A 55,084-nucleotide genomic window follows, 5' to 3' on the forward strand; every position below is an offset into this window, starting at 1 on the left:
CACCTGGTTGACGGTGGAGGCCGCGCTGGCTCTGGAAGACGCCACGCCGGATAGCCGCGTCGCGCTGGAACACATGCTCGCCCAAGGCTGGTTGACGGCACAGGATGATTGAAGCTCTGCCGCAGGCGGACGACAATGAAAAGGTATCCCCGACGATGAATGCGATGCGCGACCGCCATGACGCTATATAGCCAGGATTGCCATACCAACCGGATGGAGCCCTTCAATCTACGCGCGCTGCGCGGGCAAGTGTTGTTGATCGTCAATGTCGCCAGCCGCTGCGGTTATACGCCGCAACTCAAGGAACTCGAGTGGCTGTATCGCCGTTATCACGATCAGGGCTTTACCGTGCTGGCGTTCCCCTGCAATCAGTTTGGCCGCCAGACGCCGGAGTCGGCCGAGGGGTTCGGCGCGTTTTGCACGCGTGAATATCGGGTCAGTTTTCCGGTGATGGAAAAGGTCCACGTCAACGGGCGCGATGCCCATCCGCTGTTCGTCCTGCTGCGCCGCCAGGCGCCGGGCGTGCTGGGAAGTACTCCCATCAAGTGGAATTTCACCAAGTTCCTGGTGGGGCGCGATGGCCATGTGATCCGACGTTTCGCGCCGCGCGTCTCGCCGCGCAGCATGGCGGTAGATATCGAGCAGGCGCTGGACATCCCGTTCTCGGCATGACGCTCTTATGGCTCATGATGCGGTCGCATGCAGACGCTCGATCAAGATGTCGAAACGTGGCCGGCTCATCATCGTGGTCAACCCGGAAAACAGTAGCCAAAAGCCCTTGCGCCAGCCATGTAGACGACGCGTGTGGCGTGCCAGGTCGAGCAGCAGGCGGTCCTCGTCGAAGTGGCGCCACTCGCCAGCCACCGACATCTGGCGACGCGACATGACCGGCGCCATCTCCAGCCGATATATCATTTCCAGTTCCTGAGGCGTATGGCCTTGGGCCTCGACCACCTCGAGCATGCGGGTATATTCGCGCTCCCGGGGCTCGCGCTCGAGCCACAGGGGCGAGAGCGCGAGCCACAGGGCGCCACGGCGTTCCAATAGGGATTCAAGCTCGTTGGGGTCGTGCATGTTGTAGGCCTTCGCTGTGAAGGGGCATCTTCGGCCACTGGGCCATGACGAGCAAGGGGGTGCGGACATGGACGCCTTCACCCGCTAGAATGCCCCACAATAAAGAAACCGTGCATTGGCGCGTGTTTCCCCGTGGCGGTTGCGACCGCGATCAACGAATGACGTCAGCAAAGAGGTTTCCTCTGTGATCATCAAACCCAAGGTTCGTGGCTTCATCTGCACTACGACGCATCCCAAGGGCTGCGAGCGCAATGTTGCCGAACAGATTGCCACCACGCGTGCGAACATTCCGCAAAGCGAACAGGAAAATGGCCCGAAGAAGGTGTTGGTGATCGGCGCCTCCAGCGGCTATGGCCTGGCCGCACGTGTCACTGCGGCCTTCGGTTACGGGGCGTCGACACTCGGTGTTTTCTACGAGAAGCCGGGCACCGAGAAGAAGCCGGGCACGGCGGGTTGGTATAACGCGGCGGCGTTTGACAAGTTCGCCAAGGAAGAAGGCCTTTACAGCAAGGCGATCAATGGCGATGCCTTCTCGCACGAAGCACGCGCCAAGGCCATCGAGTTGATCAAGCAGGACTTGGGCCAGATCGACTTGGTGGTGTACTCGCTGGCCTCGCCGGTACGCAAGATGCCCGATAGCGGCGAGCTCAAGCGCTCGGCCCTCAAACCCATCGGCGAGACCTATACCGCCACGGCCATCGATACCAACAAGGATGCCATCACCGAAGCCTCCGTCGAGCCGGCCACCGAGCAGGAAATCGCCGATACCATCACCGTCATGGGCGGTGAGGACTGGGAGCTTTGGATCGATGCCCTGGACGAGGCGGGCGTTTTGGCGCCGGGCGCGCGTAGCGTAGCGTTCAGCTATATCGGCACCGAGATTACCTGGCCGATCTACTGGCATGGCGCGCTGGGCAAGGCCAAGGAAGATCTGGACCGCGCCGCCGGCGAAATCGACGCGCGCCTGTCCCAAGAGGGCGGCAGCGCCAATGTGGCGGTGCTCAAGTCGGTGGTGACTCAAGCCAGCGCGGCAATCCCGGTGATGCCGCTTTATATCTCGATGGTCTACAAAGTCATGAAAGAGAAGGGCCTGCACGAGGGCACCATCGATCAGCTCAATCGCCTGTATGCCGAGCGCCTTTATTCATCTCAAGCGCAGGACACCGACGAAGCGGGCCGCCTGCGTCTCGACGACTGGGAGCTACGCGACGACGTGCAACAGCCGTGCAAGGAGCTATGGTCGCAGGTGACCACCGATAATCTCTTCACGCTGACCGACTACGCCGGTTACAAGCATGACTTTCTCAAGCTGTTCGGCTTCGAGCGTGAGGATGTCGATTATGAGGCGGACGTCGACCCCGTAGCGGAGTTCGACGTCGTGCAGTTGTGATCGTCGCGTCCGAGCGCCTCCAGCGCGCATGGCGCTGGGGGGTGTGCGTCGTTTTGTTGGGCCTGATCGCTGGGTGCCAGAGTTCGCCGTATTACGCCTCGATGGAGCGCCTTGGCGTATCGCGGGGCGAGGTGCTGGCGGAGCGTGTCGACGCTGCTCGACAGGCCCAGAAACGTGCCCGGGAAGCACTGGATAGCGCCTTGTCGCGTCTGGAACTGGCGCTTTCTGCCTCGCCGAGCACCTTCTCGCGTGAGCGTGAGGCATTGACGCAGGCGTTGGAGAAAAGCGACGACGCACAGCGCGACCTGGCCTGGCGGCTCGATGACGCCGATGAGGCGGCCGAGGCGGTATTCACCGAATGGCACGATGAGCTCGATGACTACCACGATGAGCGTTATCGCGAACTCAGCGAGCGGCAATTGGCCGAGTCCCGAGAACGCTATGCAGACATCCGCCAGGCGCTTGCTGCCTCGCGCGAGCAGATGCGGCCGGTGACGGAGACGCTCAACGATACCGCGCTACTGCTCGAACACGAGGAAAAGGCCCGCGATCTAGCCGCGCTGGGTGACCGGATGCCCGAGATGCGCGACACGCTGGATGAACTCGCCACGCGCGCCGCGCAGATCGATCGTGAGACGGACGCGCTGGTGGAGGCGCTGCTCGATGCCAGGGAGTGAAGAGCGCCGCGATGCACCGCGCCAGGTGGGATTTCTGCTGTTGCCGGGATTTTCGCTGCTGGCGCAGGCCTGCGCCATGGAGCCGTTGCACGTCGCTAATTTGCTGGCCGAGCGTCGGCTCTATGTGCCACGGACTTTCGGGCTCGATGGGCGCGCGGTGAAAAGCGCCGCCGAATTGTCGCTAACGCCGGAAAGCGTGGCAGGCAGCGATGTCCAGCCTCTGGATATGCTCATGGTGTGCGGCGTGAGTCCGTCACCTGCCAGCGAACCCCCGAACTTGCATGGCTGGCTGCAACGGCTGGCGTCACGCGGGGTCATGCTGGGCGGCATCGCCGGTGGCACCCAGGTGCTGGCTCGCGCCGGTGTGCTGGAGGGCTATCGGGTCACGTTACACGTAGCCGGGGCCGATGCGTTCACGCGGGATTTTCCCGGCGTGCATGTCTCGCATCAGTTGTTCGAGATCGACCGTGATCGCTTGACTTGCGGGGGCGGCACGGCGGCGATGGACATGATGATGACGTTGATCGCGCAGCAGCATGGCGCGCGGCTGGCCGAACGCGTCTCCGAGCATTTCGTTTGCGAGCGCATTCGCATGGCGGACGAACCTCAGCATGTACCCCTTCGTGCGCGTCTCTCGCACGCACCGCAGAGCCTTGTCGATGCGGTGACCCTGATGGACTCGAACATCGAGGAACCGCTGACCACCCACGAGCTGGCGGAACATCTGGGAATTTCCCGACGACAGCTGGAGCGGTTGTTCAAGAAGTACCTGCAGGCGGTCCCCAGTCGTTATTACCTGGAACTGCGCCTGCAGAAGGCCCGTCAGTTGCTGCGTGACAGTGAACAGGCTGTCGGCGACATTGCCCTGTCTACGGGCTTTTCCTCCGGGGCGCATTTCTCTACGGCGTACCGTAACCATTTCGGCATCAGTCCGCGCGACGAGCGCATTCCACGCCACTGAAGGCAGCTTTCGTACAAAGCCTAGAAGTCCTGGAGTGCCTGTCGATACCCCAGATATGCCTTGCGGCGTTCGACCAAGCGGCTGGCCATGGTGAAGTCGCCCTGGTTGCGCGCCGTTTCTTCGGCGATGTCGAGCTGTTTGATGGCGCGGTCGATATGGCCGGTCAGTTGCAATTGCTCGGCGCGAGCGAGCATGCCCCACAGGTCGCGGTCGCTGCGTCCGGCGGCCTCAGCGAGCAGAGAAAAGACCTGCGGATCCTCGGGATATTGATCGCTCATGCGGCGTAAAATGTCGTATGCCTGGCGCGGGGCTTGCTGCAGCAGGACTTCTGCCTCGATGAGCTGTGCCGGGCGGTAGTCCGGTTGCAGGCGTAAGATCCGCCGGGCGCGGGCCAGTGCAACATCGCGCTGGCCGGCGTCGAACGCTACCTGGGCTGCGCTGGCCGGCAGCATCGAGAGATTCGGCTGCGCCGCGCTTAACTGGTCGATGGTCTCGAGTGCCTGTGCGGTATTCCCGTTATGGGCAGCGATCAGCGCTTGCAGGTAGCGTATCGCGGCGTTAGGCGGGTCGTCCTGACGTAGCTGAGTCATGGCCTGGTCGGGATTATCGCGGTTGAGCGCGAGCAGGGCGCGGGCGCGAATCAGGTCAAAGGCCGTGCTATCGTGCGGTGCGGGCGAGGGCATCTGGTCGGCGCGGGCCTGGGTGTCGGCGATGCGGGCTTCGGTGACCGGGTGTGTGAGCAGGAATTCCGGCGGGTTGCCGCCCTGGAGGCTGGACAGGCGTTGCATGGCGCGAAAGAGCTCGGGCATGGCTTGCGGGTCGAAGCCGGCATCGGCCAGTGCCTCCAGCCCGACGCGATCCGCTTCCTGCTCGAAACGCCGGGAATAGGCGAGCTGATCCTGAATGAACGCGGCTTGCGAGCCGACCATGGTGGCCAGCCCCGCATCGCCGGCGCCGCCCGCAGCGAGGACCATGCCGATCAGCATGGCACCCATGGTAGGTAGCTGCGTTTCTTCCACGCGCTGCATGCGGCGCGCGAAATGATGCTGTGACAGATGACCGAGCTCGTGGGCGATCACCGAGGCCAGAGCATCCTCGCTCTCGGTGAAGGTGAACAGGCCGCTGTTGACGCCGACCACGCCGCCCGGCACGGCGAAGGCATTGAGAAGCCGGCTGTCGACCAGGGTGATGACGATGTCGTCATGAACCCCGGCATACGGTAACAGGCGCGCCACCAGGCCATGAATGTAATCCTGCGCGATAGGGTCTTGCCATTCGTCGGTCTGGGCGCGGAACTGGCGTAGCCAGGCGCGTCCCAGGCGGTGTTCCTCACCGCTTGAGACGGTGGCGCTCGAGCCACCCAGCTCGGGAAGGCCGTAATCGTTCTGCGCCAGGGCATTCGGCGCGAAGGCGCAAAATGTCAGGGCGAGGCATAGGGCAGGAAGCAGCGTCCAGCGACGTGGCATGGGCATCCTCTTGAATGGCGCGACGGAGCGGGTAGGCCGACGGCATGGTGCGCGCCATGCTACCGTTGTCTTCGACATTGAACTGACTGGCAAAGTGCCTTTAAATCGTTGCGTTTTCAACTACCGAACCGCTGGGGGCGCAGATGGCGTTGCAACCCGATCATATGCTCGATGCACGTGGCCTGCATTGTCCATTGCCGCTACTCAAGGCCAAGCAGGCGTTATCGACGCTCGAAGTGGGCGCGTTGCTTGAGGTTCAGGCGACCGATGTCGGTTCGTGGCCGGATTTCGAGACCTTTGCCGCGCAGGGGCCGCACTGCCTCGAGGCGCGCGAAGAAAGGGACGGTGTCTACTTTTATTGGTTGCGCAAGGGCGAACGAGGAAGCACGGCATGACGATGAAAGGCCTCTTCAAGGGGTGGATGGAGCGCTATTTCTCGGACGAGGAAGCGGTCGTCTTGCTCATTGTGCTGGTGTTGGGCTTTGCCGCCGTCATTTGCCTGGGCCGGATGCTGGCGCCGTTTTTCACCGCCCTGGTACTGGCCTTCCTCCTTGAAGGCGTGGTCGCGTGGCTAGAGCGGCGCGGCTTGCCACGCCTGCTGTCGGTACTGGTCGTGTTTCTGATCTTTCTGGGCGCATTATTGGCGCTGGCCCTGGTGATCATGCCGCTGGTCTGGAACCAGATGGTGGAGCTGGTGCAGGAGGCCCCGCGCATGTTCGCCAGTGGCCAAGCGTGGCTGGATACCTTGCAGTCGCACTATCCGACCTTGATCACCCCCGACCAGGTCGAACAGTGGATCGCCACCGCCGGGCGCGAGGCTACCCAGCTCGGTCAACGGGCGCTGACGCTGTCGCTGGCATCGTTGGGCAATTTATTGGGAGTGATCGTCTATCTGGTATTGGTGCCGATCCTGGTGTTTTTCTTGCTCAAGGACCGGGAGCGCCTGACGCTGTTCTTACTGTCCCTGCTACCCAAAAAGCGTGTCCTGATGACGCGCATCTGGCATGAGATGGACGATCAGATCGCCAACTATATTCGCGGCAAGGCGATCGAGATCCTGATCGTGGGCGTAGTGGCCTTCATTACCTTCTGGACGTTCGGGTTGCCTTATTCCACCTTGCTGGCACTGATCGTCGGCTTGTCAGTGCTGGTGCCGTACATCGGTGCGGCGGTGGCAACCTTGCCGGTGGCGGCCGTCGCAGGTTTCCACTTCGGTATCGGCGACCAACTCGTCTACGTACTGCTGGCCTATGCCGTTATCCAGGCGCTGGATGGCAACGTGCTGGTGCCGGTGTTGTTTTCCGAGGCAGTCAACTTACATCCGGTTTCGATCATCCTGGCGGTGTTGTTCTTCGGCGGTATCTGGGGCTTTTGGGGCGTATTCTTTGCGATTCCGCTGGCGACCTTGATCAAAGCGCTGGTGTACGCCTGGCCGCGCGGTGTGCGCGAGCCAGGCCTGCGGTCTCCCCCGGCGGAGCAATGATCAGGAGGCCGCATTGAGCTCGCGGGCGGCGTCGAGCACTTCCTCGACGTGGCCCTTGACCTTCACCTTGCGCCATTCGCGCGCCAGCTTGCCGTCAGTGTCGATCAGGAAGGTGCTGCGCTCTATCCCCAGGTGCTCTTTGCCGTAGAGTTTCTTGAGTTTGATGACATCGAAGAGTTGGCATAACGCCTCGTCCTTGTCGGAAATCAGCTCGAAATTGAACCCTTGCTTGGCCTTGAAGTTCTCATGGGCACGCAGTCCGTCCCGCGAGACACCGAGAATGACGGTGTTGGCGGCCTCGAAGTCGGCCTTATGGTCGCGGAAGTCACCCCCTTCGGTGGTGCAGCCCGGGGTACTATCCTTGGGGTAGAAATAGATCACGACCTGTCGGCCACGGTAGTCGGAAAGTGTGATCTGCGTATCGCCCGTTGCCGGGGCGCTGAAATCGGGGACGTGTTGGCCGATGCTGACGCTCATGGAAGGGTTCCTCGAGTACTGACGTGAAAGATGTCGTTGCCTGAATGTGGACGGTTAAGATTACATTGCAGCCAGGCGTGCGTGTCAAAGCACGCCGCTTCTGTACAGGATGAAGCTGGCTGAGTACCATTTGAGATTGATCGACATCATGACAGGAAAGGCCGGTCCGGCGCTCGAAACGCCCGGTTGGCGATACGCGCATTTTTATCGCCCGCGCATGCCGGTGGCACGCTGGCCCGATTCACAGGAGAGCACTGCAGGATGATCACAGGCAGCATCGTCGCTTTGGCGACACCGATGAAGGCCAGTGGCGATATCGACTGGGAGGCGCTGCGTCGCCTGGTGGAGTTCCATCTCGACAACGGCACCGATGCCATCGTCGCGGCGGGCACCACCGGTGAGCCGACCACCATGTCGTTCGCCGAACATTTCGACGTCATCCGCTGCGTCGTCGAGGAAGTCGACGGCCGCGTGCCGGTGATCGCCGGTACCGGCGCCAACGCAACCTCGGAAGCGGTCGAGCTGGCGCGTTACGCACGCGAAGTAGGCGCGGACCTCTGCTTGTCGGTGGCCCCTTACTACAACAAGCCCACCCAGGAAGGGCTTTACCAGCATTTCAAGGCCGTCGCCGAGGGCGGCGGGTTGCCGGTCATTCTCTACAACGTGCCCGGCCGTACCTGCTCGGATATCTACAACGAGACGGTGTTCCGTCTTGCCGAGGTCGAGAATATCGTCGGACTCAAAGACGCCACCGGCAATCTCGAGCGTGCCGAGGAGTTGGTCGAGCGTCTCAAGGACACCGGCTTCGCGCTCTATTCCGGCGACGACCCCACGGCGTGCGATTTCATGCTGATGGGTGGCCATGGCGATATCTCGGTATGCGCCAACGTCGCGCCGGGCGCCATGCATGAGTTGTGCGAAGCGGCCGTGGCCGGCGATACCGAAAGAGCGCATCAGATCAATTCACGCCTCATGTCGCTGCACACCGCGTTGGGCGTCGAGGCTAACCCGATTCCGGTGAAATGGGCGCTCAACCGCATGGGGCTGGCGGAGCAGGGCATCCGCCTGCCGATGACGTGGCTCTCCGACAAGTATCACTCCACGGTGAGTGAAGCCCTGCAGCTCGCGGGTGTGACCGAAGGCTGACCAACTGTCGAAAAGCGTCGAGGAGCCGGACGTTTATCGGCGTTAGCGGTATTCCTCTACGCCGATCAACGCATAAAGAAGGTGTATGCATGAAACCCGTCCTTAAATGGATGCCGCTGATCATCGGCGCCACTCTGATCGTAAGTGGCTGTAGCCGTTCCGGTTTTTATTACGACCGCAACGCTGAATACGCCGATGCCGAGATGGTCGAGCCCTTGACGCTGCCGGATTCGCGCGATTCGTCACAGTACCAGAACGCCATGCCGGTGCCCGATGCCGAGAGTGATTTCGTGGCTACGGACGAAGACTTCGACGTGCCGCGCCCACGTCCGCTGGCCTCTAGCCAGGAAGCCGAGACGGCCTTCGTCGAATCCCGCGAGGCCGGTGACGAGCGTTGGTTGGTCGTCAATGCCGCTCCGGGGGGTGTCTGGCCGATGTTGCAGGGATTCGCATCCGCGCAGGGTACCAATGTCGCAAATACCGATGTTGATGCTGGGCGTCTCGAGACCGATCTGGGGACGTTGAGTATCCGTCAGGGGTTGCGTGAAGGCTCCAGCGAAGTGCGTTGTGAAGACAGCGGCAACGAAGCCCGGTGCCTCGATGCGCTGCAGCGCTACCTGAGCGACAACGTCGATGATCAGGAAGGCGTTTCTCTGGCGGCACAACCGCTGGCGAGCAATGAGCGCGTACGCTTGTCGAATCACGATGGCGAGTGGCAGCTCGAGCTGGCACTGAATCTTGAACGTGCCTGGCCGGAACTGCGTTATCAGCTGGAGAACAACTTCGAGGACCAACGGGGCACCTTGGTCGATCAGAATCGTAGTGCCGGTCAGTTCGTGATCGATTACACCGCCCGCGATGACGATTCCGGCTGGTTCGATTGGTTCGGCGGCGACGAGGCGACCCAACGCTACCGCCTCAATGTCAGCGCCAACGCTCGTGACACCACGCAGGTGCGTGTCAGTGACGAAGACGGCGACTCAGTGGATTCGGGCGATGCCCGTGAAGTGCTCGACGCCGTGGCGGCGACCTTGCGCTGAGATGCCGGACGGCATGACAGATCAGCCTACGGCGTCGCCGGCCCTGCGTTTCGCATCGCTGGGTAGCGGCAGCAAGGGCAATGCCACGTTAGTCAGCGACGGTGAAACGCACGTGCTGGTGGATTGCGGCTTTGGCATGCGCGAGGCGGAGCGCCGTCTCGCGCAGTTCGGTCTGCATCCTCGTCAGCTCGACGCCGTGCTTCTCACCCATGAGCACGGCGATCACATTCGTGGCGTGGGTCCCTTGGCGCGGCGCTACGCGATCCCGGTCTATTTGACCGCAGGCACCTGGCTATCGGGACGCCTGGGCGAGGTGCCGCGCCATGAGTGGGTGGTGCCTCAATCACGCTTCGCGATCAAGGGGCTGGAGATCGAGCCGGTGACGGTGCCGCACGATGCACGCGAGCCGGTGCAATTTCGGTTTCGCGCGCATGGCCGCCATCTGGGGGTGCTCACCGATCTCGGTCACCCCAGTGAACATGTCATCGATGCGTTTCGGGGCTGTGATGCGCTGATTCTCGAGTGCAATCACGATCGCCACATGCTCGATGTCGGCCCCTACCCGCCGCGCCTCAAGCGGCGGGTAGGCGGTCACTGGGGACACTTGGCCAATGTCCAGGCCGCCGAACTCTTGTCGCGGCTGGGGCTGGATCGCCTGCAGCGTATCGTGTGTTCGCATATCTCGGAAGAGAACAATCGCCCCGAACTGGCGCTGGAAGCGCTGACGCCATTGTTGTCCGGCGATGAGTCGCGTTTGCTGGTATCGGCGCAGGAACATGGCTTCGCCTGGCAGAGCATCGCGTGAGTGGAAGCCGTGCGTCGTTGGCACCGTAGAGACGCCTTGAATAGCCTTTGAATACGTCGCGGGTCGTGCGATCCGCGCTCAGACAAGAGCCAGCCGGCCCCGCGAGGGCCATTGTGGAGATCCCATGGAAAAACGTGACGAGCTGTACGCGGGCAAGGCCAAGTCCGTCTACCGCACCGATGATCCGCAGCGTTTGATCCTGCACTTCCGCGACGACACCAGCGCCTTCGATGGCAAGAAGAAGGAGTCGCTGGCGCGCAAGGGCATGGTCAACAATAAGTTCAATGCCTTCATCATGGAAAAGCTCCAGGCGGCGGGCATTCCCACGCATTTCGAGACGCTGCTCTCCGACGACGAGTGTGTGGTCAAGAACCTCGAGATGATTCCCGTCGAGTGCGTGGTGCGCAATGTCGCCGCGGGCGGGCTGGTACGCCGTCTCGGTGTCGAGGAAGGCCAGACGTTGATGCCGCCGACCTTCGAGTTGTTCCTCAAGGACGACGCCAATGGCGACCCGATGATCAACGAGTCGTTGGCCGAGACGTTTGGCTGGGCGACGCCTGAGCAACTGGCGACCATGAAAGCGTTGACCTTCCAGGTCAACGACGTCCTCAAGCAGTTGTTTCTCGATGGCGACATGCTGCTGGTCGACTACAAGCTCGAATTCGGCATGTTCGACGGCCAGGTGACGCTGGGCGATGAGTTTTCGCCGGATGGCTGCCGCCTGTGGGACGCCAACACTCGCGAGAAGATGGACAAGGACCGCTTCCGCCAGGGGCTGGGCGGTGTCATCGAAGCCTATGAAGAAGTCGGGCGGCGGATCGGCATCACGTTCTGACTGCCGTGCGTTTTCGGCTATGCCATCGGGGCGCCCACGGGCGCCCCGATGTCGTTCACGCGGGGGAAGACGCCACGACGATGTCTTCCACATGCATCGCCTCGATGCCGTTGGACGCACTCGGGTGAAAGCGCACGTCCACATCGCGTAGGCGCACACCATAGCGGCGTTCGAACGTGTTCTGCGCGTTCTTGTGGTACGCGGGGCGCGGGTCCTGGGCCAACACCTGGCGTATCAATTCACGCAATGAGTCGCCGTCACGACGCCTCAAAAGAGCCGCTTCGGCGGTCGCCGAAAACGTTACCGGCAGCGATGGCGGTGGCGCGGGGGCGAAGCCACTGCGTGCCTCGGGGAGTGCTTCGGCCCAGGCCAGATAGGGTTTGATGTCGAGCACCGGCGTGCCGTCGACGAGATCGTGCCCGCGCAGGTGAAGCGTCACGCCGTGGTGCGTCTCGATCTTCACTAGCTCGACCAGCGACAGCCCCAGGCGGTTGGGGCGATGGGTGCTGCGCGTGGCGAAGACGCCGTGTTTGGCATTGCCACCCAGACGCGGCGGACGCACCAATGGCGTCCAGCGCGTGGGGCTTTGGTGGAAGATGAAGGTCAGCCACAGATGGCTGAACGCGTCCAGGCCGCGCACAGTGAGTGGATCGTCGAACGGTGGCGCCAGCGTTAGCGTCGCCCGTGCGGCACTGGCAAGCCCCGGTTGGCGCGGAATGCCGAACTTGTCCGGGTAGTCGCTGGAGATACGTCCGATGGGCGTGAGCGTGAAAGCCGTCGACGCCTCGGACGAAGGAAAATCATAATCGGTCATCGTGACATTATGCCCAATGCCGTCACGTGCAGCGAGACATGCTGGCGTGGCATGCAGGCCTTGTGTAGGCTGCGCGATGCCCATCACCATGGCGGCCTGGGCGCTCGCGGAGCGTCCGCCAGGCATGCCATTTCCAGGAGGCAACGGTGACCGAACGAATCGTCTATCGCGAGGCTACGCCGCGTGATGCCGCCGATCAGGCGGAAGTGTTTCACCATGCCGTAATGCAGGGTGCCGCCGGTTATTACACGCTGGCGCAACGCGAGGCGTGGACCATGGCCCTACCGCGCGATGCCGAGGCTTGGGCGGCGCGCCAGGTGCTCTATCCTACGTTGGTGGCGGTCTGCGACGGGCGCTGCGTGGGATTCTGCGAGCTTGACCCCGGCGAAGGGCGCATCGAAACGCTCTATGTGTGGCCCTCGCTGGCCGGTCGAGGCGTGGGCGGCCGCTTGCTGGAGCACGCCGAAGGGGAGATGCGCCAGCGTGGCGTGGCGTGCATGCGAATCGAGGCCAGCCTGGTGCTGGCGGATGCCCTGGTACGCCGTGACTGGCGTCACGAAGGGGAAGACTGGGTCGAGCGTGCCGGTGAGCGAATGCCCCGTGTTCGGCTCAGCAAGGCGCTCTAAGCTTTTTTGTTAAAAGCCGGCGTGTCTGATGAAAAGCCGGCGTGTTTGATGATAAGTCGGCGGGTCGCTCCGATTACGCCTTGCGGGCCAGCAGGGCGCGGAACAGCGAGCCCATCATCACCGGCGTGTCGTGTTCGACGATGAAGCCGGCGCCTTCCAGGAGTGGCCGCGCCTGACGCGTGATGTCGGTAGCCAGAAAGGAGGTCACCATATTCACCAGGCGCCTGCCCAGGCCGGCGGGGCGAGCATCGCTCTGGAACTTGTCCATCACGCACAATTGGCCGTCTTCCGCCAACACGCGGTGCGCCTCGCTCAGCCCTGCCTTGGGGTCAGGCATGACGGCGACGATCAAGTGCATCACGACGACATCGAAATGCGCATCGGGATACGCCAGTCGCGCGGCATCCATCGTCGCGGCGATGACGTCCAGCCCGTGGCGATCGGCACGTGCCTCGAGACGCGCGATCATCACCGGTGAGATATCGATGGCATGTACTTCGATGTCGCGTGGCAGGCAGGGCAAATCGAGCCCCGTACCGGCGCCCACCAGCAGAACGCGCTGGCCCTGCCGCCAATGCACGGCCTCCAGAGCGAGGCGGCGCGCGCGTCGGAACGCCCGTGCGGCCACCAAGTCGTAGACCGGTGCGTAAAGCGAATAGCGCAGTCGGTTCCAGGCGGTCGTGTTGAGCATCACATGGCGCTCCGGCAAGGGCATAACGCCGTCTTAGCACGTTGCCGGCGAGGCGTCCATGTAGGAATGGATTCGTGACACGCGCTCGACACGGCCCGGGGATGCCGGGCCGTGCGAGTGCGGTTACGCCATGCTGTCGACGATGCCGCCTTCTACGCGCAGTGGCGCGCCGGTGGTGGCGCTGGCTTGCGGTGATGCCGCGTAAACGCACATGTTGGCGACTTCCTCGGGGGTGGCGAGACGGCCGATGATCGAGCTGGGGCGGTTCTCCTTGACGAAGCGCGCTTCCATTTCCTCCTGGGACACGCCTTCCTGTTCGGCCAGTTGAGCGATCATGCCGACCACTCCTTCGGAACGCGTCGGCCCGGGCAGTACCGCGTTGACGGTAACCCCAGTGCCGGCCAGTACCTTGGCCAGCCCGCGCGAGATCGACTGCACGGCGGATTTGGTCATGCCGTAGTGGACCATTTCGGAGGGGATGTTCAGTGCCGATTCGCTGGACAGGAACTGGATACGGCCCCAGCCGCGTGATTTCATTCCCTGGGCGTAATGGCGCGATAGCCGCACGCCGCTCATCACATTGACCTGGAAGAACTGCTCCCACGTCTCGTCGTCGGTCTCGAAGAAATCCTGCGGGCCGAAGATTCCCACGTTGTTGATCAGAATATCGGTATCCGCGCGTGCGTCGATCAGCGCCTGGCAGCCTTCGGCGCTTCCCAGGTCGGCGGCGACGCCGGAAACCCGCGCGCCCGAGACCGCAGCTTTCAGGTCGCTCACCGCTGCGTCGACGCGTGCTTGAGTGCGGCCGGTGATCGTGACCTCGGCGCCGGCCTCGGCCAGTCCCTGGGCGATGGCGAAGCCGATGCCGGCGGTGGAGCCGGTGACAATGGCGGATTTGCCGCTGAGATCGATCTGCATGGTGCGTCTCCTTGTAGCGCCTCGTGTGTCCTAGGTGGCTCTTCGCGTCATGGTGACGCGACCATGAGCCTGCAAATAAATGAATCGGGGCGTAGACGACAAAACTCAACCTCTTTTCATAATTCGTCGTCACATCGCTGAAAGACCCGATACCTCCCATCCTCGTATACTCAATGCCAACCTACCGTATTCGTTGACCCACCCAGGAGGACCGACACGATGTCCCAGTCACCGACCCGCGATGATTTCGACCGCTACATGGTGCCCAACTACTCCCCGCAGCGGACGATTCCGGTGCGCGGCGAGGGCAGCCGTCTGTGGGACCAAGACGGGCGCGAGTACATCGATTTCGCCGGCGGTATCGCGGTCAACGCGCTGGGACATTGTCATCCCGCGCTGGTCTCGGCGCTCAAGGCGCAGGCCGACAAGCTTTGGCATCTGTCCAACGTCTACACCAACGAGCCGGCGTTGGCCCTGGCCAAGTCGCTCGTCGAGCGTACCTTCGCCGATAAGGCTTACTTCTGTTCGTCCGGCGGCGAAGCCAACGAGGCGGCCTTCAAACTGGCGCGGCGCTGGGCGTACGATAATTTCGGTGCGCACAAGGACAAGATCGTCTCCTTCCGCCAGTCGTTCCATGGCCGGACCCTGTTTACCGTCAGCGTCGGTGGCCAGCCCAAGTATTCCGAAGGCTTCGGGCCGATCCCGGGGCGTATCGAGCATGCCGTGTACAACGACCTCGACAGCGTACGTGCGCTGATCGACGACGAAACCTGCGCCGTGGTGGTCGAGCCGATGCAGGGTGAGGGCGGCGTGGTGCCGGCCGATCCCGACTTCCTGAGCGGTTTGCGCGCGCTATGCGATGAGCATCAGGCGTTGCTGGTATTCGACGAAGTGCAATCGGGCGTGGGCCGCAGCGGGCATCTCTATGCGTACATGCATTACGGCGTGACGCCCGACATCCTGACCAGTGCCAAGGCACTGGGTGGCGGTTTCCCGGTCGGCGCCATGCTGACCACCGATCGCGTGGCACCGTCATTGGCGGTGGGCACCCACGGTTCTACTTACGGTGGCAACCCATTGGCTTGTTCGGTGGCGCTGGCGGCGGTGGAAACCATCGATACGCCCGAGGTGCTGGAAGGCGTCATGCATCGCCATGCGCTATTCAAGGAGCACCTCGAGGCGATCAATCGCGAATACGGCATCTTCAAGGAAGTACGCGGCCTGGGCCTGTTGCTCGGGGCCGAGATGGCGCCGGCCTACGAAGGGCGTGCCAAGGAAATCCTGCCGTTGGCCATGGAAGAAGGGCTGATGGCGTTGGTCGCCGGCCCCAATGTGCTGCGCATGGCGCCGTCGTTGGTGATCTCCGACGCAGAAGTGCGTGAAGGGATGGCCCGCCTGGAACGCGCCGTGGCGCGATTCGTGCAGGACGCATGAACCCGCAACCGAGAGACATTGCCATGCTTGTCGTTCGTCCCGTTCAACCCCGCGACTTGCCGGCACTGGAGCGTCTGGCGGGCAGTGCCACGCCGCGCCTGACCAATCTGCCGGCGCATCGTGACCGCCTCGAAGAGCGTATTGCACGCTCGACGCGGGCCTTGGCACGCGAGGTCGATTTTCCCGACGACGAGGCCTATACCTTCGTGCTCGAGGACCTCGAGCTTGGCGAGGTGGTGGGGACCGCCAGCATTCGTGCCCAGGCGGGCGCCATGGATGCCTATTACACCTATCGCCAGGAAACGTTGATTCACGCCTCGCAGCAGCTCAACGTGCGCCGCGAGGTGCAGACGCTTTCGTTGTCGCATGAGACCTCCGAAACCACGCTGCTGTGCGCGCTGTCGCTGGATGCCCGTTACAAGGGCACCAGCGCCGAGAGTCTGTTGCGGCGTGCGCGGTTGATGTTCATCGCGCAATATCCCGAGCGCTTCGCATCGATTCTGGCCGTGGCCTTTCCGGGCTATCTCGATGCCGAGGGAGAATCGCCGTTCTGGAACAGCGTCGGGCGGCACTTCTTCGCCCGCGGCTTTCAGGAGATCAACCTGCTGGCGGGCGTGCGCTCTAAGAGTTTCATCGCCGAAGTAATGCCGCAGTTCCCGCTCTACCTGCCCTTGCTCACGCCCCAGGCACGTGCCGCCATCGGTCGCGAGCATCCCGATCACGAAGGAGCGCTCGAGGAAATGCTGGGTGAAGGCTTCGTGCGCTCGCGGCATGTGGATATCTTCGATGGCGGACCCGTGGTGCGCGGCGAGCGCGACCGCCTGCAGAGCGTACGCCAGGCCAGTTGGCATCCGGTACGCTTGCGACCCGGCAATGTGCTGCCGGATGCCGAACCGGCGTTGATCGCCAATCAGCAACTGGGCGACTTTCGCTGTCTGGTGGCGCGCTATGCGCTGTCGCCCACAGGACAGTTGATGCTCACGCCCGAACATGCCGAGTTGCTGGGCGTCGAGGAAGGCCGCGCGGTGCTGGCTGCGCCATTGGCGTTGCCCACCGTCCTGGATGAGTTCGACGAGGGAGAAACCTGATGCGCATTCGACCCATCGAACGCCGCGATATCGACGAGCTGCAAGCTCTGGCTTGGCAGACCGGCGTGGGGTTCACCTCGTTGCCCGACAACCGCGACTTCCTGGCCGCCAAGATCGAACATGCGGTCAGCGCCTTCGAGGAACGCAGCGCCATCGACGACCGGCTGTATTTCTTCGTGCTCGAGGACGATACCAACGGCGAGCTGGCCGGATGCTGTGCCATCGAGGCGCAGGTCGGTCGTGAAGTACCGTTCTACAATTATCGCCTGGGTACCCTGGCGCATTCGTCGGTGCAACTCGACTTGCATCGCACCATCGATACGCTGTTTCTAAGCTCCGATCATACCGGCGATGCCGAAGTCTGCTCGCTGTATCTGCGTCCCGAGTATCGCCGTGACCGCAATGGCGCCTTGCTGTCCAAGGCGCGCTGGCTGTTCATCGCCGAGTTCCGCGACCGCTTCCCCGACAAGGTACTCGCCGAAATGCGCGGGCGCTTCGACGAGAACGGCACCAGTGCGTTCTGGGAGTGCCTGGGCAGCCACTTCTTTCCCATGAACTTCAACGAGGCCGACCGCCTGACCGGCCTCGGGCAGAAGAGCTTCATCGGCGAGCTGATGCCCAAGTTCCCGATTTACACGCCGTTTCTTTCCGAAGAAGCGCGGGCCTGTATCGGCGCGGTTCACGAACACACCCGTCCGGCGCTGGAAATGCTCAAGAAGGAAGGCCTGCGCTGGGAGGGCTACATCGATATCTTCGACGGCGGTCCCACGGTGGAGGCCTATATCGATGATGTCAGCGCGGTGCGCGACTCGGCGTCCTATCCCGTGGAGATCGTGGACGAGGCCGTCAGCGTTGAACGCCCCACCTGGTTGGTCGCGACGTCGAAGATTAGCGACTTCCGGGCCGCCTGGATCGGACGCGGGCCCAGCGCGGATGGCGTGCTCACATTGACCGTAGATGAGGCTCGGCGTCTCGACGTCGCTGCGGGCGACCGCTTGCGCCTGCTCGAGACGTAACCCGGCTGCGCCGGGAGTGAGAAGTCATAAGCTGTAAGCGACGGGCTTCGGGAAAAGGATGGCGAACTTTCGGCGTGACCGAATACTGCTTTTCGTAGCTCGTAGCTCGTAGCTCGTAGCTCGTAGCTCGTAGCTTACAAATGAATCAGGAGCGAACTATGCACGCCAAGCAGCAATTGCTGATCGACGGCGCCTGGGTCGAGGGTGACGCAGCGCGTTTCGACAAGACTGATCCCGTCTCCGGCGAGACGCTATGGAGTGCCAGTGCGGCCAGCGCGGCCCAGGTCGACGCGGCGGTGGCCGCCGCACGGCGGGCGTTCCCCGTCTGGGCGCGTCACAGCTTCGAGGAACGCCAGGCCGTAGTCGAGCGTTTCCGCGAGCGTCTGGAAGCCAATCGCGAGGCGCTGGCGACGAGCATCGCGCATGAAACCGGCAAGCCGCTTTGGGAAGCGCGTACCGAGATCGGTGCGATGATCGGCAAGGTCGCCATCTCGATTACCGCTTATCACGAGCGCACTGGCGAGCGTTCGCGGGATGTCGGCGGCAGCCGCGCGGTGCTACGCCATCGCCCGCATGGCGTGCTGGCGGTGTACGGCCCGTACAACTTCCCCGGGCATCTGCCCAACGGGCATATCGTCCCGGCACTGCTGGCCGGCAACGCGGTGGTCTTCAAGCCCAGCGAGCAGACGCCAATGACCGCCGACCTGACGCTTCAATGCTGGCTCGAGGCGGGCCTGCCCGCCGGCGTGATCAATCTGGTGCAGGGCGCGGCCGAGGTCGGCCAGGCGCTGGCCGGTAGCGCCGACATCGATGGCTTGCTGTTCACCGGCAGCGCCAAGATCGGCGGGCTGCTGCATCGCCAGTTCGGCGGTCAGGTCGACAAGATCCTGGCGCTGGAACTGGGCGGCAACAACCCGCTGGTGGTCAAGGATGTACCCGACCAGGAAGCGACGGTATTGTCGATCCTGCAGTCGGCGTTCGCCTCCGGCGGCCAGCGTTGCACCTGTGCGCGCCGCCTGATCGTGCCTCACGGCGCAGCGGGGGATGCGCTGCTCGAAGCGCTGGTGCGTGCCATTGGGGCGCTGCGTGTGGCGGGGCCGTTTAGCGAACCGGCGCCATTCTATGCGGGGCTGGCCAGCGTCGAGGCGGCGGATGGCTTGCTGGCCGCCCAGGACGATTTCGTCGCACGCGGCGGCCGGGTGTTGAGCAGCATGCGCCGCCTGGAAGAGGGCACTAGCCTGCTGTCGCCGGGGCTGATCGACGTGACGGGCTGCGAGGTACCTGACGAAGAGCATTTCGGACCGCTGCTCAAGGTGCATCGTTATCACGACTGGGACGAGGCCATCGCCCTGGCCAACGATACCCGTTATGGCCTGTCTGCGGGTTTGATCGGCGGTGAGCAGTCCGACTGGGACGACTTCCTGCTGCGCATCCGTGCCGGCATCGTCAACTGGAACCGCCAGACCACCGGCGCCTCTAGCGACGCGCCCTTCGGTGGTATCGGCGACAGCGGCAACCATCGCCCGAGCGCCTATTACGCCGCCGATTACTGCGCCTATCCGGTGGCCTCGATGGAAACCGAGACGCTCAGCCTGCCCGATACTCTGCCGCCGGGGGTGGTGCTATGAGCGAAAGTTCTATGAGTGAAGAGGTACGCGAGGTCAACTTCGACGGTCTGGTGGGGCCGACCCACAACTATGCCGGACTGGCGCATGGCAACGTGGCCTCGATGCGCCACGGCGGGCTCACGGCCAACCCGCGTGAGGCGGCGTTGCAAGGGCTCGACAAGATGAAGTCGTTGATGGAGGCCGGCTACGCGCAAGGCGTGTTGCCGCCCCAGCAACGCCCGGATCTAGGCGCGCTGCGCGATCTCGGCTTCACCGGTGACGATGCCAGCGTGCTGGCACGGGCGGCCGAGGAGGCACCGCAGCTCTTGCGCGCGGTGTGCTCGGCCTCATCGATGTGGACGGCCAATGCCGCGACCGTGACGCCGAGTGCGGATGCCCCGGATGGCCGTGTTCATTTCACCGCCGCGAACCTGCAATCGAGCTTTCATCGCTATCTCGAACCGCGCACCACCGCGCGCGTGCTGGCGGCGATGTTTCGCGACCCCGCACACTTCGCGCATCATCCAGTGCTGCCGGCGACGCCGGCCTTCTCCGACGAGGGCGCGGCCAATCACACCCGGCTGTGCGCTGGGTCTGGAGATAATGGTCATGGCGAGCCCGGCGTTCACCTGTTCGTCTACGGTCGCCAGGCGTTCGGCGGGCAACACGGCCCCACGCGCTATCCCGCGCGCCAGACGCTGGAGGCGAGTCAGGCGATCGCCCGCCAGCATGGCTTGAGTGACGCGCAGACGGTGTTCGCTCAGCAGAATCCCGACGCCATCGACGCCGGTGTCTTCCATAACGACGTCATCGCCGTCGGCAATGGCCCGGTGCTGCTCTATCACGATATGGCGTTTCGCGACGAGACGGCCACGCTGGACGCACTGCGCGCCCGCATGTCGACGCCGCTGATCCCGGTGCGCGTGCCGAGCGAGGCGGTCAGTCTCGAGGATGCGGTATCGACGTATCTGTTCAACTCGCAGTTGCTCTCCAACCCCGACGGCAGCATGACGCTGGTCGTGCCCGGCGAGTGTCAGGAGAACGAAACCGTGTGGCGCACGATTCAGGACCTGCTGCTGGCAGGGTACAACCCCATCAGCGAGGTGCTGGTCAAGGACGTCAAACAGAGCATGCGCAACGGCGGTGGCCCGGCGTGCCTGCGCCTGCGCGTCGCGCTCTCGTCGGCCGAACGTCAGACGCTGGGCGGCCGCGTGTTGCTCGACGAGGCGCTGCATGGCGACCTGACAGCCTGGGTCGAGCGGCATTACCGCGATCGACTAGCGCCCGAGGATCTCGCCGATCCGCAACTCGCCCAGGAATCGCTGACAGCCCTGGACGAGCTGACGCAGCTATTGGGCATCGGCGCGGTATATCCGTTTCAGTTAGAGGCCTGAGACCATCCAGGCGACGCCAGATAGGGCTGAGTCTCGCTGAAAGCGATCAGGAGCATGTGCGTGATCGAGAATATCGCTATCGTCAGGCTGCAAGCCGACTCACCTCACGCGAGAACCGTGGCGGGCTGGACTCATGACGCCTGGGGGCATCTGCACCCCGATACCTCGGCGACGGAGTATCGTCGGGCATTCTATGCGCAGTGCGGCGAGGGCGGCGTGCCCTCGGTTTTCGTGGCAATGCACGAGGCGTCGCCGGTGGGCACGGCGAGCCTGGTCGCCGACGACATGAGCATTCGCCGCGAGCTGACGCCTTGGCTGGCCTCGGTCTTCGTGCTGCCCGAATGGCGCGGCCATGGTATCGCTTCGCGCCTGGTGCAGCGGGTCGAGGCGGAAGCGCTGGCCCACGGCATCCGCCACTTCCACCTCTACACGCCCGATCAACAGGCGCTGTATCGTCGCCTAGGATGGGAGGATCGCGAGGCGCTGACCTATCGCGGCGAGTCTGTGACCGTCATGAGTCGGCGGTTGGATGCCTCTACGATCTGAGTCAGCTACTGCTAGCAGCGCCGCCGACCATGCGGCAAGGTCTCGACCCGGTAGCTCAAGACTCTGACCTTTTTTCGAGCATGTCCTCGAGGCACTTCTCAAGAGGACGCAAGTGCTGGTCCATAACCTTGATAATCGTTAACGGGTCGATGTTGCCCAGATAGTTATGCACCAGAATATTGCGGAAGCCGCTAATTTCTCGCCAAGGTATCTGCGGGTATTCCTGCTTTAAATCATCGGGCAGCATTTGTGTGGCTTCGGATAATGTCTGCAGGTTTCGCAGTGCTGCGTCGTACAGGATTTCGTCGCACGCAAGGTCACCGCGTGATTGGATACGCCGCAGCTTGGCAATGTTATCGAGGATATGCTGAGCATAGGATTGCCAAGGCTTGTTCATAGTTCTACCGCCTCGTTCAGTATCTGCTGGCGGAAATGACGGTTCAGTTCATGCTCGGGCACAAGGTCGACCCGGCGCCCGACCAAGGCCGCCAAGCGTTCCGCCAAAGGCAGGCGCTGGGTGAACAGATCGTATCCCGGCGGAAAGTCGACGAGAAAGTCGACATCACTTTCCGGCTTTTCCTGCTTGCGGGCGACCGACCCGAACACCCGGATTCGGCGAGCCCCGTACTGACGGGCCATGTTATCGATGGCTGCCTTCTGATGATGTAGGTCCTCAAGTAACATGGCGCCTCCTAAGGGCTAACTACCGTGTCCCGTATAATCGGTGCCTTTCTTCTTGCAGAGCAAGTATAGGCTGCTATAGACGCAAATTAGTCACAAGAGTAGCGAGTCAACCCTCGCGCACCGTGACCAGTTTGGGCCGGCCGATCATGACCCCGGCGACGGTCTGCACGCTGAGCAGTCCCATCAGCAGCCACAACGACAGCCGCCAGTCGCCGGTGATGCCGTGCAGGGCGCCGAACACCAGCGGGCCACCGGCGGCCATGAGGTAGCCGAGGCTCTGAGCCATGCCGGAGAGCATGGCGGCGTGGTTGGCCCGCCGGGTGCGCATCACGATCATGGTCAACGCGAAACTGAAACAGCCGCCCTGGCCGGCGCCGAGCAGGATCGCCCATAGCGTGGGCGACGCCGTGGGCGCCAGCCACAACCCGACAAGCCCCAGCGCGATCAACGTGCAAAGTCCCAGTACCAGTAGGCTGTGGTGATGCAGTCGCGCGGCGAGGCGCGCGATCACGTAGCTGGCGGGAATGGTGGTCAAATTGATGATCGATAGCATGCCACCCGCGGCGGCGCTGGGAACCCCGGCGGCCGAGGCCACGGCGGGCACCCAAGTCTGCAGGGTATAGAAGCCCAGCGACTGCATGCCCATGAACAGCGTCAGGGTCCAGGCGGTACGGCTCTTGAACAGCCGCGTGATCCGTGTCGATTGACCGTCGTCGCTTGCCTTGGGTTGCCGCCAGGCCATCCACATCCAGAGTGCCGTCGTGACCAAGCCAATGCCCGCCCACATCAGGATGGGAACCGACCAGGAACCGCTGAGATTCATCAACGGCACGGCGGTGCCCGCGCCGAGAGTGGCACCGATCCCCATCACCACTGTGTAGAGCCCCATGGTCTGGCCGATGCGCTCGGGGCGGTCGCGCTTGACCAGGCTGGGCATGAAGACGTTGCCGAAGGCGATGCCCAGGCCGGCGAAGAATGTCCCGATGAGCATTACCGGCAGGCTTTCGATGCCACGCAGCAGCCCGCCGAGCGCAATGGCGCCGAGTGCCAGCGCGATGGCGCGGTCCAGCCCCATGCGTGCGGCGACGCCGGGCGCCAGCGGTGAGAGCACGCCGAAGCACAGGATCATGCCGGTGGTGAACAGGCTGGCGACGCCGGCACCGATGGCCAGTGTCTGCATGATCGATTCCAGTACCGGCCCCACCACCACGATGGGCGCGCGCAAATTGATGGCCGCCAACGCGAAGGCGACGAGCCATAGCGCAGCGGGTAGGGGAGCGGTTGGGGAAGCGGAACGCGCGGACATGGACAAAGCCTTCCTCTCGAACGGGCGCGCTATCTTAGCATCTCGTTGAAAAGCTTGCCGTGCGTCGAAAGGTGCAACGTCAGAGGGTGAGGCAGGTCACGCGCGGGGCCGCCACCGTGATGCGGCGGCGGCCCGGAGGCCGGTTCAGGCGCTGGCTTTAGCGTTCAGGCGTGGGCTTCGTTCAACTGATGGAAAAATGTTCGCGCAGATGTGCACGATAGGCGTCGATATGGCCGTCGATGTCGGGTGCCTTGATGACGTCGTTGGCGATGTAGGTTGGCATGGCGTCCAGACCCACGAATGCCTGGGATTTGTGGAACGGGAAGTAGACGCCGTCGACGCCCTGGCCTTCGAAGAAGTTGCCGGGCTCGTCGAAGGCTTCGACGGGCGCGTTCCAGGTCAGCGAGAGCATGTAGCGCCGCCCTTGCAGCAAGCCGCCGCTGCCGTACTGACGGCTGGGATCCTGGCGTGAGCGTCCGTCGCTGGCATAGAGCGATCCGTGGCCGGCGGTGAAGACTTCGTCGATATAGCGCTTGACCGTCCACGGTGTGCCCATCCACCAGCCGGGCATCTGATAGACGATGACATCGGCCCACAGGAATTTCTCGACTTCGACGTCGGTATCGTAGCCGTCGTCGACGCGGGTCTCGCGGATCTCGTGGCCCATTTCGGCGAGTTCGCCGCGTGCCACGTCGTGCAGTGTGTCGTTGTAACGGCCGCCGGAATGCGCGAAGGCCTTGGCGCCGTTGATCAGCAGAATCTTCATGGTGTCGTTACCACTTTCGTAGGCATGTGAATGCAAAAGGTGGGGCAGTCTGCCGAGTCGCGGTCTTGCGATAAAGATGCCTAATTGCAAAACATTCTTGCATTAATCACAAAGATTGCGGCGCGCATGTTCCGGCGTGAGGGAATCGGCGTGAGGGAATCAGAGTGTCAGGCGGTCGGCGAAGAAGTCCAGGAAGGCATTGATGCGGCCGTGGAGTGCCGTATTGCGGTAGTAGACCGCCTGAATGGGCTCGTGGCGCTCGTGGGTAGCGTCGTCGAGGACTACCGTCAAGCGCCTGGCTTGGCGAGCGCCGCGCGTCAGGAAGTCCGCCAGGCAGGCGATGCCCACGTCGGCTTCTGCCATTTGCAGTAACGCTTCGCCACTGCTCGAGGCGAGAGTGGGCTGGATGGTACGACCGTCGCCGATGGGCCAGCGGTTGAGTTGGGTCAGATGCGTGAAGCCCAGCAGCACGTGATGCGCCAGGTCCTCGACATGGCGCGGCGTGCCGTAGCGTTCCAGGTAAGCGGGGCTGGCCACCAGGCGACGCCGGCTATGACCGAGCGGTCGGGCATGCAGGGTGGAGTCCTCCAAACGACCGATGCGAATGGCGACATCGGTGCGTTGCTCGATCAGGTCGATGTTGGTCTCGTGGGTGGTCAGTTCCAGGCGCACCTTGGGATAGGCGGCATGGAATTCGGCGAGGTGGGGCACGATCTGGTGCAGCAGAAACGGCGTGGCGGCGTCGACGCGCAGGCGTCCGGCCGGCTCGCGACGGCGCACGGTGAGCGCTTCCTCGGCGGTTTCCAAGGTGCCCAGCGCTTGGCGAGCCTGGGCGATGAACGCCTCGCCTTCCTCGGTGATGTCCAAGCGTCGCGTGGTGCGGTGCACGAGGGTCGTCTCGAGCCGCTTCTCCAGGCGCGAGACGGCTCGCGAGAGCCGCGCGGTGCTGGTGCTCAGACGCTCGGCGGCGGCGGTGAAGCCACCGGCGTCGACCACGGCGAGCAGCGCCTCGAGATCGTCCCAGCGGCTTTTCATGATGCCTCGCGAGGTGCGGGGGTAATGGCGGGGACGATCATCCGTCGGTGCGGCGCGTTATAGCTTGGGCGCGTCGAAATCGGCCGGCTCATCGGTATACACGCAGACGTTGGCGTCTTCGACATCGCCGTCCTCGGCTTCGACGTATTCGGCGAAGAAGGCCTGCACTTCGCGGCGTTGGCAATGGGCTTCGAAGGAGGCACGGTCGGCCCAGATCTCGTGAAAGACGATGGGATAGCTGGTGCCATCGGCGAACGGGTTGTCGATCTTCCGGGTCACGGTGTACTGGATGCAAGCGTCTTCGCGATGCGCGTTGGGTTCGAGCGCCTGCAGCGCCTGGAAGACGCTTTCTTCCTTGCCGGGTTTGGGCTTGAACTGGGCAGTGCAATAGATCTTGCTGGACATGGGCGACCTCTTGAATGCATGCGAATGAATGCGAAGACGATACCATCTCGGCACCTAGTATCGGTAGCATCGGGCCATGACGTGGGACGCGGGACCGCTTGGCTTGCCGTCTAATCCAAAGGTGTATTGAGCGCGGCGACGGAATCGCTTATCAAGGAGTTTCGAGCCACTGTCATGCGAGGTCGCCCCATGCGCGTCATGAAACCCGATACCCTGCGCCACGCGCTCATCGTCGCCTTGATGGGTTCCGCCACCTTGTTGGTCTCGGCGTTGAGCTACCAACTGCTGATCTGATGGCGATGGCGCTCGGGCCGCCGAGCGGTTAGGGTCTGGGCATTGTCCCGGGAGCTTTCGTCATGTCGCTGTCTTCTCGCATGCCGCCTTCTCGCATGCCCCATTGCCGCTGGGCGGTGGCGGCGTTATCGATCTTGGCGCTGGTATCGTGGCTTGGCGTCACGCATGACGTAGCGCTGTCCACGCTGGATGACGCTCTCGCCACGGCGTTCAGGAGCTTTGCCTTGGCCAAGGCGCTCAATGCGGCCATTTCGGTGATGCAGAGCGTCACTGCCGACGCCATGGTCTTTCAGGTGCAATTCGGCCAGGCGCTGGACCCCGCCAATGACCTCGTCGAGCGTTTTTCGTGGATCATGTTCGCCTCCACGGCCTCGCTGGCGATGCAGAAAGTCTTGATCCAGATGGCCAGTCACGCGGTCATCAAGGCGCTTTTCTCGTTAAGCTGCCTGTTGCTGGCGGTGTCGCTCGTCTGGGGGCGTGGTGTTTGGCGCGAATGGGCCCGTCGGGCGTTCTTGCTGATGGCGTTCCTACGTTTCGCGGTTCTCATCGCGGCGCTGGCCAGCACCTGGATGGGCGATGCACTGATTGGCGACCAGCGTGAGGGGCTTTATACGGCGTTGGACCAAGATCGTGCGGTGTTCCAGGACGTCGCCGAGACGCAGGCCGGCATTCGTGAAGAAGACGACGGCGTGTGGCAACAGCTCAAGGATAAATGGGAAAGTGCCGTGGGCCATCCGGTGCGCGACCTGCTGACACGTCTGGATAGCATGACCGAGAACGTGGTGGCCTTGTCGGCGGTGTTCATCGTCCAGACGATTTTATTCCCCCTCGGTTTTCTCTATTTGAGCTGGCGCCTGCTCGGCACGCTGACCGCCCCGTTGGCGGGGCGTTATCCCGTTGCTCGCGGCGCCTGATCTCACGTACAGCGTCATCAGGCTTAAAAGGACGATCCCGGCTGGCGTAAGAAGTCGCGTTCTTCCGGCGTCGATTCCCGGCCCAGAACCGCATTACGGTGCGGATAACGGCCGAAGCGTTCGATAATCGCCCAATGGCGCTGCTCGAAATCCAGGTTGCGCTCCAGCCCCGGTTGATCGAAAAGCCGCAGGGCCTCTTGGTGGATCACGGGCGATTCGCTGTGCATGTACGGCATATACACGAACGCGCGCTGTTCCGGCGGCAGTTCCTTGTCGCCCCCTTGCGCGACCAGATGCTGGGCGAGGCTCAGTGCTAGCGGGTCCTGAGCGAAGGCCAGGGCCTGATCGCGGTAGATATTGCGCGAGAACTGATCCAGCAGCAGTATTTCCGCCAAGGCACCGTGACTACTTTGCCGCCAAGCATAAAGCTCGCAGCGACATGCCGCGTCATATAGTGCCCCGAAGCGTTCGGCGAGCGCCTGGTCGAACGCCGGGTCCTTGTTGAACCACTGTTTGGGGCCTGCCTCCACGAACCAAAAATCCAGCACTTGCCGTGCCTGCTCAACATCTTGCGTCATGGCGCACCTCCGTTGATTGATGCGATTAACGTGTTGAATGGTGTTTGATGTGCGTGCGCTCGAGCTCGAGTAACCAAGCCTTGCGCTCGAGCCCGCCAGCATAGCCGGTGAGCGTACCATCACGCCCGATCACGCGATGACAAGGCACCACGATGGGCAACGGGTTGCGGCCGTTGGCGGCGCCCACCGCGCGCATTGCCTTGAGGTTGTCGATATCCCGGGCGATCTCCGCGTAGCTGCGCGTCTCCCCAAACGGAATGCGTGCCAATGCCTGCCATACGCGCTGCTGAAAGGGCGTGCCTTGCGGGTCGAGCGGCACGTCGAAGTCGTGCAATTCTCCCTTGAGGTAGGCGTTTAACTGCTCGCGGCAGGCCTTGGTGAGCGGCGAGGGCGCTGCCGGTGTCTCGGCACTGTCGACGAAGGTGATCTCGCGAATCCCGTGCTCGCTGGCGAGGATGCGTAGCGTGCCCAGCGGCGAGGTCGGTTCGGGCGTGACGTAATCGAGAGCGTAGGCGGAAGATGCCATATCAGCGACTCCAGAGTTGTAGGGTGAGATAACTGCGCCACGGCGCGGCAAGATCCGGCTCGATCGCGTCCAGCGACGTCAGGGCCCGCTTGACGCCCAGGTCGCCGCCCAGCCAGATATCGGGATGGCTGGTGCCGCGCAAGGCGGCGTAATCGGCACTCCAAGGGCCGATGCCTTTGAGTGCGGTCCAGCAGCGAGGGTCGTCGTCGAGGCACTGCTCGCATGCGGCGTGCGCCAGGCCACGTAGACAGTCGCGGCGCGCCTGGGGCATGCGCAGAAACGTGAGATCGCTGTCGGCGACCTGCGCAGCCGTGGGGAAGTGGCGCCCGCCCTCGGCGGTCGGCTCGCCGAGCGCTTCGACCAGATTGGTCGTATGCCCGCGCGCCGCCGAGATCGAGACCTGCTGGCCGAGAACCGCGCGAATGCCGGCCTCAAAAGGACTCCACAGGCCGGGCAAGCGCAGGCCTTCGACGAGGGGGAACGTCTCCGGGAGCGTCTTTTGCAGCTGGGCCTCGATCAGGGCCGTGTCGGCGTCCAGGTCGAGAACACGGCGGATGTTGCGTACCACCGGTGAGAGTGCCCCGAGGTCATCGAGATTCAGCGTGACACGAAAACAATGCTGATCGGGCATGTGCTCGGCCGTGAAATGGCCACGCGCTGACCCCCACTGAATGTAACGACCGTAACGATGCGCGTCTCCCCATTCCAGTTTGTCGATCCGCCGCACGGCGAGGAAGTCACGCAGCCATTCCCAGGCGTAAGGCGGGCGATAAGCCAGCGTCAGCGTGAGATTCTCGCTGGGTGGCCGGGGCGTGCGCCGCAACTCGCGCGGTGCGTGTCCCACTTGGCGACGGAACGCATCGTTGAAGCGACGCAGGCTGGTGAAGCCGCTGGCGTAGGCGATATCGGCCACCGGCAGCGCGCTCTGGTGCAGCAACTGCTTGGCGAACAGGCACTGGCGATGCAGGGCGTAGGCCTTGGGCGAGACGCCCAGGTGCTGCTTGAAAAGCAGGCGCAGGTAGCGCTCGCCGATACCGAGGCGGTCGCACAGCGCGCCCAGGGAAGCTTGGCTCAGGGCGCCTTCATCGATCAGCCGCAAGGCGCGGCGTAGCGTGGTGTGATTGCCATGCCAGGCGGGCGATTCCGGGGCGCTGTCCGGGCGGCAGCGCAGACAAGGGCGAAAGCCCGCCTGGGCGGCGCTTACAGCGCTGGGGAAATAGCGCACATTGTCATCACGCGGCGGCCGGGCAGGGCAGATCGGGCGGCAGTAGATACCGGTCGTGGTCACGCCGACGAAGAAACGCCCATCGAAGCGAACATCCCGCGATAAACGGGCCACGCGGCAGCGGTCGGGATCGAGCAGCATGATGGGGATTCCTCGAAGCGGCAACGCTACCAGTGTAACGCGCTGACGGCACCGGACTCGCCGGATTCGGCAGTGATATACGCGGCGATGCGCTCGTGGTAGCTGCAGCGAGAAGTACTGCGGAAAGTCCTTAGCTTGCTATAATGCGTCCCTTTTGTGGAGTACTTCCTTGGCCCCTTCCCCGACCCCAGCGCCTTCTCGACCGTCGTCTCCCCGCATGCACCGTGCCGGGCTGTGGCTGGCGCTATTCGTGGCGTGCTGCGTGGCGAGTGGCGTGCTAAATCATTGGCATATGCCGGCGGGTGGCTTCATCGGCCCGATGCTGGTGGGCATCGCCTTCGGTATCGGCGGCAGCGGTCTGCGTCTGCCGAGACGCTGCTTCAAGCTCGGCCAAGGCACGGTCGGCGTGTTGATCGCGCATGCCATGACGATGAGCGTGCTGATGACGATCCTCGATGGCTGGCTGGTGATGCTTTTGGCCACGGCCATTACGCTGTTGCTTAGTCTGCTGGTGGGGATCGTTCTAGTGCGTTACGGCGGGCTTCCGGGCAGCACGGCGGCCTGGGGCACCACGCCGGGCGCGGCAGCGGCGATGGTGGCGATGGCTGAGGAGCGCGAAGATACCGACCCGCGTATCGTGGCGGCGATGCAATACGTGCGAGTGGTGTGCGTGGTGCTCGTGGGGGCCCTGGTGAGCCATTGGCTGGGGGTGAGCGATACGCCATCGCGTGGCGGGGGCGGCTTTCCTGACGACCTGGCGGGAACGGTCGATTTGGCGATCACCTTGGCGGTCATCGTCGGCGGGGTCTGGCTGTGCGATCGCCGCTTGCCTGCGGGCGCCTTGCTGGGGCCGATGCTCATCGGCACAGTGCTGCATCTCGCCGGTTGGGCGACGCTGTCGATGCCGGCACCCTTGCTGATGCTGGCTTACGGCTTCATCGGTGTCTATGTGGGGCTGCGCTTCGACCGCGACGCGCTGGCGACTGTGGCTCGCTCGCTGGGCAAGATGGTCATGGCGTCGATAGTGCTGATTGGGTTATGTGCGCTTTCCGCGCTGTTGATGGTAGGGCTCATGGACACGAGCTTCATCACCGCTTACCTGGCGACCAGCCCTGGCGGGCTCGACTCGATGACCATCATCGCCATCGACACGCATGCCGATTTGGGTCTCGTGGTGGCGCTACAGACATTGCGGCTCTTCACGGTGGTGCTACTGGGGCCGGCAATGGCGCGTTTCATCGCGCGTTTCGCCCCGTCCGCGAAAGGTACGTCCTGAGCGTTTGCCGTAACGCAAAGGGGCGACCCGTAGGCCGCCCCTTTGGCGTGACGTTGGTTGTATCGACGCCGTCTTACTTGGCTTCTTCAGAGAAATACTTGTTGTAGAGTTCCTGATAGGTGCCGTTGTCCTTCAGGGTCGCCAGCGCCTCGTTGAACTGGTCTGCCAGCTCCTGATCGCGCTTGCGGAATGCAATGCCGAAGCCTTCGCCGAAATACTTCTTGGGTTCGGTGATCATCTCGCCGACGACTTTATAATCGCCTTCTTCGCTATCCAGCAGGGTGGACTTGCCGACCGGGAAGTCCAGGAAGGCGATGTCGACACGACCGGCGTCCATGTCGAGGACGAGGTCATCGGCGGTGGAGTAACGGCTGATCTCGGCCGCGTCGCCGAACATATCGGTGACGTAGTTGTCCTGCAATGTGCCGCGTTGCACCCCGATGGTCTTGCCTTCGAGCGTTTGCTTGGCCGGGAAGTCGATGCTGCTGTCTTGCGGTGTGAACCACGCGGAGGGCGGCTGGAAGTACGGGTCGGAGAAGAGCACGGTTCCCTTGCGTTCTTCGTTGATGGTCATCGAGGACATGATCGCGTCGTACTTACGCGCCATCAGGCCCGGAATGATGCCGTCCCACGCCTGCACGACCCACTCGCACTTCCTGTCGATCTCTTCGCAGATGGCGTTGCCGAGCTCGATGTCGAAGCCGGTGAGTTCACCGTCGGCCGTGCGGTATTCCATCGGCTCGTAAGGCACGTCGACGCCGATACGCAAGGTGTCCTGAGCGACGGCGCTGCCAGCCAGCAGGGCGCTACCGAGAAGGGTGATGGTCAGCAATTTTTTCATGGAAAGCTCTCTACGGAATTTGCAGTGTGTTGTTATGGAGCCGCCTCGTGAGCAGCCCTGAGTTTCACGTCTTGCAGCATATCGAAGCGCTGCCGCCATGCCTAGCGTCGCGTGGCTGGTAGAGGAAGCGGGTGTGGATGTCTGTAGGTAGCCGCTGGTCATCTTCTGCCAACGCCACGTCCCCTCTGTGTTAACACCATAGGGTGACGGGGTTCATGGATCTGCTTTACAAACGGGGCAACGTCCGCCCGCAACTCAGACAGCGGCTGGATATATCTTCATCGACGCGAACTCTTGCCATGAGAATTACCTGTGTACGAATACAGGAGTGTAACGTTGGTTGCTCATGGCGCTCCCTCCTATGCACTAATCATAGGCCAGAAGTGTCCACTAGAGTGGGGGAAGTCCAGCGTCGGCTTGAATGAATTGTTAGGTCTCAAAGTCGTATTCCTCATCCATTTCCCGCTTGACGATTCGACTGAACATTTCTTTCAGCTTGACGTCGACATGAGATACAAACTCTTGGGATGCCATGCAGTACGCCAGATCGGGAGAGTCTTCATAGCGGATCTTTATGCGTGAAAAGTGCTCGCCACCGGCAATGTATGTCAGCACTCTTGCATTCGAAGACGAAAGATAAGCTTCTCTATCTGTCGCTGATGATGCTTTGTCATATAGATCGAACCTCGATAGAATGGCGTTCTCGATTTCATCTGTGTTGAGCAGTGACATTTGATTGAAAGATGGCACTATCGACTGTCTGGAATCAAGCAGCAACTCGTACTCGTCGCTTTCTGGATTGACTCCGTTGCATACAACAGACGACGCAAATGCTAAGCACTCAAGCAAAATAGGTTCTTCGCCTGCAATGTCGACAAGCCGCTTATCTTTGGCCGCGATAATGTCAAAGTATTCTACCGCCAGCAGCGAGTATGAACTTGCAACGGCGGCTTCCAGCGCCGCATCGATGCTCTGTTTGCGCAAGGTAGGGTGCGTGGTTTTTGGCCTGAACTCAAGCTGCTTCCAGACCACGTCCCATGACTCTTTGGCCGCTACAAATCGACGAAAGTGCGCTAGAGGCGGTAAATTCTTCTTGAAGATCATAGTGAGCCCAGATTAAGACCTAACGCCAACAGCACGCGCGGCTACGGAATGGAGGCGAAGCCGCAATGTAGTAGACGTCGCTGTGACTGTAATTGTTACAAGGATAGTATAAGGAATGGAAATTACTGAACTGCATTGTTGTTGGCTTTGCAATCAATATCGGAACTCTTTAGTCTACAGTCATTTTTCTCCAACACTAAAAAATCTTTATTTCCAATAACAAATTGAACTAACTTTCCATAGTTAGAATCAGGGCTCGCAACTGAAAAAAGTATGGAAACAATGATGGCGAGTGTCGCAAAAAATAAGGAGCCAAATGCTCCCTTTACTCCAGAGACCCACCAGCCGTCTTTTTGAGATTTTACTTGAGCCAGCAAATCGCTTTCTAGAGCTTCTTTATAGGCTTCTTCTACTCGTTTTTCTGCGTAATGCTCTGCAAAAACATATAGCACTTCTTCTGCATCGCCGCGCAATTTATCCAGCTTGCCATCATGGTAAGCCAATAAAAATTTACTGACGTCATCTGCTGGGATTGCGTCAACATTCTGACTTTTCCGATACTGCTCCTTCCACTGATACTTTTCTTCTTTGTAATCAGCATATGCAAGCATCCCGATTAAGCGATCTTTGGAATCAGGCTGTGTCTCAACTACTAACTTCTCAAAGATATGATTGTAATCGGGATGCGAGCTTGTGTTAGCTTGTGACACCATGAATCAGAAGTTCCTTATCTAAGTCTTTACGCTTCCCATTGCGCACTTTCATCGCAGCTTCAAACGCAGAATCTGCCGCGCTGACTCTAACCTTGGTCATCTCGCCATTGACCTTGATGAACCGATAATCTTCTGACGAGCTTCGATTTAGTCTAGCTTTTCGCAGCTTTGCCATTCTCTACCTCCGAAGGTCTTTTAATATCAATACGTTGCATGAATTTTTAGGCCTTTTTTATCTTCTCTTCAGTATAGCACAGTGTTGATCGGCCAGTCTGTAAGGTTTGTACGGATCAGTGCCTTTGTAACAGGTATTAGCTAGCGCGCTCATTTTGCTACTTGAACGAGCGCGCGCGTTCAATAAACCTTATCTAGCTTACCCTTACGCACCTAACTCATTGATTTTAAGCCATGCTAAGAATGATTCGGCGCGTTATGCAGAGTTCGCGTGCCTGCTGCTTTTGACGATTTCCGTCACGCTTGGGGCGTCGGGTGCGGTCAGCAGGCACGCTACCGCCCAGGCCACTGCATATTGTGTTGATGCGGTAGTCCCGTGCGTATCGGTTATTTTTTCGAGCCGTCTAAGCGACCTTAGAGATTCATACTAGGCGGGATGAGGTCTGTCAGCAAAGCCGATAAGGCGCTGCTTATCGATGCAGTTCGTGGATTTATAAGGATGCTTAGCAATCGTGGGAGAGGGAGTAAGTGTTAGCTTACTTGTGAAGCAACGGGCACCGTGGGGTACCCTTTGTCGGTGGTTATTTCTGCCTTTGGTGCTATTTCACGGCGCGAGCAGGTAGCCGCTGCGGTGTGCGTGGTGGCCGGCGACGTCGGCGACGATCATGCCGGCGGTGGCCATTCTGCGCTGGGTGCGAGCGTAGAACATGCCGTCTTGCTCGGCACGCACGGGGTGTACGGCGTCGCTGATGGGGTCGATGATCTCGGCGATCAGGTCGCCGCTTTTGACTTCTTCCCCCGGCGTGCGGTGGAAGACCACGACGCCGCCCGCGGGGGCGCGGAGAAAGTCCATGGCGGCGAGTTCGGTGGCGGGATACGCCAGCGCCGGCAGGGGCGGTGCTTCGCCGTCGATCAGGGCGTGGTAGCGCATCCAGTCGAGAATCGCGTCGGCATCGCGTTCGGCGATGTCGCGGGCGACATCCTGTTGGCCGCGTAGTTCGAGGGTGATCGATTGGCTGCCGTAGGGGATCGGATATCGGTCGCCGAAGTGCTCGCGCATTTGCTCCCAGACCAGGGTGAAGCACTCGTCGAACGAGCCGCCGCCGGAGTCGGTGGCGAGCATGCTGGCTTTGGCGCCGAAATAACGCGCCAGGGGCTCGAAGTAGGGCCATGCCGCCGGGGTGGTGTAGAGGTGTTCGACGGCGTTGAAATCGCAGTGCAGGTCGAGAATGAAATCCGCGTCGCAGGCCAGGCGTTGCTGCGTCAGGTGCAGGGACTCGTAGGCCGTGGTGGCCGGCTGTTCATCGAGGGTGGCGATGAAGCGCCGACGTATTTCGGCCCGGTTGTGTTCGGCATCCTGCGTCAGCGCGCTTTCCAGCCCTTCGGCGATGCGCTCGGTGACGTCGCGATAGCCCCGATTGAAGTTGCTGACGCTCTCGAAATCGTAGCGCCCCAGAGGGATGTCCATCAGTTGCTGGTCGAGCCCGATGGGGTTGGCGACCGGCACCACGATGACGTGCGCCTTGAGCTGTCCGGCCTCTTCCAGCGCTTTCAGGCGCTGCTTGAGGGTCCAGGCGACCAGCATGCCGGGGAGTTCGTCGGCATGCAGCGAGCCTTGGATGTAGACACGCTTTTCCGCCTCGGCGGGGCCGAAGTGAAAACTCTCCAGGCTGCGCTGAGTCCCGGGGACGGGACTCAGCAGAGGATGGGCATGGTGTTGCATGGGGTGTCCTCGTGAATGCCGGCGGCGTTTTGCCGCCGGCAAACGGTCATTTTTCGCCGACGGGCAGCGACAGGTCGTAGTCGAAGTATTGCTTCATCAGCTTTTCGTAGGTGCCGTCGGCATAGACGTCGCGAATGGCCTGATTGAATTTCTCCGCGAGTTCCTTATCGCGCTTGCGAAACGCCATGGCCGCGCCCTTGCCGAAGATCGAGACGGGCTTCTTGATGCTCTCGCCGATCTTCTTGAATTCGCTGTCGTCATCCTTGAAGTGGAAGGTATCCACGGCGAGGGGATAGTCCTCGAAGGACAAGTCCAGGCGCCCGGAGATCAGGTCGTTGGCGACGTCCTGGGAGGATGAATAGCGGTGGATATCGAGGGTGTCGCCGTACATCTGCGTGACATAGCTATCGCGGATGGTGCCGCGCTGCACGCCGACGCTGAGCCCTTCGAGCGCGTCCTTGTCGCTGATGTCGATGTCGCGATCGCGACGCGTGATCCAGACGCTGGGGGTGTTGTAGTAGGGAATCGAAAACAGTACCTGGTTTTCACGCTCGGGCGTGATGGCCATCGAGGAGAGAATGGCGTCGTATTTGCGCGAGAGCAGGCCGGGGATGATGCCGTCCCAGGATTGCTCGACCCAGGTGCAGTTGAGGTTGGCGCGTTTGCACAGTTCGTTGCCGAGATCTATCTCGAAACCTTCCAGCTCGCCTGCTGGCGTGCGGTAGACGAAAGGTTCGTAAGGCACGTCGATGGCCAGGCGTACTTCGTCGGTATCGCGGGCCTGAGCGGTGGCGGTCGTCATGACCACGCCTAGAAGAGTCAGCGCCAGGAGCTTTTTCATGGTAAGTCTCATTGGGATGTCGTTCGGCGGGTGTGGCCTGCCGCGTGCCATGACGTGGGCCGCGGCAGGCCGGATGTCACCCGTTGATCGGTTTGAGATGCGCCAGGAGTTTCTTTTCCAGATAGCGGAAGAGATACAGGATGGCGAAGGTCAGGCACAGGTAAATCGCCGCCACGAAGAGGAAGGCATCGAAGGGCGCGTAGAAGCGTGCATAGACGAACCGTGCGGCCCCGGTGAGGTCCATGATCGTGACCACGCTGGCGATGGCGCTGGCGTGGAGCATGAAGATCACCTCGTTGCCGTAGGCCGGCAGGGCGCGCCGGAAGGCGCTAGGCATGATGATGCGCCGCATCATCAGCGCGCGTGACATGCCGTAAGCGCGCGCCGCTTCGATCTCACCGCGCGGGGTGGCCTTGATCGCGCCGTGGAAGATCTCGGTGGTATAGGCGGCGGTGTTGAGCGTGAAGGCGATCAGCGCCGGGTAGAAGGCGTCCTTGAGGATCGCCCACAAGAAGGTGTCCTGAATGCCTTCGATGAACACCACGCCGTAGTAGATCAGGTACAGCTGGATCAACAGGGGGGTGCCACGAAACACATAGGTGTAGAGGAACACGGGCCACTTGATCCACTTGCGACGCGAGCCCCGTGCGATGGCGAGCGGTACCGCCAGCACCAAGCCGATGATCAGAGACAGAAACACCAGGCGCACGGTGCTGCCCAACCCGTCGAGGTAGTAGCCGAGCGTATTGGCCGTGAAGATGGCATTGCCCGAGAGTAGTTCGGTGAACCAGGCGTTTAGTTGTTCCATTCGTCCGCCTCCCCGAAACCGACGTTATAGTGTTTTTGCAGCCGCGCGACGATCCACTCCGAAACGCTGGCGATCAGTAGATACACCACGGCGACCGGGATCATGAACAAAAACGGCTCGTGCGTGGCTTTGGTCGCCTCGGCGGCGATACGCACCATGTCGGAAAGTCCGATCACCGAGACCAGCGCGGTGGTCTTGAGCAGTACCATCCAGTTATTGCCCAGCCCGGGAAGGGCGTGACGCATCATCTGCGGAAATTGAATGCGCCGGAAAATGAGCCGGTTGGACATCCCGTAGGCGCGTCCGGCCTCGAGCTGGCCGCTGTCGACGGCCAGGAAGGCGCCGCGAAACGTCTCGCCCATATAGGCGCCGAAGATGAAACCGATGGTCACCACGCCAGCGATGAACTCGTTGATGTTGATGAAGATATCCACATCGAATTCGTAGTAGAGCCAGTCGGTGATCATGTTGACGCCTATCTGGCCGCCGAAGAACAGCAGCATCATCAAGACGAGATCGGGCACCCCGCGAATGAGTGTGGTGTAGAGCGTGGCGATGCGGTGGAACAACCAGTGGCGTGACAGCTTGGCGCTGGCGGTGAGCAGGCCGAGGATCAAAGCCAGCAACAACGACAGCACAGCCACTTCCAAGGTGACCAGGGCGCCTTCGAGAAGCCGGGGGCCGTAGCCCTGCAGGTCGATCATGCGATTTTCTCCCGTCGGGCGTCAGTGCTTCGGAGCCAGGAACTGCTTGAGGCGGTCCGACTGCGGGTTGTCGAGGACCTCTTTCGGCGGACCGATTTCCTCGACCATGCCCTGATGCAGGTAGATCACTTGCGAGGAGACATCACGGGCGAAGCTCATCTCGTGGGTCACCACGATCATGGTGCGTCCCTCTTCAGCGAGGTCGCGCATGACCTTGAGCACATCGCCGACGAGTTCGGGGTCGAGCGCCGAGGTCGGCTCGTCGAACAGCATCACTTCAGGGTCCATGGCCAAGGCACGGGCGATGGCACCGCGTTGCTGTTGGCCACCGGACATTTGCGCCGGATAGTAGTCGGCGTGATCGAGCAGCCCCACACGGTCAAGCAGTTCGCGGGCGTGTGCGATGGCTTCGCGCTTCGGCTTGCCGAGCACGTGGATCGGCGCTTCGATGACGTTTTCCAGCAGTGTCATGTGGGCCCAGAGATTGAAGCTCTGAAAGACCATCGAAAGCTTGGCGCGGATGCGCTCGACCTGTTTCCAGTCGGCGGGCTCGCGGCCACGACGCGTGGTTTTGAAGGCGATGTTCTCGCCATGCACGATCAACTCGCCTTCATTGGGTTGTTCGAGAAGATTCATGCAACGCAGAAAGGTGCTCTTGCCGGAACCGGAGGCGCCGATCAGCGTGATCACGTCGCCTTTGTGGGCGGTGAGGGAGAGCCCCTTGAGGACTTCGTTGTCACCGAAGCGCTTGGTGATGTCTCGCACTTCGAGGGGAATGGGCGTATCAGCCATGAAAAGCTCCAAACGTGGCGGTAAGTCACGGTCGGCACACCGGGTGGCGATGAAGAAGCCAAAGAGCGTGGTGTGACAACCTTGGGGCAGCTAGCGCAAAAAGGGAGCGATTCTAGCAGGCCGCGGGCGACCGAGCAGACTCGATTTGGCGGCCGATGATACGACGTTTGTCGTATGGATGCGTCGTCTTGTGCATGAAAATCGTCCTGTCGTTGTTGTCATTGTGCTACATCCTCCCGCCCACGTAGCGCACGGTGGCGGGAACGGGGTTGGGAAGCGTCATGTCATGTCGGCGGTGGGCACGCGCGCACCAGTAGCGCCGCGCGTGCGCCGAGTTCCACCTGGGCATTGGGGAACACCACCGCCACCGGTGCCTCTTCGACGATGGTGTCGCCAGCCTGACCATCATGCGCGAGCTGGGTGCCCACGGCGAATTCGGTGAAGTTAGGCGTTTCCTCAGAGAAGCACAGCGAGAAGTCCTGCGACTGGCGCATCAGTTCGCTGACGACGCGGAAGAAACGCACCTCTTCGAGATTTCCCGATGGCATCTGACGGCCCTCGAGCAATGCCTCGAGCAGTGTGAGCATTCCCGCCAGCGCGTCGAGGTCGTTCTCGCCGAAGGGGCGCACCTTGCCGAGTTCCAGCGTGAACGCCTGCGCGGCGTGATAATGCTTGGAATAATGCGAGAAGGTCCAGCTATGGCGATGCTGATGCAAGGCCGCCTGCATACCGGCGGCGGCCAGTCCATGCCATTGCGCGGGGTCGGTCTCGGCGTCGGCGAAGGGCTCGACGGCGAAGCGCGGATAGCGGCTGTCGCGAATCGCGGTGTGCATGTCGTAATGCACGCGCGGCAAGGTATGGCGCGCGAAGAAGGCATCGACGACGGCCATCAGCTCGCGAGCGCGGTCGGGCTCGTCACCTTCCAGGTCCAGGCCTCGCTGAAAAAGGCGATTGAGGTTGGTGGTGCAAAAGCGCACGCCCTGTCGAATCGCCTCGAGATTGCCAAGAATCACCAGTACCGGCGCGCCTAGTCTGAGCTGGCCGGCCTCGAGGCGCGCCAGCCATGCGCCGACGAGCTCGATGGGGGCGGTCTCGTTGCCGTGGATGCCCGCCGAGACGACGCATGCCTGCGCCTCGGGGGCGAGTTCATCGGGGAGTAGTTCGAGTACGCCGGGCGCATGCAGGCGATAGCGCCCGCCGGGCACCTTGCCACTGCGTCCTTCGTGCGGCTCGACGGGATCAGCGTCGAGACTCGAAGCGAGCCAGTCGTCGAGCATGTTCAACGCCCCGCGGAGCGCTCGCCGCGCACATCGGTGGATTCGAAGATCTTGTCCGCGCTGGCGGCGACGAAGCCTTGATAAAGCTGGCCGTCATCGTCGTGATAGCGCTTGGCGAATTCGTAGTAGCAGGTCGGGATTTCTTCCGTCTGACCGCCGGCGAAGGTGAACGGCTGGCGGTCGGCCAGCGTCGAGCCCTGCTCGAGCAGGACCTCGGGCGAGCCCTTGATGCGGCCGCCCGAGTCATTGATGCCGATGCCCAGGTCCTCGACTTTCGCGAGCACCTTTTCCAGCGTGTCGTACTGCGTGAAGCGATTGACGCTGATGGTGAAGTGGTTGGCACGTAGGCCAATGATCGATAGCCAGGCGGCGTATTCGCTTTCCGCCATCAACTGCTGGTAGGTCTCGAAGCTCGGGGCTTCCCATAACCGGCCGGCCCAGAGTACCTCGGGCGATGTGACTTGCTGTGGGTCGATCTGCGCGATCAGCGCATCGATGCTGGCCTGTGCTTGGGCAGAAAGCTCGTCGCACTTGAGCTCGGAGAGGAATACGCGTGGCTGGTCGTCGCTGGGCGGCAGGTAACCGAAGGCGCGCAGCTTCTTGGCCTCGAACTCGTAGGGCGCAAAGCGGGTGTAGCCCATCGCCAGTAGATGCGGTTCGAGTGCTTCCAGGCGAATGGGCCCTCGGTCGAAGGTACGAAACGCGACGTGGTCGTTGATGATCGTTTCGCCGTCGGCCAGAAAAGCATCGTGAATGTGCTGCGCCTGGGGCGTCATGGCGACGTAGTCATCCCATAACTGGGCGAAGAACTCTTGGTTGGTCATGTCGTGCGCCTGCTCTTCTGTTGTTGTGCGGTACGCGTTATTGCGAGGCCCGTCCCATTTTAGCTTTGTGCCGTTGCGAGAGCCGTACGCGGGCGAAGCGTGGCTTCAAGCATCGCTAATACGGCATTAGCACCGTCGATACCCCTACAGTACGAACCGGGCGCACCATCACAAGAGGGGAGGTCGGCGTAATGAAAATGCCCGGTCTCAAGATGAAAACCGTGTCGCTGAAGATGAGCGACGACGTCTGAGAGCAAGAGAGGGCTGTGAGGACAAGGGAGGCTTTCATGATGCCGTATTCGAGCATATTATTAACGTGCTATTTATAACACGCTAACTAAAAGAGGATGGAAACATCATGACCTCGCGCACGTTCGGCAGACTTCGCGCAGGTGGCGCGCCACTCGTCATCATCGGCAGCTTCCTGATCGCCGGTACAGCCCACGCCTATTCGGCCTTCGCGCCGGATTCCCCTTATATGTTCGGTGATTGGGGCGGAGAGCGCACGGCGCTGGAAGACGCCGGCGTTGCTTTCAGTTTCGACTACGTCGGCGAGGCCGCCACCATTCTCGACGGAGGCTACCGCGATAGCCACGTGACCAAATACGCCGATCAGTTCGCCGTCGGTGCTAATGTCGACCTCGACAAGCTGGCCGGTATTCCCGACGCGGAGTTCCAGATAACGATGGTCAACCGCAATGGCCATACGGCCAACGACCGGCTCAGCGACCCGGACGCGACGGTCGGTGGCTCCAACGTGCAGGAAGTGCAGGGGCGCGGGCCGGTCACGCGACTGACGCAGTTCTGGTATCGCCAGCGGTTCTTCGACGACGCCTTGGCTATCAAACTGGGGCGGATTCCCTTCGGCGATGATTTCGCCACCATCGACAGCAACTTCCAGAACCTGGCGTTCGGCGGGGCGCAGCCGGGCAACTGGGGCAACAATATCTATAACTGGCCGATCTCGCAGTGGGCGGCGGTGATCCGTACGAACGTCGCGTCCGATTGGTATGCCCAGTTGGGGGCCTTCAATATCAATGATAGCAATCTGGAGAACGACAACGGCTTCGATCTGCGCACCAGTGGCGCCGAAGGCACGCTTTTCCCGGTGGAGCTCGGGTATACCCCGACGTTGAATGGCATGGAAGGCGCCTACAAGCTCGGCTTCTACACACAGAATGTCGAGAATCGCGCCTATGGCGATGGCCCGGCAACGGAGACCAGCGATACCAATACCGGGCTCTACTACGTGGTGCAGCAGCAGGTGACGACGCGCGGCGGCAATCCCGATCGCGGGTTGACGCTATTCAGCATGGGCAATGCCAACCACGGCGATACGGCGGGTATCGATCGTTACGTTTCGATTGGTGCGACCTACAAGGGGCCGTTCGATGCTCGCCCGCAGGATGACGCCGGCATCGGGTTGGCTTATCTCCACGTCAATGACGACGTCAACGACTACGTTGATTACTACAACGCCACACCAGCGGGTTTATCCTCGCCACTGCCGCGCCAGGGCCACGAGTACGATGCCGAGATTTATTACAGCTTCAACCTGACCCACTACTTGGCGTTGCGCCCCAACCTGCAGTACGTGGTCAACCCGTCGGCGGTGGATTCAGTCGACAACGCCTGGGTCGCCGGCACCACGATCCAGGCGAGCTTCTGAGTCTCGCAGCGTGCCTCGGTACTCACGTTAGGCCATCACGGGTTGCCGGACAGCACGAAACGCCCGGTTTCATGAAAACCGGGCGGATGTCGAATGCACGAGAGACGCTGCTCAGGCGCCCCTGGCACCGGTATAGAGCGTGTAGATCGACTGGCTGGCCGTCATCAGCAAGCGGTTGCGGTCTTCGCCCACGAAGCAGAGGTTGGCGCAGACTTCGGGTAACAGAATACGCGCCAAGCGCTCGCCGTCGGGGGTGAATACCGAGACTCCGTCCTTGCCTTCCCCGCCTGACACGCCGGCCCAGATATTGCCGTCCTGATCCAGCGTGATGCCGTCGTAGCCTTCGTCCTTGCTCGAGATCACCGTCTCACGTTCGCCTTGCGCGGTGCCGTCCTCTGCCAGGCGCCAGCGCGAGATGGTGGCCGGCTGGTCAGGATAGTGGGACGGCGCGGTGTCGCTGGCGTAGAGCGTGCGTTTGTCGGCGGAGAGCGCAATGCCGTTAGGCTTGTAGAGCGCATCGGAAAATAAGCGTGGTTCGTCGAGGTCGTCGTCGATGTAGTAGATCGCTGGATCGAGCTCGAGCTCACGCTTATGGCCTTCATAGTCCACGTGTGCGCCGTAGCCGGGGTCGGTGAACAAGATACCCCCGTTGTCGAGAGCCACCAGATCGTTGGGCGCATTGAGGCGCTTGCCCTGGAACTGGTCGGCCAGGGTCGTGACGCTGCCATCCCATTCATAGCGGACCACGCGCGCGGGTGAGTGCTCACATGCTACCAGGCGCCCCCAACGGTCGAAGGTATTGCCGTTGGAATGACCGACGCCTTCGCGCAGCACGCTGACTTCTCCCGTGGCTTCATCCCAGCGCATCTGCCGGGCGCGAGGGATGTCGCTGAACACGGCGTAGCGGCCCACGGCGTTCCAGGCCGGGCCTTCGAGCCAAAGTCCCCCGGTCCATTGTCGTTCCAGCGGCGTGTTGAAGACGTAATAAGGCTTGAAACGATCATCGAGCACTTCCCAGGTCTCGTCCGGATAACGCTGCGGTGTGCTGGCTCCTTTGGTTTGTGCCAATAGCGTTGGCGCGAAGCTGGCCGTGGCGGCCAGGGCGCTGGAGGTGGCGAGGAATTGGCGACGTCCCATCTGCATGGCGTGAAGATCCTTTGCATTCGTTGAGTTTGATGTGTGACGGGTCCCTGTCTTTTGAATGTAGAACTAATATGCACGTATGTTGAACCTATTCGACCAATGGGTGAGACATGGCCAGCTCGGCACTCGGGACGAAGTGGGCCCTCACCATGCATCGTGTCTATCAAGAATTCCCGTGTCCGGCCGATAACCCCTTCGTCATCGATTGTGAAGACGCAATAAGGGTCAAGGGGGGTTAATGGCTAATTCGAACGTGGTCGCTCACGCGGGTGAACCGACGGCGCCGGTGGTTTCGCACGGTTCGCATGCGGAGACGACACGTACGCAGTGGACACTCAAGCGCAAGTTGTGGCTGACGCTAGCACTGATGTGGCTGGTGATGATCGCCATCGTGGTCAGCATGGCGTGGCAGAGCAGAAATACGATGTTCGACGAGCGTAAGGCGGCGCTTTCCAACACCATCGGCATGGTGCATACCTTGCTGGATGGCTACGCAGATCGGGTTGCGGCGGGCGAGTTGAGTGAAGAAGAGGCCAAGGCGCGGGCCACCGAGGATCTCGACGCGATGCGCTTCGGCGCCGATCGCGACAATTATGTCTTCGTCTTCGATGCCGACGCGAAACTCGTCTATCACCCGCGCCGTGACGCGGGCTCGGACATGTCGGACTACGAGGATCCCAACGGCGTCGCGGTGTATCGTGATCTGGCGTCGCTTGGCGAAGAGGGCAGCGGCTATCTGCCGTATTCCTCGCGTGATGCTAGCAGTGATGCGCTGTTTCCCAAGCTCAGCTACGTCGAACGTTTCAAACCCTGGGGCTGGAACATGGCGGCGGGTGTCTACACCAACGACATTCAGTCGGCCTTCATCGACAAGTTGTGGCAGTACGCGCTGGTCTTGCTGGTGGCGGGTGGTCTCCTGACCGCGGCCTTCCTGTTGGTGATCCGCAACGTTTATCGCAGCCTGGGGGGCGAGCCGGATGAAGCCGCCCGCGTCGTGGGGCGTATCGCCGAAGGCGATCTGACCACGCCCACCGCATTGCGCGACGGCGATACGCACAGCCTGATGTATGCCATCGAGCGCATGCGCCTCGAGTTGAGCAAGACGATCGCGCGTATCCGTGAATCCGGGGAAGCCATCGACCAAGGCGCGCGCGAGATCGCCACGGGTAACAACGATCTTTCTGCGCGGACCGAGGAGCAGGCGGCCTCGCTGGCACAAACCGCGTCGAGCATGGAAGAGTTGACGGCGACCGTGCGGCAGAACGCGGAAAACGCTGACCAGGCCAATAAGGTGTCGGATGCCACGACGGCGTCGGTGGCGCATGGCCAGGAGGTGATTTCCCAGGTGGTGAGCACCATGGGCGAGATCCGCAGCAGTTCCAGCAAGGTGGCCGATATCATCTCGATGATCGATGACATCGCCTTCCAGACCAATCTGCTGGCGCTCAATGCCTCGGTGGAAGCGGCGCGTGCCGGCGAGCAGGGTCGTGGCTTCGCGGTAGTCGCCAGCGAAGTGCGCAACCTGGCCAGCCGCAGCGCGGATGCTGCGCGCGATATCAAGTCATTGATCGAAGGCTCGGTGAGCCACGTCAATGCTGGTGCCGAGCTCGTCGACCAGGCCGATAGCGCGATGGGCGAGATCCGCGACGGCGCTCAGCGTGTCAGCGACTTGATGGCCGAAATCTCCGCTGCTTCGCAAGAGCAGTCCTCGGGGATCGAGCAGGTCAATCAGGCCGTGACGCAGATGGATCAGGTCACGCAGCAAAATGCGGCGCTGGTACAGCAGGCCGCGGGTGCTGCCGGTTCGCTCGAAACGCAAGCAGGCGATCTTTATCAGGCCGTGGTGCGCTTCCGCGTAGCATCGGACCGCTGATACCGATCTTGTAACGTTCGCCTTGCGACCTGCGATGGCGAAAGACACGAACACCCGGCGAGGATATCTCGCCGGGTGTTCGTGTTATGGCGTGGCGTTCAGTCTTTCTCTCAAGATGCCAGGCGTTGCATCTCTTGCTGGTAGGTGTCGGCCAGCGACTGCTTGGTCGCATCGTCGAAGACGCGACCGGCCAGTTGGAAGACTTCCTGCTCTTCCTCGTCGAGATGATGCGTGACCATTTCCTGCAGTTGGCGTGCCGTGGCTAGCCAGGCCGGTGAGCTGTAATCGGTCTGTTGCAGGGTCTCGATCAGTTCGTCGATCTCATGATGCTCGGCCACGCTGTGGCGGGCTTTTTCCTGCGTCATGTCGTGCTCCATCATGGGGATGTAGAGCGCGCGCTCTTCCGCTCCCGCATGATGTTCCAGCTCGGCGCGTATGCGGTTGAATAATTCGTCGCGGCCCTCGCTATCGCCGTGCGTCTTGACCAGCAGGTCGAGCAAGGTGCGCTGCCTGTCGTGACTTTCACGCAGTGCTTCGAATATCGTCATGGTCCTCTCCCTGGAGCGATTACGGTCTGGGCCGTGGCTTGTCGTGCCACGTGCCCATCTACCTTAGGCGACTCGCGAGGCTTGTGCGACCCACGCGCCTCTTAGATCGCCTCGATGATCGCCTGTGCCAGATCCCGAGTCGTGCCTTGGCCCTTGAGGTCGGGCGTCAGCACGTTGGGGTCGGCCTTGGCGAGGACCGCTTCGATGGCATCGAGCATGGCCTTGCCGGCCTCTTCATGACCCAAGTGATCGAGCATCATGGCACCGCACCAGATCTGACCGATGGGGTTGGCGATGCCTTGACCGGCGATATCCGGCGCGCTGCCGTGGACGGGTTCGAAGAGGCTGGGAAAGGCGCCTTCGGGGTTGATGTTGGCCGAGGGCGCGACGCCGATGGTGCCGGTGCATGCTGGGCCCAGATCGGAGAGGATGTCGCCGAACAGGTTGCTGGCCACGACCACGTCGAACCAGTCGGGATGGAGCACGAAATTGGCGGTCAGGATGTCGATGTGGAACTGATCCACGTCGATCTCCGGATAGAACGCGTGCATGGCTTTCACGCGCTCGTCCCAGTAGGGCATGGTGATCGAGATGCCGTTGGATTTGGTGGCCGAGGTGAGCTTTCCGCGCGGGCGCTTTTTGGCCAGTTCGAAGGCGTATTTGAGAACGCGGTCGACGCCGGTGCGGGTCATCACGGTTTCCTGCATCACCGTTTCGCGCTCGGTGCCTTCGAAGATCTTACCGCCGATGCTCGAGTACTCGCCTTCGGTATTCTCGCGTACCACGTAGAAGTCGATGTCGCCGGGCTGGCGGTCGGCCAGCGGACTCTTGATACCGGGCATTAGTTTGCAAGGGCGCAGATTGATGTATTGGTCGAACTCACGCCGGAACTGCAGCAGCGATCCCCACAGCGAGACGTGGTCGGGCACCTTGTCGGGCAGCCCCACGGCGCCGAAGAAGATAGCGTCGAAGCGGGACAGCGTGGCTTTCCAGTCGTCTGGCAGCATCTGGCCGTGCGCGAGGTAATAGTCGCAACTGGCGAAGTCGAATTCTTCGAAGGTGAGATCGATGTCGAAGCGTTGGGCCGCGGCCTTCAGGGCGAGGACGCCTTCCGGGGTGACTTCGGTGCCAATGCCGTCACCGGGAATGACGGCGATGTTGTGCGCGTTCATGAAAGGCTCCTTCGATAATCGGGGGAACGGTACGTCTTCGGTGTTTCTCTTGAGTCTAGCGTGCGCCATCGCGATGATAATCAGGCTATAATGCAAGCCACTCTTGAATAAAAGTGGAGAATGACGTGACGCCGCTCGATGATCTGGCCTTCTTTCAACAGGTGGCGCGTTCAGGGAGCTTGACCGGTGCCTCGCGGGAGCTTGGCTTGTCGCTGTCGGCGGTGAGCAAGCGCCTCATGCAGTTGGAGGCGCGACTCGATGTGTCGCTTGCTACACGCACTACGCGGCGGCTGACCCTGACCGCCGAAGGGGAGCGTTATCTGGCGCGTGGGACGATGATCCTCGGTGACCTGGGGGATCTCGAGAACTCACTACGAGACCAGGGCGCTTCGTTGTCGGGACGGCTTCGAATCAATGCCACGTTCGGCTTCGGGCGGCGCCATGTGGCGCCACTGATCTCGCGCTTTGCCGAGCTCCATCCTCAATTGGAACTGCTGCTGGAATTGACCAGCTTCCCGCTGGGACTCGACGAGCAAGGGTTCGATATCAACATCCGCGTCGGTGAGCCGCCAGATGCGCGTTGGATCGCCAAGCGGTTGCTCACCAACCGCCGGGTACTCTGCGCAGCACCTGCTTATCTAGCCAGCGCCCCGAGGCTCGAACGGCTTGAGGATCTGGCCCACCACCGGTGCCTGGTCGTACGCGAGAACGATACCGACTATTCGCTATGGCGGTTCGAGTCCACCGATGGCACACGCACTCAGCGCGCCATACGCGTTCACGGTCGACTGGCGAGCAACGATGCCGAGGCCATGACGCGGATGGCACTCGATGGTCACGGCGTATTATTGCGCTCCTGGTGGGATGTCCATGAGTACCTGGCAAACGGCGAGCTAGTGGCCTTGTTGCCGCAGTGGCAGGGGATTCGCGCGGATTTTTACCTGCTTTACAGTGGACGTATGCGGGACAGCGTACGGATGCGCAGGTTCATCGATTTCATGATCACGGAGATGACCGGCCGTGTGCCCGAATTGCCCGGCGCATCACGTTAATGTCCCCATCGCTGGCCTTTGGTGCCATGCTATCTGCTATGATGTGCCGCCTTGCGGCGGGCCAGGTCGGCGTCGCGCTTTCGAGGTCATAGGGAGTCGAGGGATTGAATATCCTGATGTTCACCAACACCTACTGTCCGACCGTGGGTGGAGTGAGTGAATCCGTTCAGCGTCTCAAGCGGTGTCTGCAGCATGCGGGGCACAGCGTGTTGGTCGTCGCGCCCAAACTGGACGGTCAACCACGTTTCGAGCGCGATGTGGTGCGTGTGGTGGCCATGCAGCGCTTCAACGGCAGCGATTTTTCTCTTCCCGTGCCAGTGCCCGGTCAACTCTACGAGGCCATCGAGGAATTCGAGCCCGACCTGGTGCATTCCCACCATCCCTTCCTGCTCGGCGATACCGCGGCACGCGTGGCGCAGACCTATGGCCTGCCGTTGGTCTTTACCCATCACACGCTTTACGAGCACTACACGCATTACGTGCCCGGCGACTCGCCGCGCATGCAGCGTTTCGCCATCGCGCTATCCAGTGAGTACACGCGGTTATGCGATGCAGTGATCGCGCCCAGCGAGAGTATCGCTGCACTATTGGCCCAACGGGGCGTGTTGCCCGACAAAGTGCGCGTGATTCCCAGCGGCGTGGATACGCGTGCCTTTGCCCAGGGCGAAGGCGCGCGTTGGCGTCAGCGCTTCGGCATTCCCGAGGATGCGATGGTGATCGGGCATGTGGGGCGCCTGGCGATGGAGAAGAACCTCGGTTTTCTGGCCGCGGCGTTGTCACGTTTCCTGGCGCGTCATCCCAAGGCCCGGGTCTTGGTCGTCGGCGAGGGTGAAGCCCGTACGGTGATGCACGACCATGCCGCCCGCGAGGGCGTAGCGGATCGTTTCCATTACACCGGCAAGTTGCACGACCAAGCCTTGATCGATGCCTATCATGCGATGGATACCTTTGCCTTCGCCTCGCACAGTGAGACGCAGGGCATGGTCATCGCCGAGGCCATGGCGGCGGGCCTGCCGGTGGTGGCGGTCGATGCCAGTGGCGTGCGCGAAGTCCTGAGCGACGGTTTAAATGGCATCATGCTTCCCAGCGATGATGTCGAGACGTTCGCGAAAGCGCTGGAAACGCTTCAAGAACCGACCCTGCATGCCAGGTTACGCCAGGGGGCATTCGACAGCGCGCATAAGCTCGATGATCGACGCTGTGCCGAGCGCTGCTTGGGCATCTATCGTCAGGTGCTCGAGGCTGAGGCGAGCGCGGCGGAGCGTGATGATGGCGCCTGGGAGAAGGTGCGTGGGCGTCTCGAGGCCGAGTGGCGTTTGTTGCGGCATCGCGGCCGAGTGTTGCGCTCGGTGTTTCAAACCGTACCGGAACGCGACGCAGTTCAGACCAAGGAAGAAGTTCCCAGTAAGTGAGCGCTCACGGGGTGAGCGTTACACGCGCTTGCTACGCCGCTCGGCATAACGCTTGAGTGCCCACAAGATACCAATTGCGACCACGATGCCGCCGGCGGCGATCAGCAATCCCTCACGGCTTTCCGCGGTGATCAGCGACCCTAACTGACTTCCCAGCAAGGTGACGCCGAGCAGGCCTGGGGCGATCCCCAAGATGGAGCCGAGCATGTAATCGCGAAAACGCAAATGGCAGGCCCCGGCCAGCATGTTGGTCAGGGTAAAAGGTGCCAGTGGCAGTAGGTTGAACAGCACCATGGTGCGCACGCCGCGTCCCGCGAGGAGTCGCGCCAGCCCGTTGAGCTTCTGGCCTCCATGGCGTAGTAGTGCGTCGCGTCCCAGTGCCCGTCCCACCCAGTAAGTGGCGATCGATGCCGATAGCGTCCCCAGCATGGCGTAGACGAAGCCCCAGGCGGGGCCGAAGACCAGGCCGGTGGCAGCGACTAGCACGCTCAATGGAAAGACGACCAGGGAAGTGAGGGCATACACACCCATGACGGCCAGGGGCGCCCAGGGGGCGTCGCGCCATGAGGCGGCATTTTGCAGCAGATGGAGCAGCGCTTGCGGGGTCAGAATGTCGTGCATGGCGAGCCATTGCCAGAGCAGGCCACAGCCGAGCATGACACCGAGCAATGTGAAGAGAATTCCGAGAGAACGAGACATGCGGGCACTCTATGCGTGAACTGCGCCAAGCATACGTGAGAGCCCGCACGGGGAAAACACGGCACTTTGCGTGCCGTGTCGGGCGCGGACCACTCTTACAGTGACAGCGCCTCTTTCACTACCGGCCAAGCTGCGTCGCCATCGGTAGTGGTCACGCCGTCGAGCATTTCCTCGACGCGATCCGGATGATCCTCGATCCAGGTCGTGGCCACAGTGCCGAGCTCTTTCTCATCAAGACCAAAGGCCTTGATCATCCAGCTTTGCTGTTCGGCAGTAAAAGTGAAGTTCTTGAAGAATGTCGTCAAGTTGGGGTTGTCGTCAGCGAAGTCCGAACTCATCAGGGTCAGCACCTGGCTGGCGCCGTTGCCCTCACCGAACAGGTTCTTGCTGTCGTCGAGATAGCGCATCGGCAGTTCGAGGTTCATCCAGTGCGGCGTCCAGCCGACCCAGACTATGGGCTCCTCGCGTGAGATGGAATCGCGCGCCGCGCTGAGCATACCCACGGTGCTGGTATCCACTAGCTGCCAGTCACCGAGTCCCCAGGTGTCGTTATCGATCGCCTTGTTGAGGATCTCGCTGGCGGCGGAGCCGGCGCCGAAGCCATGAATCTTGCCGTCGAACATGTCGCGGTGCTCGTCGAGGTCTTCGAACGAGGTCACGCCTTGTTCGTAGACATACTCGGGCACCGCCAGCGTCATTTGCGCACCATCGACGTTGTTGGCGATACGCTTCACGCTTCCCTTGTCTTCCATCGGTGTGAGCATCGGCTCTTGTGCCGGTAGCCAACCGCCCAGGAAAACGTCCACATCACCGCTTTCCATGCCTTGGTAGATGACCTGCAGGCCGATGTCATCGGTTTTCGCCTGATAACCGAGGGGCGCCAACAACTGGCTGGCGATTTCGGTCTTGACGGTAATCCCGGGCCACGACGGTACGCCGAAGTGGATCGTGTCGGCTGCCTGAGCCGGCATTGCCAGGCCGATACCGGCGGCGAGCGGTAGTCCGACGAGTAAGGGACGAAGCGAATGAGACATTAAGAAACTCCCGTTTCATTGGTGGATGTTGTCGGAGTAGCGGGCGCGGCGGTAGAGGCGTGGCGCGCCAACACGCGTAGATGCGATTCGAGGTGGTCGATATCCAGGTAGGTGCCTTGCAGGTGACGGCGTCCGGTATTGGGATCGAAGGCGCCACGGCCGTGCAGTACACGACGGTTGTCGAAGGCCACCATCTGTCCGGATCCGAGCGCGAAGTCGACGCGGAAGCGCGGCTCGCGCAGACGTTGCCAGAAGATCAGATACGCCTCGTACCAGGCGTCTGCTTCTTCCGGCGGCAGGCGTAGGGTGTCGCGAATCCAGTTGTTGAAGCGAACTTCACGGATGCGGCCCGTGGCATCGACGTCGATGACCGGGGCGCGTACCGCGATATCGCTGTCCTCGTCCTGAAAGCGGAAATCGATGGGCGTATCGCGCAGACGCAGGAAGGCTTCCGGGACTTCATGGCGCATGGCTTCGGCCACGGCGAAGCCGTCGGCGAAAAGAGATGCGCCACCCTCGGCTTCGTTTTCCAGGCAATACAGAAGCTGAATGTCCGGCGGATGGCGCCAGTTGGGCAGGTCGGTATGCAGCTCGAGACCGATGGCGGTATACGCGGCGTTGTTGGGATTGGGCTTGGACTGAACGTCGAAACGGGCGCCGAAGTTGGTGGCGCGCATCGGCCCGAACAGTTCGGTGATACGCACGACTTCTTCGAGTTCGCGCGGACCGTCGTCGAGCAGCACCAAGCCGTCACGCAGCAGGGCGGTCAGCCACTCGCGACGACCGTCGCTACCGGCCATCATATCGGCATGCGACACATGCACGGGGGCAAAGTCTTCGCGCCAGGCTTCGGCGAGCGGAACGCCGTCATCGGCACGTGCCTCAGGGCGGCGCTGATGCAGCCAGCCGGCGTCGAAGTGCGACTGGTGACCGTCGGCCCAGCGCAGTGCCAGCACGCCGTCTTCGATGGTGGCGTCGGGACTCGCGTTGAGGAAGGCGTCGTCCTCGAGCGGCATGTAGAGGCGTTCGCGCGTAATCGGGTGGCGGCACTCGGGGCAAGCGCAGTGATCGCGTAGCCAACGATAGCTGTAACGCGCGATATCGGCGTTATCCCAGGTCACTTCCAGCGCCTTGTCGCCAGGGTGGCAGGCACGTAGCGCGGGGCCTTGTGCATAAGGAAAGAGCTCACTCATTTCGACGGCGGGGGATTGGCTCTGGGACTGCATATCGGCCTCCTGATGTTGGGTCGTGCGAATCGGCCCCTAGCATGTCGCCTCATGGCGACATTAGACAAACGATGAATCTCGGACCTAAGGCTAAGCTTTGCTAATGGGTGGCTTATTGAAGATCATGGGCGGACATCCATGACCACCGAGTTCACCATGTCCCTGCCACCGATTCTTTGGATGCAAGCCTTCGAGGCTGCCGCGCGCACGCTGAGTTTCACTCAGGCCGGTCGCGAGCTGGGCGTGACGCAATCGGCCATCAGCCAGCGGATTCGCCTGCTCGAGGACCGCCTCGGCCAGGCGTTGTTCGTGCGGCACCCGCGGAGCCTGTCGTTGACGCCGGCCGGACAGGCCTGGCTACCAAGCATTCAGGAGGCCTTCACACGTATCGCCGAAGGGACCGCCGAGGTCTTCGGACCGCACCCCGATGCGCCGGTCACGCTGCGCGCCACACCTGCCTTGCAGAACGGCTGGCTGGCGACCGAGTTGACGCGATTCCATCAACGGCATCGTGATATCACGGTTCGTGTGGTGAGCGCCGTTTGGCCTGGCGACTTCGGCGCCGAGGGTGTGGACATGGAGATCCGCTACGGCCAGGGTGACTGGTCCGACATGGAGTCGGTGCTGCTCAACGAGGAAGTCATGTTACCGGTGTGCTCGCCGGCCTTGGCCCGTGAGTTGCAAACGCCCGACGACTTGGCCGGGCATACCCTGTTGCATGCCGCTGGCTTCGCGCTGGGCTGGCCAAGCTGGCTGGCATTGGCCGGGTCCGAAGGGCTGGAAGCGCATTGTGCTTCGTTCATTTGCGATACCCAGGTCGCCACGCTGGCGTTGGCTGCACGCGGGGCGGGCATCGCCTTGACCCACCGGCGCCTCTTCGATGGACGCGACGATTTGGTGGCGCCTTTTGACGTGTGCATGCCCACTGACGAGGCCTTTTGGCTGGTACGCCCACAGGCGCGGGTATTGCGTCCGGCATGTGAGGCACTCTGGGAATGGTTGCGCGGTGCACGTGAACTAGACTGACGAAAGTGGCCCATGAAGGGGGCCGGCGATCCCGAGGAGACGAGCATGACGAGGTATCGGCACGCGGGGTATGCAATGTCCGTCGCGATGCGCATTGTCTTGCTACTGGCGGTGGCGGGGATCACCACGGCCAACGCGGACGGTGTGAAGGTTTACGATCCCGATAGCGGGCGCTTGCTACCACTCGAATCGCACCGCGCCGGACATGAGGACAGACGCTACGATCGTGAGCGTCACGATTGGCATGGAGGGGGTGAACCTGGGTGGCGAGAAGAACGCGGTCGCGTCAGTGTGTACCCATCGATCATAGTGCAGCCCAGCGCGTCTTCGTCGCCAGGCGTCGAGGCGCGCTCCACCACGCCTGAAGGTAGCCGTGTATGTCGCGGGGACGATGGTTCCACTACTTGGTCGACGCGCCCTACGCCCTGTGCCTCGGCTTCGGAGAGCCGCGATGCTACGCCGCAATGACGGAGTCGTAATGCGCCGCTGCCTGATATGGGCCTGCCTGGTACTCGCGGGCCTGGGGCTGTCGTGGCTGGCGAGTGCGCAATCCGACGCGCGTGACGCACCCCACGGCGTGGTGCTGAGCATCGATGGCAGCATTGGCCCCGCCACCAGCGATTACTTTCAGCGCGGTCTCGAACGTGCCGACGAAGCTGGCGCCTCGCTGGTGATCCTCGAACTCGATACACCGGGCGGCTTGGACGCCTCGATGCGTGACATGATCCGCGCGATGCTGGCCTCGCCGATGCCGGTGGTGAGCTATGTGACGCCCGCCGGTGCGCGGGCCGCCAGTGCCGGTACCTATCTGCTATATGCCAGTCATGTCGCCGCCATGGCGCCAGCCACGCACCTTGGCTCGGCGACCCCGGTGCAGCTCGGCGGAGGTGGCGGCGAATCGACGCCGGACGAAGCGCAAGAGGGCGACGATCAGGAGACGTCGTCATCGGCGATGGAGCGCAAGGTCCTCGAGGATGCGGTGGCCACGATTCGCTCGTTGGCCGAGCGTCATGGACGCAATGCCGAGTGGGCCGAACGCGCCGTGCGCGAGGCGGCCAATCTCACGGCTAGCGAGGCCCTGGAGGCGAACGTCGCCGATGTCGTGGCGGGCGATCTCGACGACTTGCTTACCCAACTCGACGGGCGGTCTGTGGTCATGGCCGATGGCGAACGTACGCTTTCTACACAGGATATGACGCTCGAGCGTCAGCCACCGGATTGGCGCGCTCAGGTGCTGGCCTTCATCACCGATCCCAACGTCGCCTATTTCCTGATGATCATCGGTTTCTACGGGCTGATCTTCGAATTGCTGAGTCCGGGCACACTCTTTCCCGGCGTGATTGGCGCCATCAGCCTGGTATTGGCCATGTATGCCTTCCAGATGCTCTCGGTGGGGTATGCGGGCCTGGTATTGATTTTCCTGGGCATGGCGCTGGTCGTGGCCGAGGCGTTCGTACCCAGCGTCGGCGTGTTGGGCTTCGGCGGACTCGCCGCCTTCGTCGCCGGCTCGGTGATGCTGATGGACGACACGCATCAGGCGCTGGCGTGGCCCTTGGTAGGCGGTGTGGCGCTGGTGGCCGCTGGCTTCTTGTTGTGGGTGGTAATGCGCTTCGTAGGGATGCGCCAACGCCGTCCGCAGGGCGGTCAGGAGGAAATGATCGGCCAAGAGGCCACGGTGCTGGCGGATTTCCAGGGGCCAGGCAAGGTCATGGTGCACGGCGAGCGCTGGCAGGCGCGTTGTGCATCGCCCGTGACACGCGGTCAGCGGGTGCGGATCGTATCCAACGAGGG

58 protein-coding genes (2 of these 58 cut by a window edge) are annotated in these 55,084 nt (G+C 62.0%); 27 read left to right on the forward strand and 31 right to left on the reverse strand.

The genetic code is table 11. The features are described from left to right. Positions 1-112 carry the 3' portion of an NUDIX hydrolase gene (locus tag KZO83_RS07820; protein ID WP_247620388.1) on the forward strand. 446 nt of this gene lie to the left of the window's left edge, so only the last 112 of its 558 coding nucleotides appear in the window; its start codon lies beyond the left edge, outside the window; it ends in the stop codon at positions 110-112. Positions 113-177: 65 nt separating this feature from the next. After that, positions 178-672: a glutathione peroxidase gene (locus KZO83_RS07825; protein WP_040243318.1), complete on the forward strand. Its 495-nt coding sequence runs from the start codon at positions 178-180 to the stop codon at positions 670-672. Positions 673-684: 12 nt separating this feature from the next. Here KZO83_RS07825 and KZO83_RS07830 read toward each other — a convergent pair whose 3' ends face one another. Continuing rightward, positions 685-1,074, reverse strand: coding sequence for a DUF7079 family protein (locus KZO83_RS07830; protein WP_097022061.1), 390 nt, complete (start codon positions 1,072-1,074; stop codon positions 685-687). 184 nt (positions 1,075-1,258) lie between these two features. Between KZO83_RS07830 and fabV the strand changes: the two genes are divergently transcribed. Genes fabV through KZO83_RS07845 form a run of 3 tightly spaced genes read left to right on the forward strand, consistent with a single transcriptional unit; the run spans position 1,259 to position 4,102 of the window. Further along, entirely contained in the window at positions 1,259-2,464 is a 1,206-nt protein-coding gene (gene fabV, locus KZO83_RS07835) for an enoyl-ACP reductase FabV (protein WP_178999622.1), read from the forward strand. Continuing rightward, positions 2,461-3,141, forward strand: coding sequence for a DUF2959 family protein (locus KZO83_RS07840; protein WP_247620389.1), 681 nt, complete (start codon positions 2,461-2,463; stop codon positions 3,139-3,141). Before fabV ends, KZO83_RS07840 begins: the two co-directional genes overlap by 4 nt. Then, the gene (locus tag KZO83_RS07845; RefSeq protein ID WP_247620390.1) at positions 3,128-4,102 is read left to right on the forward strand and encodes a GlxA family transcriptional regulator; all 975 of its coding nucleotides are present in this window, start codon (positions 3,128-3,130) and stop codon (positions 4,100-4,102) included. The genes KZO83_RS07840 and KZO83_RS07845 overlap by 14 nt, the downstream gene beginning before the upstream one ends. A 20-nt stretch (positions 4,103-4,122) precedes the next feature. On the opposite strand, the gene KZO83_RS07850 is transcribed toward KZO83_RS07845, so the two are convergent. Beyond that, positions 4,123-5,568: a M48 family metalloprotease gene (locus KZO83_RS07850; protein WP_247620391.1), complete on the reverse strand. Its 1,446-nt coding sequence runs from the start codon at positions 5,566-5,568 to the stop codon at positions 4,123-4,125. Between the two features lie 143 nt (positions 5,569-5,711). Between KZO83_RS07850 and KZO83_RS07855 the strand changes: the two genes are divergently transcribed. Together KZO83_RS07855 and KZO83_RS07860 are read left to right on the forward strand one after the other, a co-directional pair. After that, on the forward strand, positions 5,712-5,963 hold the full coding sequence (locus tag KZO83_RS07855; protein WP_040242902.1) for a sulfurtransferase TusA family protein: 252 nt from the start codon (positions 5,712-5,714) through the stop codon (positions 5,961-5,963). Further along, on the forward strand, positions 5,960-7,051 hold the full coding sequence (locus KZO83_RS07860) for an AI-2E family transporter (RefSeq protein WP_075368298.1): 1,092 nt from the start codon (positions 5,960-5,962) through the stop codon (positions 7,049-7,051). Before KZO83_RS07855 ends, KZO83_RS07860 begins: the two co-directional genes overlap by 4 nt. Here KZO83_RS07860 and KZO83_RS07865 read toward each other — a convergent pair whose 3' ends face one another. Then, the gene (locus KZO83_RS07865) at positions 7,052-7,528 is read right to left on the reverse strand and encodes a peroxiredoxin (RefSeq protein ID WP_040242900.1); all 477 of its coding nucleotides are present in this window, start codon (positions 7,526-7,528) and stop codon (positions 7,052-7,054) included. Between the two features lie 261 nt (positions 7,529-7,789). Between KZO83_RS07865 and dapA the strand changes: the two genes are divergently transcribed. The 4 genes from dapA (at position 7,790) to purC (ending at position 11,354) form a co-directional block, all read left to right on the forward strand. After that, positions 7,790-8,674: a 4-hydroxy-tetrahydrodipicolinate synthase gene (gene dapA / locus KZO83_RS07870; protein ID WP_075368297.1), complete on the forward strand. Its 885-nt coding sequence runs from the start codon at positions 7,790-7,792 to the stop codon at positions 8,672-8,674. 89 nt (positions 8,675-8,763) lie between these two features. Further along, positions 8,764-9,714: an outer membrane protein assembly factor BamC gene (locus KZO83_RS07875; RefSeq protein WP_247620392.1), complete on the forward strand. Its 951-nt coding sequence runs from the start codon at positions 8,764-8,766 to the stop codon at positions 9,712-9,714. A gap of 13 nt (positions 9,715-9,727) precedes the next feature. Further along, a complete protein-coding gene (locus KZO83_RS07880; protein WP_075368411.1) occupies positions 9,728-10,519 on the forward strand; it encodes an MBL fold metallo-hydrolase in 792 nt (263 codons plus the stop codon). Positions 10,520-10,643: 124 nt separating this feature from the next. Continuing rightward, a complete protein-coding gene (gene purC, locus KZO83_RS07885) occupies positions 10,644-11,354 on the forward strand; it encodes a phosphoribosylaminoimidazolesuccinocarboxamide synthase (RefSeq protein ID WP_075368295.1) in 711 nt (236 codons plus the stop codon). Positions 11,355-11,409: 55 nt separating this feature from the next. On the opposite strand, the gene tsaA is transcribed toward purC, so the two are convergent. Then, a complete protein-coding gene (gene tsaA, locus KZO83_RS07890) occupies positions 11,410-12,168 on the reverse strand; it encodes a tRNA (N6-threonylcarbamoyladenosine(37)-N6)-methyltransferase TrmO (protein ID WP_247620675.1) in 759 nt (252 codons plus the stop codon). 146 nt (positions 12,169-12,314) lie between these two features. Here tsaA and KZO83_RS07895 point away from each other — a divergent pair, with 146 nt between their 5' ends. Continuing rightward, a complete protein-coding gene (locus tag KZO83_RS07895) occupies positions 12,315-12,794 on the forward strand; it encodes a GNAT family N-acetyltransferase (RefSeq protein ID WP_075368294.1) in 480 nt (159 codons plus the stop codon). Between the two features lie 73 nt (positions 12,795-12,867). Here KZO83_RS07895 and KZO83_RS07900 read toward each other — a convergent pair whose 3' ends face one another. Together KZO83_RS07900 and KZO83_RS07905 are read right to left on the reverse strand one after the other, a co-directional pair. Next, positions 12,868-13,485 (reverse strand): class I SAM-dependent methyltransferase, encoded by a 618-nt coding sequence (locus KZO83_RS07900; protein WP_097022245.1) that lies wholly within the window; start codon positions 13,483-13,485, stop codon positions 12,868-12,870. A 123-nt stretch (positions 13,486-13,608) separates the two neighbouring features. Continuing rightward, positions 13,609-14,403, reverse strand: a complete 795-nt coding sequence (locus tag KZO83_RS07905; RefSeq protein WP_247620393.1) for an SDR family NAD(P)-dependent oxidoreductase — start codon at positions 14,401-14,403, stop codon at positions 13,609-13,611. A gap of 219 nt (positions 14,404-14,622) precedes the next feature. On the opposite strand from KZO83_RS07905, the gene KZO83_RS07910 reads away from it, so the two are divergent. From KZO83_RS07910 to KZO83_RS07935, 6 genes are all read left to right on the forward strand, one after another. Further along, positions 14,623-15,837: an aspartate aminotransferase family protein gene (locus tag KZO83_RS07910; protein ID WP_247620394.1), complete on the forward strand. Its 1,215-nt coding sequence runs from the start codon at positions 14,623-14,625 to the stop codon at positions 15,835-15,837. 23 nt (positions 15,838-15,860) lie between these two features. After that, on the forward strand, positions 15,861-16,925 hold the full coding sequence (locus KZO83_RS07915) for an arginine N-succinyltransferase (RefSeq protein ID WP_097022051.1): 1,065 nt from the start codon (positions 15,861-15,863) through the stop codon (positions 16,923-16,925). Further along, the gene (astA, locus tag KZO83_RS07920) at positions 16,925-17,941 is read left to right on the forward strand and encodes an arginine N-succinyltransferase (protein ID WP_247620395.1); all 1,017 of its coding nucleotides are present in this window, start codon (positions 16,925-16,927) and stop codon (positions 17,939-17,941) included. The genes KZO83_RS07915 and astA overlap by 1 nt, the downstream gene beginning before the upstream one ends. 158 nt (positions 17,942-18,099) lie before the next feature. After that, entirely contained in the window at positions 18,100-19,569 is a 1,470-nt protein-coding gene (gene astD, locus KZO83_RS07925) for a succinylglutamate-semialdehyde dehydrogenase (RefSeq protein ID WP_247620396.1), read from the forward strand. A gap of 11 nt (positions 19,570-19,580) precedes the next feature. Continuing rightward, positions 19,581-20,942 carry an N-succinylarginine dihydrolase gene (gene astB / locus KZO83_RS07930; protein WP_418904305.1) on the forward strand — a complete coding sequence of 454 codons (1,362 nt, stop codon included), beginning with the start codon at positions 19,581-19,583 and terminating at the stop codon, positions 20,940-20,942. 60 nt (positions 20,943-21,002) lie between these two features. Continuing rightward, positions 21,003-21,488 carry a GNAT family N-acetyltransferase gene (locus KZO83_RS07935; protein ID WP_247620398.1) on the forward strand — a complete coding sequence of 162 codons (486 nt, stop codon included), beginning with the start codon at positions 21,003-21,005 and terminating at the stop codon, positions 21,486-21,488. Between the two features lie 55 nt (positions 21,489-21,543). Here the strand turns inward: KZO83_RS07935 and KZO83_RS07940 are convergent, their stop codons facing one another. The 6 genes from KZO83_RS07940 to KZO83_RS07965 all read right to left on the reverse strand — a co-directional run bounded on the left by KZO83_RS07940 (position 21,544) and on the right by KZO83_RS07965 (position 25,684). Beyond that, a complete protein-coding gene (locus KZO83_RS07940) occupies positions 21,544-21,885 on the reverse strand; it encodes a HepT-like ribonuclease domain-containing protein (RefSeq protein WP_247620399.1) in 342 nt (113 codons plus the stop codon). Continuing rightward, positions 21,882-22,172 carry a nucleotidyltransferase family protein gene (locus KZO83_RS07945; protein ID WP_075368260.1) on the reverse strand — a complete coding sequence of 97 codons (291 nt, stop codon included), beginning with the start codon at positions 22,170-22,172 and terminating at the stop codon, positions 21,882-21,884. Before KZO83_RS07945 ends, KZO83_RS07940 begins: the two co-directional genes overlap by 4 nt. Before the next feature lie 106 nt (positions 22,173-22,278). After that, positions 22,279-23,478, reverse strand: a complete 1,200-nt coding sequence (locus tag KZO83_RS07950) for a CynX/NimT family MFS transporter (RefSeq protein ID WP_247620400.1) — start codon at positions 23,476-23,478, stop codon at positions 22,279-22,281. A 181-nt stretch (positions 23,479-23,659) separates the two neighbouring features. Beyond that, the gene (locus tag KZO83_RS07955) at positions 23,660-24,244 is read right to left on the reverse strand and encodes an NAD(P)H-dependent oxidoreductase (protein ID WP_247620401.1); all 585 of its coding nucleotides are present in this window, start codon (positions 24,242-24,244) and stop codon (positions 23,660-23,662) included. 159 nt (positions 24,245-24,403) lie between these two features. Then, on the reverse strand, positions 24,404-25,279 hold the full coding sequence (locus KZO83_RS07960; protein WP_247620402.1) for a LysR substrate-binding domain-containing protein: 876 nt from the start codon (positions 25,277-25,279) through the stop codon (positions 24,404-24,406). Positions 25,280-25,336: 57 nt separating this feature from the next. Further along, a complete protein-coding gene (locus KZO83_RS07965; RefSeq protein ID WP_040242874.1) occupies positions 25,337-25,684 on the reverse strand; it encodes a putative quinol monooxygenase in 348 nt (115 codons plus the stop codon). Between the two features lie 356 nt (positions 25,685-26,040). Between KZO83_RS07965 and KZO83_RS07970 the strand changes: the two genes are divergently transcribed. Next, positions 26,041-26,892: a hypothetical protein gene (locus KZO83_RS07970; RefSeq protein WP_247620403.1), complete on the forward strand. Its 852-nt coding sequence runs from the start codon at positions 26,041-26,043 to the stop codon at positions 26,890-26,892. A 23-nt stretch (positions 26,893-26,915) separates the two neighbouring features. Here KZO83_RS07970 and KZO83_RS07975 read toward each other — a convergent pair whose 3' ends face one another. From KZO83_RS07975 to KZO83_RS07985, 3 genes are read right to left on the reverse strand one after another with little or no spacing between them, the layout of a single operon-like run. Further along, complete coding sequence (locus tag KZO83_RS07975; RefSeq protein ID WP_247620404.1) at positions 26,916-27,470, reverse strand: DUF924 family protein; 555 nt, start codon at positions 27,468-27,470, stop codon at positions 26,916-26,918. 25 nt (positions 27,471-27,495) lie between these two features. Further along, entirely contained in the window at positions 27,496-27,996 is a 501-nt protein-coding gene (locus tag KZO83_RS07980) for a methylated-DNA--[protein]-cysteine S-methyltransferase (protein WP_247620405.1), read from the reverse strand. Between the two features lies 1 nt (position 27,997). After that, entirely contained in the window at positions 27,998-29,362 is a 1,365-nt protein-coding gene (locus KZO83_RS07985) for a DNA-3-methyladenine glycosylase 2 family protein (RefSeq protein ID WP_336296574.1), read from the reverse strand. A 169-nt stretch (positions 29,363-29,531) separates the two neighbouring features. Between KZO83_RS07985 and KZO83_RS07990 the strand changes: the two genes are divergently transcribed. Further along, on the forward strand, positions 29,532-30,638 hold the full coding sequence (locus tag KZO83_RS07990) for an AbrB family transcriptional regulator (protein ID WP_247620406.1): 1,107 nt from the start codon (positions 29,532-29,534) through the stop codon (positions 30,636-30,638). A 73-nt stretch (positions 30,639-30,711) separates the two neighbouring features. On the opposite strand, the gene KZO83_RS07995 is transcribed toward KZO83_RS07990, so the two are convergent. The 10 genes from KZO83_RS07995 to KZO83_RS08040 all read right to left on the reverse strand — a co-directional run bounded on the left by KZO83_RS07995 (position 30,712) and on the right by KZO83_RS08040 (position 40,439). Then, positions 30,712-31,479 (reverse strand): ABC transporter substrate-binding protein, encoded by a 768-nt coding sequence (locus KZO83_RS07995; RefSeq protein ID WP_247620407.1) that lies wholly within the window; start codon positions 31,477-31,479, stop codon positions 30,712-30,714. A gap of 429 nt (positions 31,480-31,908) precedes the next feature. Continuing rightward, positions 31,909-32,583, reverse strand: coding sequence for a hypothetical protein (locus tag KZO83_RS08000; RefSeq protein ID WP_247620408.1), 675 nt, complete (start codon positions 32,581-32,583; stop codon positions 31,909-31,911). A 122-nt stretch (positions 32,584-32,705) separates the two neighbouring features. After that, on the reverse strand, positions 32,706-33,296 hold the full coding sequence (locus KZO83_RS08005) for an otopetrin domain-containing protein (protein ID WP_247620409.1): 591 nt from the start codon (positions 33,294-33,296) through the stop codon (positions 32,706-32,708). A gap of 778 nt (positions 33,297-34,074) precedes the next feature. Further along, on the reverse strand, positions 34,075-35,193 hold the full coding sequence (locus KZO83_RS08010) for a succinylglutamate desuccinylase/aspartoacylase family protein (protein ID WP_247620410.1): 1,119 nt from the start codon (positions 35,191-35,193) through the stop codon (positions 34,075-34,077). 46 nt (positions 35,194-35,239) lie between these two features. Continuing rightward, positions 35,240-36,034, reverse strand: a complete 795-nt coding sequence (locus KZO83_RS08015) for a transporter substrate-binding domain-containing protein (RefSeq protein ID WP_247620411.1) — start codon at positions 36,032-36,034, stop codon at positions 35,240-35,242. Between the two features lie 76 nt (positions 36,035-36,110). Beyond that, complete coding sequence (locus tag KZO83_RS08020) at positions 36,111-36,842, reverse strand: ABC transporter permease (RefSeq protein ID WP_097022028.1); 732 nt, start codon at positions 36,840-36,842, stop codon at positions 36,111-36,113. After that, positions 36,830-37,546: an ABC transporter permease gene (locus tag KZO83_RS08025; protein WP_247620412.1), complete on the reverse strand. Its 717-nt coding sequence runs from the start codon at positions 37,544-37,546 to the stop codon at positions 36,830-36,832. The genes KZO83_RS08020 and KZO83_RS08025 overlap by 13 nt, the downstream gene beginning before the upstream one ends. 21 nt (positions 37,547-37,567) lie before the next feature. Next, a complete protein-coding gene (locus KZO83_RS08030; protein ID WP_247620413.1) occupies positions 37,568-38,338 on the reverse strand; it encodes an ABC transporter ATP-binding protein in 771 nt (256 codons plus the stop codon). 284 nt (positions 38,339-38,622) lie between these two features. Next, positions 38,623-39,615: a succinylglutamate desuccinylase gene (locus tag KZO83_RS08035; protein ID WP_247620414.1), complete on the reverse strand. Its 993-nt coding sequence runs from the start codon at positions 39,613-39,615 to the stop codon at positions 38,623-38,625. Between the two features lie 2 nt (positions 39,616-39,617). Next, the gene (locus tag KZO83_RS08040; RefSeq protein ID WP_247620415.1) at positions 39,618-40,439 is read right to left on the reverse strand and encodes a DUF1338 domain-containing protein; all 822 of its coding nucleotides are present in this window, start codon (positions 40,437-40,439) and stop codon (positions 39,618-39,620) included. Positions 40,440-40,797: 358 nt separating this feature from the next. Here KZO83_RS08040 and KZO83_RS08045 point away from each other — a divergent pair, with 358 nt between their 5' ends. Next, complete coding sequence (locus KZO83_RS08045; RefSeq protein ID WP_247620416.1) at positions 40,798-42,108, forward strand: carbohydrate porin; 1,311 nt, start codon at positions 40,798-40,800, stop codon at positions 42,106-42,108. Positions 42,109-42,219: 111 nt separating this feature from the next. Here KZO83_RS08045 and KZO83_RS08050 read toward each other — a convergent pair whose 3' ends face one another. Then, a complete protein-coding gene (locus KZO83_RS08050; protein WP_040242852.1) occupies positions 42,220-43,251 on the reverse strand; it encodes an SMP-30/gluconolactonase/LRE family protein in 1,032 nt (343 codons plus the stop codon). Positions 43,252-43,489: 238 nt separating this feature from the next. Here KZO83_RS08050 and KZO83_RS08055 point away from each other — a divergent pair, with 238 nt between their 5' ends. Continuing rightward, positions 43,490-45,124, forward strand: a complete 1,635-nt coding sequence (locus tag KZO83_RS08055; protein WP_247620417.1) for a methyl-accepting chemotaxis protein — start codon at positions 43,490-43,492, stop codon at positions 45,122-45,124. A 110-nt stretch (positions 45,125-45,234) separates the two neighbouring features. Here the strand turns inward: KZO83_RS08055 and KZO83_RS08060 are convergent, their stop codons facing one another. Together KZO83_RS08060 and KZO83_RS08065 are read right to left on the reverse strand one after the other, a co-directional pair. Continuing rightward, on the reverse strand, positions 45,235-45,672 hold the full coding sequence (locus KZO83_RS08060) for a hemerythrin domain-containing protein (RefSeq protein ID WP_247620418.1): 438 nt from the start codon (positions 45,670-45,672) through the stop codon (positions 45,235-45,237). A 101-nt stretch (positions 45,673-45,773) separates the two neighbouring features. Then, positions 45,774-46,844: a tartrate dehydrogenase gene (locus KZO83_RS08065; RefSeq protein WP_247620419.1), complete on the reverse strand. Its 1,071-nt coding sequence runs from the start codon at positions 46,842-46,844 to the stop codon at positions 45,774-45,776. Positions 46,845-46,969: 125 nt separating this feature from the next. Between KZO83_RS08065 and KZO83_RS08070 the strand changes: the two genes are divergently transcribed. Together KZO83_RS08070 and KZO83_RS08075 are read left to right on the forward strand one after the other, a co-directional pair. Next, positions 46,970-47,896 carry a LysR substrate-binding domain-containing protein gene (locus KZO83_RS08070; protein ID WP_247620420.1) on the forward strand — a complete coding sequence of 309 codons (927 nt, stop codon included), beginning with the start codon at positions 46,970-46,972 and terminating at the stop codon, positions 47,894-47,896. A gap of 104 nt (positions 47,897-48,000) precedes the next feature. Next, positions 48,001-49,308, forward strand: coding sequence for a glycosyltransferase (locus KZO83_RS08075; protein ID WP_247620421.1), 1,308 nt, complete (start codon positions 48,001-48,003; stop codon positions 49,306-49,308). A gap of 18 nt (positions 49,309-49,326) precedes the next feature. Here KZO83_RS08075 and KZO83_RS08080 read toward each other — a convergent pair whose 3' ends face one another. The 3 genes from KZO83_RS08080 to KZO83_RS08090 all read right to left on the reverse strand — a co-directional run bounded on the left by KZO83_RS08080 (position 49,327) and on the right by KZO83_RS08090 (position 52,267). Further along, entirely contained in the window at positions 49,327-50,007 is a 681-nt protein-coding gene (locus tag KZO83_RS08080) for a TVP38/TMEM64 family protein (RefSeq protein WP_247620422.1), read from the reverse strand. Positions 50,008-50,102: 95 nt separating this feature from the next. Beyond that, positions 50,103-51,041, reverse strand: coding sequence for an ABC transporter substrate-binding protein (locus KZO83_RS08085; RefSeq protein WP_247620423.1), 939 nt, complete (start codon positions 51,039-51,041; stop codon positions 50,103-50,105). Further along, positions 51,041-52,267 carry a TauD/TfdA family dioxygenase gene (locus KZO83_RS08090; protein WP_247620424.1) on the reverse strand — a complete coding sequence of 409 codons (1,227 nt, stop codon included), beginning with the start codon at positions 52,265-52,267 and terminating at the stop codon, positions 51,041-51,043. The genes KZO83_RS08085 and KZO83_RS08090 overlap by 1 nt, the downstream gene beginning before the upstream one ends. Before the next feature lie 138 nt (positions 52,268-52,405). Between KZO83_RS08090 and KZO83_RS08095 the strand changes: the two genes are divergently transcribed. The 3 genes in view from KZO83_RS08095 to KZO83_RS08105 are tightly spaced (at most 45 nt apart) and all read left to right on the forward strand, a layout consistent with a single transcriptional unit that may run on beyond the window. Next, positions 52,406-53,293 carry a LysR substrate-binding domain-containing protein gene (locus KZO83_RS08095; protein WP_247620425.1) on the forward strand — a complete coding sequence of 296 codons (888 nt, stop codon included), beginning with the start codon at positions 52,406-52,408 and terminating at the stop codon, positions 53,291-53,293. Positions 53,294-53,338: 45 nt separating this feature from the next. Further along, positions 53,339-53,761, forward strand: coding sequence for a hypothetical protein (locus KZO83_RS08100; protein WP_247620426.1), 423 nt, complete (start codon positions 53,339-53,341; stop codon positions 53,759-53,761). Further along, positions 53,745-55,084, forward strand: the 5' portion of a protein-coding gene (locus tag KZO83_RS08105; protein WP_247620427.1) for an NfeD family protein. Its footprint extends 40 nt past the window's final position; the window shows 1,340 of its 1,380 coding nt (coding positions 1-1,340); the start codon lies at positions 53,745-53,747; its stop codon lies off the right edge, out of view. The genes KZO83_RS08100 and KZO83_RS08105 overlap by 17 nt, the downstream gene beginning before the upstream one ends.

The organism is Chromohalobacter moromii (genome assembly GCF_023091865.1).
Taxonomy (GTDB): Bacteria; Pseudomonadota; Gammaproteobacteria; order Pseudomonadales; family Halomonadaceae; genus Chromohalobacter; species Chromohalobacter moromii.

Bases quoted from the DNA above. Each gene is read 5' to 3' on its own strand.
- KZO83_RS07995 (WP_247620407.1), bottom strand. From the start codon at position 31,479: ATGAAAAAATTGCTGACCATCACCCTTCTCGGTAGCGCCCTGCTGGCT.
- tsaA (WP_247620675.1), bottom strand. From the start codon at position 12,168: ATGACCGATTATGATTTTCCTTCGTCCGAGGCGTCGACGGCTTTCACG.
- KZO83_RS08025 (WP_247620412.1), bottom strand. From the start codon at position 37,546: ATGATCGACCTGCAGGGCTACGGCCCCCGGCTTCTCGAAGGCGCCCTG.
- KZO83_RS08035 (WP_247620414.1), bottom strand. From the start codon at position 39,615: ATGCTCGACGACTGGCTCGCTTCGAGTCTCGACGCTGATCCCGTCGAG.
- KZO83_RS07845 (WP_247620390.1), top strand. From the start codon at position 3,128: ATGCCAGGGAGTGAAGAGCGCCGCGATGCACCGCGCCAGGTGGGATTT.
- KZO83_RS07980 (WP_247620405.1), bottom strand. From the start codon at position 27,996: ATGGCATCTTCCGCCTACGCTCTCGATTACGTCACGCCCGAACCGACC.
- KZO83_RS07950 (WP_247620400.1), bottom strand. From the start codon at position 23,478: ATGTCCGCGCGTTCCGCTTCCCCAACCGCTCCCCTACCCGCTGCGCTA.
- KZO83_RS07955 (WP_247620401.1), bottom strand. From the start codon at position 24,244: ATGAAGATTCTGCTGATCAACGGCGCCAAGGCCTTCGCGCATTCCGGC.
- KZO83_RS08080 (WP_247620422.1), bottom strand. From the start codon at position 50,007: ATGTCTCGTTCTCTCGGAATTCTCTTCACATTGCTCGGTGTCATGCTC.
- KZO83_RS07860 (WP_075368298.1), top strand. From the start codon at position 5,960: ATGACGATGAAAGGCCTCTTCAAGGGGTGGATGGAGCGCTATTTCTCG.
- KZO83_RS08050 (WP_040242852.1), bottom strand. From the start codon at position 43,251: ATGCAGATGGGACGTCGCCAATTCCTCGCCACCTCCAGCGCCCTGGCC.
- astB (WP_418904305.1), top strand. From the start codon at position 19,581: ATGAGTGAAGAGGTACGCGAGGTCAACTTCGACGGTCTGGTGGGGCCG.
- KZO83_RS08090 (WP_247620424.1), bottom strand. From the start codon at position 52,267: ATGCAGTCCCAGAGCCAATCCCCCGCCGTCGAAATGAGTGAGCTCTTT.
- KZO83_RS08005 (WP_247620409.1), bottom strand. From the start codon at position 33,296: ATGGTGTCACAAGCTAACACAAGCTCGCATCCCGATTACAATCATATC.
- KZO83_RS08055 (WP_247620417.1), top strand. From the start codon at position 43,490: ATGGCTAATTCGAACGTGGTCGCTCACGCGGGTGAACCGACGGCGCCG.
- KZO83_RS08040 (WP_247620415.1), bottom strand. From the start codon at position 40,439: ATGACCAACCAAGAGTTCTTCGCCCAGTTATGGGATGACTACGTCGCC.
- KZO83_RS07975 (WP_247620404.1), bottom strand. From the start codon at position 27,470: ATGACGCAAGATGTTGAGCAGGCACGGCAAGTGCTGGATTTTTGGTTC.
- KZO83_RS08010 (WP_247620410.1), bottom strand. From the start codon at position 35,193: ATGCAACACCATGCCCATCCTCTGCTGAGTCCCGTCCCCGGGACTCAG.
- KZO83_RS07875 (WP_247620392.1), top strand. From the start codon at position 8,764: ATGAAACCCGTCCTTAAATGGATGCCGCTGATCATCGGCGCCACTCTG.
- KZO83_RS08095 (WP_247620425.1), top strand. From the start codon at position 52,406: ATGACCACCGAGTTCACCATGTCCCTGCCACCGATTCTTTGGATGCAA.
- KZO83_RS08000 (WP_247620408.1), bottom strand. From the start codon at position 32,583: ATGATCTTCAAGAAGAATTTACCGCCTCTAGCGCACTTTCGTCGATTT.
- KZO83_RS07905 (WP_247620393.1), bottom strand. From the start codon at position 14,403: ATGCAGATCGATCTCAGCGGCAAATCCGCCATTGTCACCGGCTCCACC.
- KZO83_RS07945 (WP_075368260.1), bottom strand. From the start codon at position 22,172: ATGTTACTTGAGGACCTACATCATCAGAAGGCAGCCATCGATAACATG.
- KZO83_RS08020 (WP_097022028.1), bottom strand. From the start codon at position 36,842: ATGGAACAACTAAACGCCTGGTTCACCGAACTACTCTCGGGCAATGCC.
- KZO83_RS07985 (WP_336296574.1), bottom strand. From the start codon at position 29,362: ATGCTGCTCGATCCCGACCGCTGCCGCGTGGCCCGTTTATCGCGGGAT.
- KZO83_RS07850 (WP_247620391.1), bottom strand. From the start codon at position 5,568: ATGCCACGTCGCTGGACGCTGCTTCCTGCCCTATGCCTCGCCCTGACA.
- KZO83_RS07855 (WP_040242902.1), top strand. From the start codon at position 5,712: ATGGCGTTGCAACCCGATCATATGCTCGATGCACGTGGCCTGCATTGT.
- astA (WP_247620395.1), top strand. From the start codon at position 16,925: ATGCGCATTCGACCCATCGAACGCCGCGATATCGACGAGCTGCAAGCT.
- KZO83_RS07970 (WP_247620403.1), top strand. From the start codon at position 26,041: ATGTCGCTGTCTTCTCGCATGCCGCCTTCTCGCATGCCCCATTGCCGC.
- KZO83_RS07880 (WP_075368411.1), top strand. From the start codon at position 9,728: ATGACAGATCAGCCTACGGCGTCGCCGGCCCTGCGTTTCGCATCGCTG.
- KZO83_RS07960 (WP_247620402.1), bottom strand. From the start codon at position 25,279: ATGAAAAGCCGCTGGGACGATCTCGAGGCGCTGCTCGCCGTGGTCGAC.
- dapA (WP_075368297.1), top strand. From the start codon at position 7,790: ATGATCACAGGCAGCATCGTCGCTTTGGCGACACCGATGAAGGCCAGT.
- KZO83_RS07825 (WP_040243318.1), top strand. From the start codon at position 178: ATGACGCTATATAGCCAGGATTGCCATACCAACCGGATGGAGCCCTTC.
- KZO83_RS07910 (WP_247620394.1), top strand. From the start codon at position 14,623: ATGTCCCAGTCACCGACCCGCGATGATTTCGACCGCTACATGGTGCCC.
- KZO83_RS07900 (WP_097022245.1), bottom strand. From the start codon at position 13,485: ATGCTCAACACGACCGCCTGGAACCGACTGCGCTATTCGCTTTACGCA.
- KZO83_RS08100 (WP_247620426.1), top strand. From the start codon at position 53,339: ATGACGAGGTATCGGCACGCGGGGTATGCAATGTCCGTCGCGATGCGC.
- purC (WP_075368295.1), top strand. From the start codon at position 10,644: ATGGAAAAACGTGACGAGCTGTACGCGGGCAAGGCCAAGTCCGTCTAC.
- KZO83_RS07965 (WP_040242874.1), bottom strand. From the start codon at position 25,684: ATGTCCAGCAAGATCTATTGCACTGCCCAGTTCAAGCCCAAACCCGGC.
- KZO83_RS07940 (WP_247620399.1), bottom strand. From the start codon at position 21,885: ATGAACAAGCCTTGGCAATCCTATGCTCAGCATATCCTCGATAACATT.
- KZO83_RS08030 (WP_247620413.1), bottom strand. From the start codon at position 38,338: ATGGCTGATACGCCCATTCCCCTCGAAGTGCGAGACATCACCAAGCGC.
- KZO83_RS08085 (WP_247620423.1), bottom strand. From the start codon at position 51,041: ATGTCTCATTCGCTTCGTCCCTTACTCGTCGGACTACCGCTCGCCGCC.
- KZO83_RS07830 (WP_097022061.1), bottom strand. From the start codon at position 1,074: ATGCACGACCCCAACGAGCTTGAATCCCTATTGGAACGCCGTGGCGCC.
- KZO83_RS07915 (WP_097022051.1), top strand. From the start codon at position 15,861: ATGCTTGTCGTTCGTCCCGTTCAACCCCGCGACTTGCCGGCACTGGAG.
- KZO83_RS08065 (WP_247620419.1), bottom strand. From the start codon at position 46,844: ATGAACGCGCACAACATCGCCGTCATTCCCGGTGACGGCATTGGCACC.
- KZO83_RS08045 (WP_247620416.1), top strand. From the start codon at position 40,798: ATGACCTCGCGCACGTTCGGCAGACTTCGCGCAGGTGGCGCGCCACTC.
- KZO83_RS07865 (WP_040242900.1), bottom strand. From the start codon at position 7,528: ATGAGCGTCAGCATCGGCCAACACGTCCCCGATTTCAGCGCCCCGGCA.
- astD (WP_247620396.1), top strand. From the start codon at position 18,100: ATGCACGCCAAGCAGCAATTGCTGATCGACGGCGCCTGGGTCGAGGGT.
- KZO83_RS08015 (WP_247620411.1), bottom strand. From the start codon at position 36,034: ATGAAAAAGCTCCTGGCGCTGACTCTTCTAGGCGTGGTCATGACGACC.
- KZO83_RS08060 (WP_247620418.1), bottom strand. From the start codon at position 45,672: ATGACGATATTCGAAGCACTGCGTGAAAGTCACGACAGGCAGCGCACC.